The organism is Pseudoduganella sp. LjRoot289 (assembly GCF_964252925.1).
GTDB lineage: Bacteria > Pseudomonadota > Gammaproteobacteria > Burkholderiales > Burkholderiaceae_D > Rugamonas.
The window spans coordinates 6352276-6409255 of record NZ_CAXUPN020000001.1; the positions used below are offsets into that span (position 1 = coordinate 6352276).

General features: G+C 65.6%; 46 protein-coding genes and 2 pseudogenes (2 of these 48 running past the window's edge). 25 read left to right on the forward strand and 23 right to left on the reverse strand.

The genetic code is table 11. The annotated features are described in order from the left end of the window. On the forward strand, positions 1–1167 hold the 3' portion of the coding sequence (locus ACSQ8Y_RS27380; RefSeq protein WP_436269533.1) for an alpha/beta fold hydrolase. It extends 759 nt beyond the left edge of the window; the window shows 1167 of its 1926 coding nt (coding positions 760–1926); its start codon lies off the left edge, out of view; it ends in the stop codon at positions 1165–1167. A gap of 109 nt (positions 1168–1276) precedes the next feature. On the opposite strand, the gene ACSQ8Y_RS27385 is transcribed toward ACSQ8Y_RS27380, so the two are convergent. Continuing rightward, on the reverse strand, positions 1277–2152 hold the full coding sequence (locus ACSQ8Y_RS27385) for a PhaM family polyhydroxyalkanoate granule multifunctional regulatory protein (RefSeq protein ID WP_436269534.1): 876 nt from the start codon (positions 2150–2152) through the stop codon (positions 1277–1279). 122 nt (positions 2153–2274) lie between these two features. Between ACSQ8Y_RS27385 and ACSQ8Y_RS27390 the strand changes: the two genes are divergently transcribed. The 8 genes and pseudogenes from ACSQ8Y_RS27390 to ACSQ8Y_RS27425 all read left to right on the forward strand — a co-directional run bounded on the left by ACSQ8Y_RS27390 (position 2275) and on the right by ACSQ8Y_RS27425 (position 12252). After that, entirely contained in the window at positions 2275–3462 is a 1188-nt protein-coding gene (locus ACSQ8Y_RS27390; RefSeq protein ID WP_436269535.1) for a DUF3108 domain-containing protein, read from the forward strand. Positions 3463–3464: 2 nt separating this feature from the next. Then, complete coding sequence (locus ACSQ8Y_RS27395; RefSeq protein WP_436269536.1) at positions 3465–4220, forward strand: DUF3108 domain-containing protein; 756 nt, start codon at positions 3465–3467, stop codon at positions 4218–4220. 199 nt (positions 4221–4419) lie between these two features. Further along, the gene (locus ACSQ8Y_RS27400; protein ID WP_436269537.1) at positions 4420–5799 is read left to right on the forward strand and encodes a hypothetical protein; all 1380 of its coding nucleotides are present in this window, start codon (positions 4420–4422) and stop codon (positions 5797–5799) included. Continuing rightward, a pseudogene (locus tag ACSQ8Y_RS27405) lies at positions 5792–6514 on the forward strand (hypothetical protein); the annotation flags it as partial. The gene ACSQ8Y_RS27400 and the pseudogene ACSQ8Y_RS27405, both read left to right, overlap by 8 nt. A gap of 177 nt (positions 6515–6691) precedes the next feature. Continuing rightward, entirely contained in the window at positions 6692–9520 is a 2829-nt protein-coding gene (locus ACSQ8Y_RS27410; protein ID WP_436269538.1) for an ATP-binding protein, read from the forward strand. A gap of 45 nt (positions 9521–9565) precedes the next feature. Continuing rightward, positions 9566–10642, forward strand: coding sequence for an acyltransferase family protein (locus tag ACSQ8Y_RS27415; protein WP_436269539.1), 1077 nt, complete (start codon positions 9566–9568; stop codon positions 10640–10642). A 102-nt stretch (positions 10643–10744) separates the two neighbouring features. Then, complete coding sequence (locus tag ACSQ8Y_RS27420; RefSeq protein ID WP_436269540.1) at positions 10745–11284, forward strand: GbsR/MarR family transcriptional regulator; 540 nt, start codon at positions 10745–10747, stop codon at positions 11282–11284. Positions 11285–11286: 2 nt separating this feature from the next. Further along, positions 11287–12252, forward strand: a complete 966-nt coding sequence (locus tag ACSQ8Y_RS27425) for a TIGR01777 family oxidoreductase (protein WP_436269541.1) — start codon at positions 11287–11289, stop codon at positions 12250–12252. A gap of 33 nt (positions 12253–12285) precedes the next feature. Here the strand turns inward: ACSQ8Y_RS27425 and ACSQ8Y_RS27430 are convergent, their stop codons facing one another. Then, a complete protein-coding gene (locus ACSQ8Y_RS27430; RefSeq protein WP_436269542.1) occupies positions 12286–12819 on the reverse strand; it encodes a hypothetical protein in 534 nt (177 codons plus the stop codon). Between the two features lie 157 nt (positions 12820–12976). Here ACSQ8Y_RS27430 and ACSQ8Y_RS27435 point away from each other — a divergent pair, with 157 nt between their 5' ends. Then, positions 12977–15448: a prolyl oligopeptidase family serine peptidase gene (locus tag ACSQ8Y_RS27435; protein ID WP_436269543.1), complete on the forward strand. Its 2472-nt coding sequence runs from the start codon at positions 12977–12979 to the stop codon at positions 15446–15448. Positions 15449–15548: 100 nt separating this feature from the next. Then, entirely contained in the window at positions 15549–15698 is a 150-nt protein-coding gene (locus ACSQ8Y_RS27440; RefSeq protein ID WP_436269544.1) for a hypothetical protein, read from the forward strand. On the opposite strand, the gene ACSQ8Y_RS27445 is transcribed toward ACSQ8Y_RS27440, so the two are convergent. Both ACSQ8Y_RS27445 and ACSQ8Y_RS27450 read right to left on the reverse strand, forming a co-directional pair. After that, a complete protein-coding gene (locus tag ACSQ8Y_RS27445; protein ID WP_436269545.1) occupies positions 15699–20360 on the reverse strand; it encodes a translocation/assembly module TamB domain-containing protein in 4662 nt (1553 codons plus the stop codon). It lies immediately after the preceding gene. Then, positions 20360–22189, reverse strand: coding sequence for an autotransporter assembly complex protein TamA (locus ACSQ8Y_RS27450; RefSeq protein ID WP_436269546.1), 1830 nt, complete (start codon positions 22187–22189; stop codon positions 20360–20362). The genes ACSQ8Y_RS27445 and ACSQ8Y_RS27450 overlap by 1 nt, the downstream gene beginning before the upstream one ends. 124 nt (positions 22190–22313) lie before the next feature. Here ACSQ8Y_RS27450 and queC point away from each other — a divergent pair, with 124 nt between their 5' ends. Continuing rightward, positions 22314–23033, forward strand: coding sequence for a 7-cyano-7-deazaguanine synthase QueC (gene queC, locus ACSQ8Y_RS27455; protein WP_436269547.1), 720 nt, complete (start codon positions 22314–22316; stop codon positions 23031–23033). A gap of 1 nt (position 23034) precedes the next feature. Here the strand turns inward: queC and ACSQ8Y_RS27460 are convergent, their stop codons facing one another. Next, complete coding sequence (locus ACSQ8Y_RS27460; protein ID WP_436269548.1) at positions 23035–23706, reverse strand: PEP-CTERM sorting domain-containing protein; 672 nt, start codon at positions 23704–23706, stop codon at positions 23035–23037. Between the two features lie 161 nt (positions 23707–23867). Here ACSQ8Y_RS27460 and ACSQ8Y_RS27465 point away from each other — a divergent pair, with 161 nt between their 5' ends. Then, positions 23868–24002 (forward strand): hypothetical protein, encoded by a 135-nt coding sequence (locus ACSQ8Y_RS27465; RefSeq protein ID WP_436269549.1) that lies wholly within the window; start codon positions 23868–23870, stop codon positions 24000–24002. 231 nt (positions 24003–24233) lie between these two features. Here ACSQ8Y_RS27465 and ACSQ8Y_RS27470 read toward each other — a convergent pair whose 3' ends face one another. Next, positions 24234–24488 carry a PEP-CTERM sorting domain-containing protein gene (locus tag ACSQ8Y_RS27470; RefSeq protein WP_436269550.1) on the reverse strand — a complete coding sequence of 85 codons (255 nt, stop codon included), beginning with the start codon at positions 24486–24488 and terminating at the stop codon, positions 24234–24236. Continuing rightward, positions 24455–24835 carry a hypothetical protein gene (locus ACSQ8Y_RS27475; protein WP_436269551.1) on the reverse strand — a complete coding sequence of 127 codons (381 nt, stop codon included), beginning with the start codon at positions 24833–24835 and terminating at the stop codon, positions 24455–24457. The genes ACSQ8Y_RS27470 and ACSQ8Y_RS27475 overlap by 34 nt, the downstream gene beginning before the upstream one ends. Before the next feature lie 251 nt (positions 24836–25086). Between ACSQ8Y_RS27475 and ACSQ8Y_RS27480 the strand changes: the two genes are divergently transcribed. Further along, entirely contained in the window at positions 25087–28062 is a 2976-nt protein-coding gene (locus ACSQ8Y_RS27480) for a CHASE domain-containing protein (protein ID WP_436269552.1), read from the forward strand. Between the two features lie 53 nt (positions 28063–28115). Here the strand turns inward: ACSQ8Y_RS27480 and ACSQ8Y_RS27485 are convergent, their stop codons facing one another. The 8 genes from ACSQ8Y_RS27485 to ACSQ8Y_RS27520 form a co-directional block, all read right to left on the reverse strand. After that, positions 28116–28514, reverse strand: a complete 399-nt coding sequence (locus tag ACSQ8Y_RS27485) for a hypothetical protein (RefSeq protein WP_436269553.1) — start codon at positions 28512–28514, stop codon at positions 28116–28118. Between the two features lie 558 nt (positions 28515–29072). Beyond that, complete coding sequence (locus tag ACSQ8Y_RS27490) at positions 29073–30161, reverse strand: porin (protein WP_436269554.1); 1089 nt, start codon at positions 30159–30161, stop codon at positions 29073–29075. 27 nt (positions 30162–30188) lie between these two features. Next, positions 30189–31484 (reverse strand): dicarboxylate/amino acid:cation symporter, encoded by a 1296-nt coding sequence (locus ACSQ8Y_RS27495; protein WP_436269555.1) that lies wholly within the window; start codon positions 31482–31484, stop codon positions 30189–30191. 44 nt (positions 31485–31528) lie between these two features. Beyond that, complete coding sequence (locus ACSQ8Y_RS27500) at positions 31529–31873, reverse strand: cupin domain-containing protein (RefSeq protein ID WP_436269556.1); 345 nt, start codon at positions 31871–31873, stop codon at positions 31529–31531. Next, the gene (locus ACSQ8Y_RS27505; protein ID WP_436269922.1) at positions 31870–32865 is read right to left on the reverse strand and encodes a quinone oxidoreductase family protein; all 996 of its coding nucleotides are present in this window, start codon (positions 32863–32865) and stop codon (positions 31870–31872) included. The genes ACSQ8Y_RS27500 and ACSQ8Y_RS27505 overlap by 4 nt, the downstream gene beginning before the upstream one ends. A 2-nt stretch (positions 32866–32867) precedes the next feature. Further along, positions 32868–33764, reverse strand: a complete 897-nt coding sequence (locus ACSQ8Y_RS27510; RefSeq protein WP_436269557.1) for a 3-keto-5-aminohexanoate cleavage protein — start codon at positions 33762–33764, stop codon at positions 32868–32870. Between the two features lie 12 nt (positions 33765–33776). Beyond that, positions 33777–34640 carry an SDR family NAD(P)-dependent oxidoreductase gene (locus ACSQ8Y_RS27515; RefSeq protein WP_436269558.1) on the reverse strand — a complete coding sequence of 288 codons (864 nt, stop codon included), beginning with the start codon at positions 34638–34640 and terminating at the stop codon, positions 33777–33779. Positions 34641–34643: 3 nt separating this feature from the next. Beyond that, entirely contained in the window at positions 34644–35546 is a 903-nt protein-coding gene (locus ACSQ8Y_RS27520) for a dioxygenase (protein WP_436269923.1), read from the reverse strand. A 199-nt stretch (positions 35547–35745) separates the two neighbouring features. Here ACSQ8Y_RS27520 and ACSQ8Y_RS27525 point away from each other — a divergent pair, with 199 nt between their 5' ends. From ACSQ8Y_RS27525 to ACSQ8Y_RS27535, 3 genes are all read left to right on the forward strand, one after another. Then, on the forward strand, positions 35746–36774 hold the full coding sequence (locus ACSQ8Y_RS27525; RefSeq protein WP_436269559.1) for a LacI family DNA-binding transcriptional regulator: 1029 nt from the start codon (positions 35746–35748) through the stop codon (positions 36772–36774). 55 nt (positions 36775–36829) lie between these two features. Further along, complete coding sequence (locus ACSQ8Y_RS27530) at positions 36830–37324, forward strand: hypothetical protein (RefSeq protein WP_436269560.1); 495 nt, start codon at positions 36830–36832, stop codon at positions 37322–37324. 116 nt (positions 37325–37440) lie between these two features. Continuing rightward, on the forward strand, positions 37441–39402 hold the full coding sequence (locus ACSQ8Y_RS27535; protein ID WP_436269561.1) for a GAF domain-containing protein: 1962 nt from the start codon (positions 37441–37443) through the stop codon (positions 39400–39402). Positions 39403–39416: 14 nt separating this feature from the next. Here ACSQ8Y_RS27535 and ACSQ8Y_RS27540 read toward each other — a convergent pair whose 3' ends face one another. From ACSQ8Y_RS27540 to ACSQ8Y_RS27550, 3 genes are all read right to left on the reverse strand, one after another. Then, positions 39417–40151, reverse strand: a complete 735-nt coding sequence (locus ACSQ8Y_RS27540; RefSeq protein ID WP_436269562.1) for a substrate-binding periplasmic protein — start codon at positions 40149–40151, stop codon at positions 39417–39419. A gap of 56 nt (positions 40152–40207) precedes the next feature. After that, a complete protein-coding gene (locus ACSQ8Y_RS27545; RefSeq protein WP_436269563.1) occupies positions 40208–41710 on the reverse strand; it encodes a DUF3369 domain-containing protein in 1503 nt (500 codons plus the stop codon). Positions 41711–41852: 142 nt separating this feature from the next. Next, positions 41853–42596: a DNA-formamidopyrimidine glycosylase family protein gene (locus tag ACSQ8Y_RS27550; protein WP_436269564.1), complete on the reverse strand. Its 744-nt coding sequence runs from the start codon at positions 42594–42596 to the stop codon at positions 41853–41855. Positions 42597–42757: 161 nt separating this feature from the next. On the opposite strand from ACSQ8Y_RS27550, the gene ACSQ8Y_RS27555 reads away from it, so the two are divergent. The 6 genes from ACSQ8Y_RS27555 (at position 42758) to ACSQ8Y_RS27580 (ending at position 52257) form a co-directional block, all read left to right on the forward strand. Then, positions 42758–45016, forward strand: coding sequence for a PhoX family protein (locus ACSQ8Y_RS27555; RefSeq protein WP_436269565.1), 2259 nt, complete (start codon positions 42758–42760; stop codon positions 45014–45016). A gap of 118 nt (positions 45017–45134) precedes the next feature. Then, positions 45135–45629, forward strand: coding sequence for a DUF3016 domain-containing protein (locus ACSQ8Y_RS27560; protein WP_436269566.1), 495 nt, complete (start codon positions 45135–45137; stop codon positions 45627–45629). A 92-nt stretch (positions 45630–45721) separates the two neighbouring features. Beyond that, positions 45722–48583, forward strand: coding sequence for a type VI secretion system Vgr family protein (locus tag ACSQ8Y_RS27565; RefSeq protein WP_436269567.1), 2862 nt, complete (start codon positions 45722–45724; stop codon positions 48581–48583). Between the two features lie 2 nt (positions 48584–48585). Continuing rightward, complete coding sequence (locus ACSQ8Y_RS27570) at positions 48586–49404, forward strand: DUF4123 domain-containing protein (RefSeq protein WP_436269568.1); 819 nt, start codon at positions 48586–48588, stop codon at positions 49402–49404. A 10-nt stretch (positions 49405–49414) separates the two neighbouring features. After that, positions 49415–50188, forward strand: a complete 774-nt coding sequence (locus tag ACSQ8Y_RS27575) for a DUF3304 domain-containing protein (protein WP_436269569.1) — start codon at positions 49415–49417, stop codon at positions 50186–50188. Then, positions 50185–52257, forward strand: coding sequence for a T6SS phospholipase effector Tle1-like catalytic domain-containing protein (locus ACSQ8Y_RS27580; RefSeq protein WP_436269570.1), 2073 nt, complete (start codon positions 50185–50187; stop codon positions 52255–52257). Before ACSQ8Y_RS27575 ends, ACSQ8Y_RS27580 begins: the two co-directional genes overlap by 4 nt. 15 nt (positions 52258–52272) lie before the next feature. On the opposite strand, the gene ACSQ8Y_RS27585 is transcribed toward ACSQ8Y_RS27580, so the two are convergent. After that, positions 52273–52695, reverse strand: coding sequence for a thioesterase family protein (locus ACSQ8Y_RS27585; protein ID WP_436269571.1), 423 nt, complete (start codon positions 52693–52695; stop codon positions 52273–52275). Between the two features lie 235 nt (positions 52696–52930). Between ACSQ8Y_RS27585 and ACSQ8Y_RS27590 the strand changes: the two genes are divergently transcribed. Further along, positions 52931–53383, forward strand: a complete 453-nt coding sequence (locus ACSQ8Y_RS27590) for a hypothetical protein (RefSeq protein ID WP_436269572.1) — start codon at positions 52931–52933, stop codon at positions 53381–53383. Between the two features lie 69 nt (positions 53384–53452). Here ACSQ8Y_RS27590 and tnpC read toward each other — a convergent pair. After that, positions 53453–54477: pseudogene (gene tnpC, locus ACSQ8Y_RS27595) on the reverse strand (IS66 family transposase); the annotation flags it as partial. A gap of 124 nt (positions 54478–54601) precedes the next feature. On the opposite strand from tnpC, the gene ACSQ8Y_RS27600 reads away from it, so the two are divergent. Next, positions 54602–55069 (forward strand): XAC2610-related protein, encoded by a 468-nt coding sequence (locus ACSQ8Y_RS27600; RefSeq protein ID WP_436269573.1) that lies wholly within the window; start codon positions 54602–54604, stop codon positions 55067–55069. Positions 55070–55111: 42 nt separating this feature from the next. Here the strand turns inward: ACSQ8Y_RS27600 and ACSQ8Y_RS27605 are convergent, their stop codons facing one another. The 3 genes from ACSQ8Y_RS27605 to ACSQ8Y_RS27615 form a co-directional block, all read right to left on the reverse strand. Further along, on the reverse strand, positions 55112–55555 hold the full coding sequence (locus ACSQ8Y_RS27605; RefSeq protein ID WP_436269574.1) for a thioesterase family protein: 444 nt from the start codon (positions 55553–55555) through the stop codon (positions 55112–55114). 32 nt (positions 55556–55587) lie between these two features. After that, positions 55588–56829, reverse strand: coding sequence for a PQQ-dependent sugar dehydrogenase (locus tag ACSQ8Y_RS27610; RefSeq protein WP_436269575.1), 1242 nt, complete (start codon positions 56827–56829; stop codon positions 55588–55590). Positions 56830–56968: 139 nt separating this feature from the next. Next, a protein-coding gene (locus ACSQ8Y_RS27615) for a DUF1427 family protein (protein ID WP_436269576.1) crosses the window boundary here: on the reverse strand, positions 56969–56980 show its final stretch. The gene runs 141 nt beyond the window's last position; the window shows 12 of its 153 coding nt (coding positions 142–153); its start codon lies beyond the right edge, outside the window; it ends in the stop codon at positions 56969–56971.

Genomic DNA, 56980 nt, shown 5'->3' on the forward strand with positions numbered 1-56980 from the left:
TTCAACACGCTGCGCACCTACGACCTGGCCACCGGCGCCATCGCCTTGCACGAAAAGGCGGACTGGGACGTGTTCGGTTCCGGCTACTCGCAGGACGGCCGCTTCCGCACCACGGTGGTCGACCAGGACGGCAGCCAAGTGGTGCGGGTGGTGGAGGGCGCGGATGAAAAGCCGGTGGCGCTGCCCAAGCTGCCCGGCGGCGAAATGCGCGGCGTGACCTTTTCTGCCAGTGGCAATCTGATGGCCTTCTACCTGAACGGCGACCGCGCGCCGAGCAATCTGTTCGTGTACGACCTGAAGAGCAGGAAGACCACGCAGCTGACCCAGAGCCTGAGCAAGGAGATCGATCCGAACGACCTGGTGGAGGCGGAGGTGGTGCGCTTCAAGTCCTTCGACGGCACCGTGATCCCGTCGATCTACTACAAGCCGAAAGGCTTGGCGCCCGGCGTCAAAGCCCCGGCCGTGATCTTCGTACACGGCGGCCCCGGCGGCCAGACGCGGCGCGGCTACAGCGCGTTGATGCAATATCTGGCCAACCACGGTTATGCGGTGCTGGGTATTAATAACCGCGGCAGCTCGGGCTATGGCAAGAGCTTCAACACCGCCGACGACCGCAAGCACGGCCGCGAGCCGCTGTGGGATTGCGTGGAGGCGAAGACTTACCTGGCCAGCCTGGGCAACATCGACCCCGAGCGCATCGGCATCATGGGCGGCAGCTACGGCGGCTACATGACCCTGGCGGCGATGGCTTTCCGGCCGGAAGCGTTCAAGGTGGGCATCGATATCTTCGGCGTCAGCAACTGGGTGCGCACGCTGGAATCGATTCCGCCGTACTGGGAATCGCAGCGCAAGGCCTTGTACGAGGAAGTGGGCGATCCGGTGAAGGACAAGGAATTCCTGGTGGCGACCTCGCCGCTATTCCACGCCGCGCAGATCCGCCGCCCGCTGATGGTCATCCAGGGCAAGAACGACCCGCGCGTGATCAAGGCGGAAAGCGACGAGATCGTGGAGGCGGTGAAGAAAAACAATGTGCAGGTGGAGTATGTCGTGTTCGACGACGAGGGGCACGGCTTCAGCAAGAAGAAGAACCAGGCCGTGGCGAACGCCAGGATGCTGGAGTTCTTGGACAAGCATTTGAAGCCGGGCGTGAATCCGTCCAAGCCGTAGCGCACGTGGCGGGTTACGCGCGTTAGGCGCTAACCCGCCCTGCGAGCCGCCGGCCGGTTTCCCGTAGGGCGGCTTAGCCTGGCGTAAGCCGCCATGTGCCGCCTGCGGCCTATTCCTTCGCGGCCTTCGCGCCATTGGCGCGCTTGGCGGGCGCCTTGCGCGCCGCCGCTGCCGCCGTGGCGCCGCCATTCCCGTTCCCGTTCCCATTCCCGTTAACCGCCTTTTTTGCCTGCGCCGGCTGGTCCTCGGGCACCGGCAGGTTGTCCTTGTCTGCCTTCGGCTTGCCCGCCGCCGCCGCGAACTTGCTGGCCGCTTCGGTCGCGCGCGCCGCCGCGCCGCTGACCGCGTCGGTCGACATGGCTGTCGTCACCGCTTGCTTGAACTGGTCTTGCAGCAGATTCCACCATGCCGCCGCGTTGACCATGGGCGCAGCGGCGGCCGCAGCCGCCTCGGCATCGGACACCTGCGCCTTGGCTTCGGACGCCTCGGCCCTGGCTGCCGGCTCCTCTACTTTGGGCGCCGGCGCTGCGGCCGGCGCGGCCGGGGTGGTGAACGGCGACACGAACGGCGAGGCCGCCGCCGCGCCCTTGGGCGCCGGGCCTGCCGCCGCCGGCGACAGCGCCTCGGCCGCGTGCTGGAAGAACGCGGACGCGTAAGGTATCGATTCGAACAGCGATTTTTCCTTGGCCGCGCCGGGCTGCTGCACCGCGTCGGCCAGCGTCTTGCCCATGGACTTCAGCGTGGCGATGGTGTTGCGCTGTACTTCCAGCGCCTGGATCGTGCCGCGCACCATGCCGGTGTTGAGGTTGAGCCAAGCTTCCACCGCGCGCAAGTCGGCGATCTTTTTGTCCAGGTCATCGACCGACAGCGTCGGCGCCGTGATGCCGGGAACAACGCCCATGCTGCCCCACAGGTTCTTTACGAAATCGAGCGTATCCGTCATCACAGCGGCGCCCGGAATGTTGGGCATTTGAGGCAAAGCCATAGCAGGTCTCCTAGAGGGTGGTAGGTTAGCGTAGCAGATAAACCGGTCCGCTTCCACCGTGATTGTCAAGGTTTGGCGATCCGTGTCAGCGGAGCTTGCATGACAGGCGTTAAACTAGCGCCATGACCATCGTTTCCCTCCTTTCCCGGCACCGCCGCCCACTCGCCCTGTGCGCGGCCACCGCGGCCCTCCACTTCGTGACGATAGACTGGCTCGGCGCCCGCCTCGGCCCGCAGCACAGCACCGCCGTCAAGCCCGCGCCCAACGTCATGACGGCGCAGTTGCGCCTGGCGCTGCCGAAACGCAGCGCCTCGGCCGAGCCGCCGCCCGAAGTGAAACAGCTGGACCCGGCCGCACCCAAGCCGCCGCGTCCGCCACGTCCGCCGCGCCCGCGTCCGCCGGCCCAGGCGTCCGCCGTGGCCGAGCCCGCGCCCCAGCCCGACAGCGGCGCGCTGAGCAGCGAGATGGCCGGCATCGAACAGGCGCTGGCTGCGCCGCCGGAGCTGGCGCAGCCGGGCGCCGCCGCCGCGCCGCCTGCCGTACAATCGCCGGCGGCCGCTGTGGCCAATGCCGCCCCTGGCCAGGCGGACAAGCAGGCCGCAGCGCAACCCGCGCCGCAGGCGGTGCGCCGCTACAAGGTGAACCTGCCGCCGCCCGCCGAGTTCGACCTGGAATTGAAACGTGTCGACGCCAACGGCACCAAGTGGAGCGGCGAAGCGCACATGTCCTGGCAAACCGACGGCAGCAAGTACAAGGTGGCCATGGAGGCCGGCATCAGCATGCTGGTCACGCGCGTGAACCTGCTGGTGCTGGGCAGCGAAGGCGAGATCGACGACGCCGGCATCGCCCCGGCGACGTTCACCGAGAAGCGCCGCGGCCGCGCACAGACCGCCACCCATTTCATCCGCAACGACGGCCGCATCACATTCTCGGCCAGCGAGCGCAGCTACCCGCTGCTGGCGGGCGCGCAGGACAAGGCCACCATCCCGTTCCAGCTGGGCGGCATCGGCCGGGCCGACGTGAACCAGTTCGGCAGCGACATCGATATCCTGGTGGGCGACGAGAAGGAAGCCAGCATCCACCGCTTCCTGCTGGTGGGCGAGGAGGAGCTGGACACGAAACTGGGCCGCATCGTCACCTGGCACCTGGCGCGGCCGCCCAAGCCGGGTTCCTATTCGGCGCGGCTGGACATCTGGCTGGCGCCGGGCATGAACTGGTTCCCGGTGCAGATACGAAATACCGAGGCGAATGGTGCGCTGACGACGCAGACCATCAGCAAGATAACCCTGAGCGATTCCGCTGGAAAGTAATTATGCGCAACATCTTTTTGAGCCTGACCCTGACCGCCGCCGCCGTTGCTGCGGCCGTCCCCACCCACGCCGCGCAGGCCGACAGCGAGCACCCCAGCGCCAAGCGCGCCTTCAGCCTGCCGCCGTCGGCCGATCTGAGCTACACCATCAAGGCGCGCCAGAAGGGCATGGCCATAGGCGGCGATGCGCTGGTGCAATGGCGCCAGGGCGACGGCAAGTACAGCATCGCGACCGAGAGCCACGCCGGCATCTTCGGCAAGATACTGGAGAGCCGCAGCGAGGGCGCGGTGGACGGCTACGGCCTGGCGCCGGCCAGTTTCTACGAAAAACGCTTCCGCAAGGAGCCGACCACGGCCACTTTCAAGCGCGACGCCAAGACCATCACCTTCAGCAAGGGCGACGAGAGCTACCCGATCAAGGGCGGCGAGCAGGACCGCACCAGCGCGCCCTGGCAGCTGGCCGCCATCGCCCGCAGCGCGCCGGAGAAGTTCACGCCGGGCTCCGAGTGGGCCTTTTTCGTGGCCGGCCGGCGCGACGCCGAGCCGTGGGTGTTCAAGGTGCTCAAGCACGAGCCGGTGCAGACCGGCGTGGGCGAGGTGGAGGCGATCCACTTCAGCAAATCCCCGCCCAAGAGCGACCAGGGCCAGCAGGTGGACCTGTGGCTGGCGCCGTCGCTCGACTGGTATCCGGTGCGCATCCGCTTCGACGACGACGGCGACACCGTGGACCAGCTGCTCGACAAGATCACCCGCAAGTAGCTGGCCTGCCGCCCGCGCACGCGCAGGGCAGGCCGGGCATCGTCGCGCATCGGCGGACCGCCGATGGCGCGCGCATGACATGTTGCGTCCGCTCCACTGCGCGTCGGCGGCCTGTGCAGAACTGCTATACTGACGCCCCCCGCGAGCATTGCCTGCGCGGCGTGCATAAATGGCAACACGGAGCAGAATGATAGACATAATGGCAAATGCAGCCGGTGCTGCAGACGCAAACCCGACCGATCAGCAGGCGCAAGATGCGCAGGACGCCCTGCAGGCGCACTTTCAGCCGCACATCGCGGCCGACGAGATCGAACAGGTTTACCACCTGAAGCGCGCCCAGCCCCTGCTGCAAGTGTTCACAGCCCTGTTCCACGGCGGCTTTGACGGGGTCGCCGTGCGCCTGCTGGTGCTGCGCGAGCTGGCCTCGGACAGCGCCTCGTCCTCGTTTACGCGGGCGGACATCAACACGCGCCTGGCCTATCTGCTGCCGGAAAGCCTGGAAACGGTGCTGATGCGCCTGCGCACCAACCAGCTGCTGGCCTGGGACGCGCAGAACGCGGTCTACCGCGTCACGCCGATCGCGCGCAACGTGCTGTCGGCCATCGACAGCCTGCTCGGCATGAACCAGAACGAGGACCAGGCCGAAATGGGCTTCCTGCTGTCGCAGGTGGCCGGCGCCCAGGCCGTGGGCGGCGTGACCGTCGAGCAGCTGCAGCATTTGCTGGGCCGTCTGATGGACCTGACCGAGGAATTCCGCGACGCCATCGCCTCCGGTTCCGAATTCCGCCTGCGCGCCTCGCAGGACAAATGGCATATGGCCTGCGACTGGGTGGAGAAGGGCTCCGAGATCCTGCGCGCCATCACCTCCGACGAAAACGCCGACTCGGCCACGCACCGCGCGGCCCAGGCCATCGGCCGCGCCCAGAGCGCGCTGCTGAACATGCAGGGCATGTTCTCGCGCGCGCTGAACCAGATTGAACGCCAGCGGGTGCACCTGGGCCAGTCCGGCCTGTCCACCACCGACATCAAGCGCTGGCTGCTCGCCCATGAAGACCTGGCCCAGCTGGCCGAAGGTGCCATCGACCAGCCCGTGGTGCCGCTGTTTATTACTCCTGCCGAAATGATCGACGTGGCTGAAACCGAATTGCTGTCCGAACGCGCCGGGAACCTGGCGCCGGGCGGCCTGCCGACCGGGCAGGATGCGCCCACCACCATCAACGACGCCCCCGCCATGCAGAAGGAGCTCGACGACTGGCTCGAGCGCCTGTCCGACTTCGCCGCACTGGGCAACTTCCCGAGCGTGGCCGACGAGGCGCCGAAGGCGGTGCAGGCGCACGAATCGCTGCTGCCGGCCAGTTTCGCCGTGGCGTCCTACCGCGCCTCGCTGCTGCCGCTGCTGGGCGACCCGTCCGAGGCGAGCCTGCAAGGCGCGACCGCCGCGCTGGCCCGCCTGCCGATCTCCTTCAACCCGACCGACGAGATGGTGCAGCTGCCCGACCTCGAAGTGGCCGCCATGAGCATGGCGTCGCTGTCGCTGAATATAGACCTGAATTTAGAACCGGGAACCCAAGATGAATGACGATTCCCAGATCCTGATCGCGCGCCTGCTGACGCATCAGACCCTGAAGCGCGACGACCGCCTGGTCAAGCGCGTGCTGTCGGACGAACTGTTCCGCGCCGAAGTGGACCAGCGCCTGGCCGCCTGCGGCATGAAAATGCTGGACAACGTGTACGCCGACCACGTGACGCTGGCGCTGTCGCGCAGCATCGAACCCAAGGTGTTCGGCGCGCGCGACGTATGGCAGAACAATAATTTCGGCCTGGCGCGCGACGGCGTGGCCCTGCTGGTGGTGCTGTGGGCGCAGATCATCCTGCCCAAGCGCGAACGCCAGGAGACCCACACCCACGCCGAGGACGACCAGAACGACATGTTCGGCATCGACAAGCCGCTGCCGCGCGCGGAAGACAGCTCGATCGGCATCCCGTACAAGGCGCTGCTGGCCGACTTCGGCGACAAGCTGGGCAAGAAGACCCGCATGGACATGAACCTCGGCATCCTCGGCAAGCTCGGTTTCATCGAGCGCCGCGGCGACATCATCGTCGAAGGCCCGCTGCTGGACCTGCTGATGGACACCGACTTGCTCAAGGAGCGCATCATCAACGGCGCGCTGGCCGAAGTGTTCAAGCGCGCACCGGCGCAAGTGGTGCACATCCCGCGCGCCGCGCTGGCTGAAGCCGCCGCGTCCACCGCCGCCGAAAAAGCCGCCTTCGCGGAAGCGGCCGTGGTGGCAGAAGCCGCCGCCGAAGCCATCGCCGTGGAAGCCGACGAGGCCCACGCAGCTTCGGTGGAAGCTGCGGCGGCCCACGCTCAAGCCGATGCCCAAGCCGATGCCCAAGCCGATGCCCAAGCCGAAGCAGACGGCGACGCCAAGGCGGTCGCGCCATCCGATACCCCGAACCGAGACTAAGCCATGTTTCATATCAAATCGCTGGAGCTGGTCCATTGGGATTACTGGCAGCGCATCAAGAACATTCCGCTGGACGCCAAGATCATCACGATCGCGGGCCAGAACGGCTCCGGCAAGACCACCTTGCTGGACGCGCTGCGCACCCTGTTCGGCCTCGATTGCTCGATGGGCCGCACCTATAAGCACTACGCGCGCCACGCCGGCCAGCAGACCTCCTGGCTGCGCGCCGTGGTCGACAACAAGAACGTCGGCAAGCAGCTGTCGAACCGCCCTTTCCGCAGCTCCGGCTTCTTCTCCGACGACGAGGTGACGCTGTTCTGCCAGATCCAGAAAAACGGCGGCGACTGGAAGCGCCAGTACCTGATGCGTCCTGGGAATGTGCAGATCGAGGAAATCTCCGACGCCGCCAACGACTGGCTGGGCGTCGAGAATTACCGCAAGCGGCTGGCCAATGCCGGCCTGTCGCCGGCGATGGCCAAAGTGCTGGCGCTCGAGCAGGGCGAAACCGACAAGCTGTGCGAGTACGCGCCGCGCCAGTTGCTGGACCTGGTGTTCCAGGTCTTCGGCGACAAGGAAGTGCTGGACGCGTACGACGAGGCCAAGCGCCACCAGCGCGACACCGAGACGGAGCTGAAACGCTTCGAAGCGGAACTGGAAGGCTCCAAGACCAACCTGGAGGGTCTGCGCCTGCGCGTGGCAAACTACCATCAATGGGAAGGCCTGACCAAGGAACGCCGCACGCTGCAGGAAGAAGTGCTGCCGACGCTGGAATACCACGAGGCGCGCGAGAAGCAGTCCAGCATCACGCGCCAGCTGCGCGAAGCGCGCAAGCCGCTGATGCAGGCCGACCAGCAACTGGCCGACAAGCGCGCCCACGTCGCCGCGCAGGCGCAGGCGTTCACCGAGGCGCAGCAGCACGAGACCGTGCTGGAGCAGGAATCGACCGCGCTGCAAAGCCGCCTGAACTCCATCAACAGCAAACTCAAACCGCTGGACAGCCTGCTGGAGCAGAAGGCGCGCCTGCAGAAGCTGGCCGCCGATTCCGGCGCCGACATCGCAGAAGTAAGCGCGCAGCTGGAGCAGAAGGAAGCCGAACTGGCGCGCCAGAAGCTGGGCCGCGACACCATCTCCTCGCGCATCGCGCAGGACAAGGCGACCATTTCCGCGCTGCAGGGCAAGACCGCCATGCCGGAGCCGGACAACGTGCGCGCCATGCGCCGCGCGCTGAACGACGCCAAGATCAGCCACGCCATGCTGTCGGACATCGTCGAAGTGACGGATCCGAAATGGCAGGGCGCCGTCGAGGGCGTGCTGGGCGGCTACGCCTCGGTTGTGCTGCTGGATAAGTCCAGCGACGCGGCCGCCGCCTATCGCCTGGCGGAGAAGGAGCGCTATCGCCATTTCATCGTGCCGGACCTGATCACCGCGCCGAGCACCAAGGGCGACAGCCTGATGTCGGTGGTGAAGTTCTCCGACAAGGCGCCCGGCTGGCTGATCGAACAGCTGATGCGCATCACGCGCGTGGACTCGGTGGAAGAGGGCGCGCGCCAGGGCCATATCGAAGAATGGATCACGCCGGAGGCATACCACAAGGAACGCCGCGGCGGCCGTTCGCTGTTCGTCGAAGCTTCGCGCTACCGCTTCGGTTCCGCGGGCAAGTCGCAGCGCATGGAAGCGATCCTGAAGAACATGCCCGCGCTGGAAGCGCAGGAAGACGCGTTCACGCTCACCATCAGCAAGCTCGCCTCCGAAGTGAGCGCGTTGAAGGGCCGCCTGGCCGGCGTCGACGCGGCCAAGGAACTGAGCGCGCGCCAGGACGAATTCGACGAAGCGGCGCGCAGCTCGGTGCCCTTGAAAGCCGAGCGCACCGAAGTCGGTTCGCGCCTGGGCGAGCTGCAAGGTCTGATCAAGAACGCGACCATCGCGCGCACCCGCGCCGACACCACGTGGCAGAACGCGCGCTTCAACCTGTCGGAGTCAGAAGCCGGCCTGCGCCTGAACCACAAGCGCGTGATCGAGCAGCGCGCCGACCACGCCAAGGCGCTGCTGGCGCTGCGCCGCCAGTGGCGGCACATGCCGTACAACTGGCGCCGTCCGGCACGCCGCGCGCGCCTGGTGGCCGAATACGTCAACGCGCACCAGACCATATTGCGCATCCACAGCCTGGAAGCGAGCCTGGCGCGCAGCGACTGGGAACTGGACGCGACGGTGATCGACCAGTACGCGCGCCTGAACGACCAGCTGCAGAACCGCCAGGTCGAGACGGAAGAGCGCCGCTACCAGAACAACCGCGCCATCGAAGCGACGACGAACGCGCGCGGCGCCTACATCGAGCGTTTGCGCTATACGATCAAAACGTACAGCAAGAACATCAAGGAGCTGGGCGAACTGGCGGGCATCGAGGTGCATTCGGACCCGGTCAAGCTGGAGAACGACGATTTGCAGCTGTCGCAGGCCGGTTTGCACGTGCGCTTCAAGTTCGACGGCAAAGGCCCGATCGGCATGAACGACGGCGAAGCGTCCGGCGGCCAGCAGGTGATGAAATCGCTGGTGCTGCTGATTGGCCTGCTGAAGTCGGAAGACGGTTCCGGCGGCTTCGTGTTCATCGACGAACCGTTCGCCCACCTGGACATCCGCAACATCCAGCTGGTCGGCGAGTTCCTGAAGAACACCGAAGCCCAGTACCTGATGACGACGCCGCTGACCCACAACACCGACGTCTACGACCCGTCCGAGCTGACGCTCATCACAAGCAAGAAAAAGAAGGACACGCAGTGGGCCCAGCCCATCTTCGTGCTCCAGCGCCGCACGCCGGACAAAGCCGCCGCCTAAACCGAACCCCGCCGAGACGCGGGGTTTTTCATATAGTCATTTCGGATGAAGACACCTGCGCTGTATTTCCCCACCCTGGACGGGCTCCGTTTCTTCGCGTTCTTCCTGGTGCTGCTGCACCACTTGCCGCCCTCGGCAAGTCCGCTGCTGCGCCTGTTCCAGGAGCAGGGCTGGGTCGGCGTGCATGTCTTCCTGTTTCTGAGCGCCTATTTGCTGACCGCCATCCTGCGCGCGGAGTGGCAGGCAAGCGGCGGCATATCGGTCAGAAAATTCTATATGCGGCGCGCCCTGCGCATCTGGCCCTTGTACTTTGGTTTCTGCGTCGCGCTCTTCGCGCTGACCTTCATCCCGCGCACGATCCCGGTCCCGCATGGCGACTGGTTCCGCTTCCTCGGCCAGATGCTTTTTGTCGACAACATCATCAGCGGATTCCGGGGCTACGGCGACATTCCGTTTACGCCGCATTTGTGGACCATCTCGCTGGAAGAGCAGTTCTATCTGTTCCTGCCCCTGATGCTGGCAAGCTTCCTCGCCAGCTCGAGGCGCCTGGTGTCCGGCCTGCTTGCCATCTGGCTGCTGTTTCTGGGCGCGCGCCTGGTGATGATGCTGAACCAGGCGCCGCATCCGATGATCTGGACCTCCATGGTGAGCGCCGACTCGCTGCTGCTGGGCACCTTGCTGGGCGCGTTGCGGCCGGTGCTGCCCGATTCTGTCCCGGTTCGCATCGCGCTGCTGGCCGGCGGGACGGCGGCGCTGTTCGGCGGCATGTGGTTGACGCCGATAGGCGTGAACGGCATCCACCAGGTCTACATCTACACCGTCACGGCCTGCGGCGCGGCAGCCCTGACCATGGCGGCGTTGCATGAGCCATGGCTGGGCTTCCTGGCGAGCCGCCCGCTGCGCTACCTGGGGAAAATTTCCTACGGCCTGTACGTCTTCCACTTCATGGGCATCGAAATCGGCCGGCGCGTAGCCGGGAAGCTGGATGGCGGCTGGTGGGTGCAAGCCATCGCGGCCCTGCTCGCGACCATGTTGTTGTCGGTGCTGTCCTATGAGTTGTTCGAGCGCCATTTCCTGAAGTTGAAGCGCAAGTTCGAAACGGTCCGGTCCCGTCCGGTCTGATTCGATCCGCCAGGGGCACCGCGCCGCGAAATGCCGAATTAGATTGACATCGGCGTCCCTGTGGTCTTTAATTTCTGTAATAACAGAAATAAGGAAAATGTCATGGAACTGACTCCGACCATGCAGAAGTACATCCTCCACTGGGGTGAGATGGGAACCCGCTGGGGCGTGAACCGGACGGTGGCGCAGATCCATGCGCTGCTGTTCCTGGCGAACGCGCCGCAGACCGCCGAGGACATCGCCGAGACGCTGAATGTGGCGCGCTCGAATGTCAGCAACAGCCTGAAGGAGCTGCAAAGCTGGGGCCTGATCAAGGTCAGCCACGTGATGGGCGACCGGCGCGACCATTTCCTGGCGCTGCAGGACGTGTGGGAGATTTTCCGCATCATCATCGAGGAGCGCAAGCGGCGCGAGATCGATCCGACGCTGACGGTGCTGCGCGAATGCGCCATCGAGGCCGAGACGGACGCCGCGCTGGAGGCGGCCACCAGGGAGCGCATGAACAAGGTGCTGGAGTTCATGGAGATGCTGGGCACGACCTACAACGACTACAAGAACCTGCCGCCCGCGACCATGCTGCGCTTCCTGAAAATGGGCGGCACGGTGGCGCGCTTCCTCGGCTCGGACGACAAGGACAAATGACCATGAACACCTCCAATTCCGATCTCATCTCCTTCAGCGCGCGCAAGCAGGGCGTCCTGCTGACCGGCGCCACCGGTTTCATCGGCCAGCGCCTGGTGCCGGCCCTGCTGCGCGAAGGCCACGATGTGACCATCCTGACGCGCTCGCCGGCGCAGGCTGCACAGCTGTTCGACCGCGCGGTGCGCTGCATCGGCAGCATGGACGAGCTGCCTGCCGCGCACCGCGTCGATGTTGTCTTCAACCTGGCGGGTGCGCGCATCCTGGGCTGGCGCTGGACAGCGAAGCGCAAGGCGGCGCTGCGCCGCAGCCGCATCGGCCTGACCGACAGCGTGGTGGCCTGGATCGCCTGGGCGGAGCACAAGCCGCGTCTGATGCTGTCCGCGTCGGCCATCGGCTTTTACGGCGTGCAGGCCATGGGCGACCTGACGCCGCTGACCGAGGAGGCGCCGCCGCAGGCTGTCTTCATGTCGCAGCTGTGCCAGGAGTGGGAGGCCGCCGCGCGCCAGGCGGAGCGGCATGGCGTGCAGGTGGCATGCCTGCGTCTTGGACTGGTGTTTGGTGCCCAGGGCGCGCTGCCGATGATGCTGTTGCCGATCAAGCTGGGCATGGGCGGGCCCATGGGCGGTGGCCGCCAGCGCATGTCGTGGATACATGTCGATGACGTGCTGCGCGGGATGGCGCACCTGTGGCGTTTGAGCGAGAGCGGCGAGCACGGCGGGAGGGTGCAGGCCGCCTACAACTTCACGGCGCCGGAGCAGGTGTCGCAGGGGGAGTTCAGCAAAATCGCTGCGTGCCTGGCCGGCCGGCCGAGTTTCATGCCGACGCCGGGCTGGCCGCTGCGGCTGCTGCTGGGCGAGCAGGCGGACCTGCTGCTGGAGGGGCAAACGGTGGTGCCGGCACGCTTGCTGGCGAGCGGCTTCGCGTTCCGCCATGCCACGGTGAAAAGTGCGCTGGCCGGGCTGCTTTAGTTACCCCAGCCTTACCCCAGCCTTACCCTGGCCTTAGTCCAGCTCTTTCGGCTCGGGCAGCGGTTTCTGCGCGCGGCGCCAGCGTATCATGCCGATCGAGTAGGCGGCGCAGTAGCCCGCCAACAGGCCCAGGACCACGGTGGTGGCCGGGCTCTGCACGAATTCGGTTTGCGACATCAGGTTCGGTGTTTCGACGCGGCTGATCATGTACAGCTCCAGGCCGCGATACAGCATGCGCGCCGCGAACAGCATGAACACGATGATGCCGATGCGCAGATTGGGCGTGAAGAAGTAGCGCCGCCCCACGGACTCGAAGCGCGTACCCTTCAGGCCGAACACCCCGAGCCACGCGCCGCCCAGCGCGCCCGCCGCCAGGCAGGACAGGCCAAGCTCATTGTCCAGCATGGACAGCGCCAGCCACGCCAGCAGCACCGGGAAGGCCACGGCCGACAGCCAGTGCCGCCACATCTGCGATTCCTGCCGCTTCAGCATGTATTTCAGGCGCGAGTAGATGCGCCATACCAGCAGCGGTACGAGGACGAGCAGGGCGATCGTGGTCATTTCCATAGGGTTCTCAGCGCGCAAAAAACACGATTGTAAAGCAAGCCCCGGCCAGGGCGGCGGCAGGCACCGTCCGCGCAACAGTTGATATCCGCCGTCGATTGACTTTCAAGCTGGCAATACTCACTATGGCTGCTTCGCCGACTTGCCACCCGAGAGAACCATGACCATTCGAAATCCTCTGCTGCCGCTGGCTTTGGGCTTGATGGCCGCATCGCCGCTGGCCGGCGCCCAGAGCGGCGGCTACGCGCTGCCGCCCGCGCCGCTGCAGGCCATCGTCGACGCGCCGCGCGCGCCGATGCTGTCCCTGAGCCCACAGCGCAACCTGCTGATGCTGGTGTCGCAGCCGGAGCTGCCGAGCATCGCCGAGGTGGCGCAGCCGGAGGTGAAACTGGCCGGTCTGCGCATCAATCCGCGCACCTATTCGGCCAGCCGTTTCACCTTCGGCACCGCGCTGACGCTGCTCGACATCGAGACCCGTAAGGAAGCGAAAATCGCCGGCTTGCCGCGCGAGCTGCGCGTGGCCGACCTGGCGTGGTCGCCGGACCAGCGCTACCTCGCCTTCACCCGCATCAGCTACGGCGTCGACGATGGCAAGGGCGCCGGCAAGGATGCTGGCGTGGAACTGTGGCTGGTGGACGTGGCGGCGCGCAGCGCGAAGAAGCTGCTGGCCCAGCCCTTGTCGGCGGTGTTCAGTCGTGGCTTCCAGTGGCAGCCGGACGGCAAGGGCTTGCTGGTGCAACTGCGTCCGGCCGGCCTGGGCGCGCCACCGGTGCCGAGCGGCGTACCGTCCGGTCCCGCCGCGCAGGACAGCCAGCCCGGCGCCGGCACGCGCCAGCTGCGCACCTATCCGGACCTGCTGAAGAACGAGGACGACGCCAGGCTGTTCGAACACTACATCACTTCCCAGCTGGCGCTGGTGGACCTGGGCGGCAAACTGCGGCTGATCGGCAAGCCGGGCCTGTATTCGCGCGCTTCGCTGGCGCCGGGCGGCAAGCACCTGCTGACCGCCAGCATCGCGCGGCCGTATTCCTATGTCGTGCCGGTGTCGAGCTTCGGCGAGCGGATCGAGGTGCGCGAGCTGGACGGCAAGCTGCAGCACACGGTGGCCACGTTGCCGCTGCGCGAAGGCCTACCGCCGGGAAACGACGCGGTGCGCACCGGCCCGCGCCATATCGGCTGGCGCGTCGATGCGCCTGCCACGCTGGCCTGGGCCGAAGCCCAGGACGACGGCGACCCGGCCAAGGCGGCCGAGGTGCGCGACATCGTCTACACCCAGGCCGCGCCGTTTACAGCGCCGCCGGCGGTGCTGGCCCGGCTGGCCTCGCGCTTCGCAGGCGTGGCCTGGGGCCGCGGCGACGTGGCGCTGCTGGGCGAGCGCTGGATCAAGACCCGCGCCGTCAAGCAGTGGAAGATTGCGCCGGACCATCCGGACAGCGCGCCTGAGCTGCTGTACGAAGGCTCGGCAGAGGACCGCTACAGCCACCCCGGCTCGCCGGTGATGCGCGCCGACGCGGCGGGCTTGCCGCGCCTGCTGATCGGCCCGGACAATTCCATCCTGCTGGATGGCCCCGGCGCCTCGCCGGAAGGCGACCGCCCCTTCATCGACCGCCTCAACCTGGTCACGAAGCGGAAGGAGCGCCTGTTCCAGAGCAGCGCGCCGTATTACGAGAACGTGGTGGCGGTGCTGAACGAGGACGGCACCAGGCTGCTGTCCACGCGCGAGTCGCCGACCGAGCGCCCGAACTTCTATGTGCGCGAGCTGGCGCTGCAAGGCGACGCCCAGCTGACCGCGCTGACGCATTTCCCCCATCCGCTGCCGCAGTTGAAGCACGTGCAGAAAGAGCAGATCCGCTACCGGCGCAAGGACGGCGTGGACCTGACCGCGACGCTGCTGCTGCCGCCGGACTACGATCCGAAGCGCGACGGCCCGCTGCCGATGCTGATGTGGGCGTATCCGCAGGATTTCAAGTCGGCCGCCGCGGCCAGCCAGACCACCGGTTCGCCATACAAGTTCAACGCGGTCAGCTACTGGGGGCCGGCGGCCTTCCTGGCGATGGGCTACGCGGTGCTCGACAATCCTTCCTTCCCCATCGTCGGCAGCGCCGGGCAGGAACCGAACGACACCTATCTGGCGCAGCTGGTGGCCGACGCCGAAGCGGCGGTCGACGAGGTGGTGCGGCGCGGCGTGGCAGAGCGCCACCGCATCGCCATCGGCGGGCATTCCTACGGCGCCTTCATGACCGGCAACCTGCTGGCGCATACGCGTTTGTTCAAGGCCGGCATTGCGCGCAGCGGCGCCTACAACCGCACGCTGACGCCGTTCGGTTTCCAGTCGGAAGACCGGCCGTTCTGGAAAGCGCAGGAGGTGTACCAGGCCATGTCGCCGTTCAACAACGCCGACAAGATCAAGGACGCGCTGCTGATGATCCACGGCGAGCAGGACAGCAATTCGGGCACTTTTCCGATCCAGAGCGAGCGCATGTTCCAGGCCATCAAGGGCCTGGGCGGCACGGCGCGGCTGGTGATGCTGCCGAACGAGTCGCACGCCTACCGCGCGCGCGAGTCCATCATGCACATGCTGTACGAGACCAACGCCTGGCTGGAGAAATACGTGAAAGCGGCCCAGCCGTGAGCGTGCCGCGCCGCTGCCGAGCGGCGTAGAATAGGGTGCCATGCTAGTGTGGTGCAGCACCACACTGGTGTATTCTTTTCAACCCCGAAGGGAGTGAACCATGGCCCCAGATCTCATCCACGCCCACCGCGCGCCGGACCCGGCGCCGGTGGACGAACCGGTCCCCGAGCCGCAGCCGGCCCATCCGCACCACCATCCCGAGCCGCCCGTGCCGCAGGACGATCCGGTGCCGGACCACAACCCGAGTTGATCAGTCGAAGGCCCAGGTGTAGAGCACGTCGAGCGCGTTGTTGGTGCCGGTCTGGAATTGCAGCGTGATGCGCGGATTCAGTTTGTAGCGCAGCTTGACCAGGCTGGTGGCCGTGCCGGCGCCCTGCTCGAAGCTGAGGTAGGCGCGCGACGAGAGCCGCTTGCCGACCGTGACCACGGTGTTTTCCAGCCCTTTGGCCTGCGAACTGCCCGCCGCCTGCCCCACGCCCAGTTCGTCCAGCCCCAGCTTGCCGGCGATGCCGCCGCCGCTGCCGCCGAACAGCGCCCCGGCCGCCGTTCCCAGCAGCGCCATCTCGTTGCCGCCCGCGTCCGCGATGCCGTGGCCGAGCACCAGCCAGGCCAGCTCGTCGCTGTCGGGCACGGACGGCGTCGACACCAGCTTGGCTTGCGGCGCCAGCGCCGTGCCGCGCACTTCCACGCCCGCTTCCACATTGGTCTCGCTCAGCTGCTCGCCCTCGGGGCGCTTGCGCACGGCCAGGATGTTGAGGCCGGGATTGTCGTAGGCGCCGGTGAAATTGAGCACGCCGCGCTCGATGCTGAGCTTCTGGCCGTAGGCCGCGTAGGTGCCGTTGTCGACGCGGATGCTGCCGGTCACGCGCGGCGGCCTGCGGTCGGCGATGCGCAAGGTGAGCGTGCCCGCCAGGTCGGCATCCAGTCCTTTGCCCTTCAGGTGGAACTGGTCGCCCAGGTTGGCTTCGAGGTTGACGCTGAGCGGCATGGCTTGCGCGGCGGCGCTCATTTTGCCGGGCGGCTTGCCGCGTCCCAGCACCACCACGTCGTCGCTGATGGTGGGACTGTTCTCGGAGCCGAGTTCGATGCTGGCGCGGTCCGCCTTCACTCTGCCGTCCAGCTGGAAATGCTGCTGGTCGCGCACCAGCGTGCTCTGGCCGCTGAGCACCAGCGTGCGGTCGGGGCGGGACAGCACCAGAAGCTTGTCGGCCACCAGCTTGAGCTGCATGGTCGCTTCGGCGTTGGCGAATTTCACCCAGCCGTCGGCTTGCGCGTGGCCTTGTTCGCCGTCGAAGGTGAGCTTTTGCAATTGCAGCTGGTCGCCCGTCAGTTTGGCTTGCAGCTGGCCGTTGCGCAGCTTGATGCCTTGCTCGGCCCAGTTGACCACCAGTTTCTCGCCCGCGATGTCGCCGTTCAGCAGCGGCTCGCCTATGGTGCCGCTGGCGCTGGCGGCCACTTTCAGGGCGCCATCCAGCTCGAGGCCGAAGATGCCGGCCAGCGGCGCCATCCAGGCGATGGAGGGCATGTCGACATTGCCCGTCATCGTCAGCGCGCTGCTGTTGGCGATGCGCCCGTTGTGCAGTTGCGTGGTGGCGTCGACGCGCGCTTGGCCGGCGCGCGTGCCTTCCAGGTTCAGTTGCGAGCGCAAGGTGCCGTTGACGACGTCGGTGCGCACTTCGAGTTGGCGCAGGCCGAGCGGAATCGGTTTCTCGCCGCTGGTGACAGTGATGTCGCCTTTCTCGCGGTAGACGCGCAGCATGCCTTCGACGCCGGGCAGCGCGGTTTGCCTGGCGTCCGGGGCTGGCGTTGTTTGCGCCTGCGCGTGCGGCGCCTGCAGGTCCAGTGCCCAGGCTGCGCCCAGCGTGAGGTCGCTGACGACGTTCTCGCGCCACACGTCGGACAGTTGGGCGAGGTAGCTGACCGGCACGCCGGCCGCCGAACCTTTGCTGCGCCAGCGCGGGCCGCTCTTTTCCAGCGTGTCGATGCGGATGCTGCCGTCGGGTAGCTTGATGACGGCGTTCGCCAGCGACAGCTGTTCCGGTTTCGCGATGCCGGCGGCGCCGCTGCCCGCAGCGCCTGCGATGCGCAGTGCGGCGGGGGCTTGCAGGGTGAGTGCGTAGCGGCCCTTGTTCTGCAGTGTGTCTATGGTGCCGCTCCAGACGTTGTCGTCGGCGATGGTGCCGCCGGCGACACCGGCCTTGCTGCTGCCGCCGTGGACTTTGACGAGCGCATCGAAGCTGGGATTGCTGGCGCTGAGTTCCATCGCATGCGCGGCGCGGGTGCCGCTGGACTGGAAGCGCGCCTTGTCGATGGTGAGGCCGGGCGAGGAATAGGCTGTCAGTTCGACGCTGCTGGCGAGCGGGTCGGCGCCGCCCTGGCCGGAGCCGATGCTGGCGCTGGCCTTGATGGCCTTGATCTGGTGCTGCGTGAACAGGCGCAGATTGGCGCCGTCCATGCTGAGGGCCAGCGCCGGCTGCGTCATGGTGCCGGTCAGCGTGCCGGCGCCGCGCAGCGCACCGCCGAAGCCCGCGCCCAGGGCATTCAGTTGCGGCGCGTCGAGCTGCCAGTCCAGCCGGTCGCGCGCATTGCCGAAGCCGCCCTTGGCCTGCAGGCTGTTGGCGCCCAGGTGCAGGTCGATGTCGGCATTGTCGACCCTGGCCTTGCCGGCGCTCAGTTTGGCGTAGCCGGACAGTGCCGCGCCGGACAGCGTGGACGGCTGCAGTTTCAGGTCCAGCGCCGCGCGCCAGTCGGGCGCCAGCCGGGCGCTGCCGCTGAAGTCTGCACTGATGCTGCCCGCCGCGTAGGGGCCGAAGGCGGCCGGGTTGAAACGCTGCGCGCTACCCGCCACCTTCATTTCGGCGTGCTTGCCGGCCAGCCAGACTTCGCCGGCGGCATGCAGCACGCTGTCCGGCACCGGGCGCTTGGCGGACGCCAGGCCGAGGCCTTTGGCGTCGGCTTCGAAGGTGCTGCGCGGTGCGGCGTAGCTGCCCGTGGCGACGCCGCTGGCCGCCAGACTGCCTGTCAGGCCGCCGCCTGCGGCGGACAGTTGGCGTGCGTCGACGCGCCAGCTCAGCTTCTCGCCCGGGGCGCCAAAGCTGCCGCGCACGTCGACGGTGTTCTGGCCGAGGGCGAGCTTGGCGTCCACGCCGCTGAGGTGGGTCGCATCGGCCTGCAGCTTGCCGGCGCCGGACAGCGGCTGGCCCAAGTAGCGGCTGGCGCCCAGTTTGAAACTGGCGGCCGTCTGCCAGGCGGGCAGCAGTTTGCCGCTCGCCTCGATGTCGCCGTTCAGGTCCGCCGCCGGCAGCGCGCCCAGCGCGGACGGGTCGAAGCGGACGATGCTGGCGCTGGCTTTGAAGGGCTGCTGGTCTTTCAGGCTCGCTTCGCCGCTCAGGTTGACGCTGCCCTTGCCGACGGTGACGCGGGCCTGTTTGACGCGCAGCAGGGCGTCCGCCAGCGTGGCTTGCGCTTCCAGGCGCAGCGCGGGCACGGCGCGGAGCGTGGCCGACGAAGCGGTCGACGAAGCGGTCGACGAAGCAGCCATCGAGCCCAGCAGATTGACCGTCACCGTTTGCGTTTTCCCGGTGCTGCCGACATTGATGTCGCCGGCGATCCTGGTGGCGTTGATGCCGCCATGGATGGCGTGCAGGTCGAGCCGGTCGGTGTGCAGCTGGAAGGTGGCGGCGTCGACGCCGCCGTCCACGGCCACGCGCTGGACGCGGCCGCCGCCGGCGAATTTGCCTGCCGCGCCCAGGTCGATCAGCACCTGCTCCACGGTGGTGGCGGTGAGCGTGCCGCCCAGTTGCCCGCTGACGCTGCGCAGCGGCACGCGGTGCTGGTCGAGCGCGCCGGGCTGGCCGTTGTTCAGGATGGCGAGCTTGCCGCTGACGGCCTGGTTGGGTGCGATCGTCGCCAGCACTTGCATGCTCAGGTCGGCCTGCGGCCAGGCCGGATCGAACAGCGCCGGATTGATGCCGCGGCCCTTGATATCGGCCGCGCGCAGGATGATGGCGTCGAACGGCGCCAGCGTCAGCTTGCCGTCGCCGCTGGCGTTGCTGGATGTGCCTTGCGCCGTCAATTCGATCAGCGACAGCTGGCCGCCTGCGGTCAGCGCCAGTAGCGCAGGCTTGGCGCCGGCTGGGATGCCCGTCGTTTGCGTCAGGCTGGCTTTGGCGTCCAGTTTGAAGGGGCGCTGTGCGCCTATGGTGCCGTCCAGCGCCGCGCGGCCGAGCTGGGTCATGGCGCTGGCGTCGCGCACGCGCCAGGCCTTGCTGTCGCCGTCCAGTTTCAGCCGGATGTCGTTGATGACGGTGCCCGTGCCGGCGGCCGTGTCGGTGGCGGCCAGCAAGGTGAGTTTGCCGAGGCGCGCGTCGGCCACGCTGAGGCGGAAGGGGGGCGCCAGCGTATCGGGCAACTTGGCCGGTTCGCCTTCCTTCAGCGTTTGCGACACCGCGCTGGCGATATGCAGTTCGCTGATGGCGATGCCTTCGCTGAAGTACTGCAATGGCGACCAGTCGATAGTGATGTCGTTCGCCGTCAGGACGCTCTCGGGCGTGCGGTGGACGATGCGGTCGATATGCATGCGGCCGTACAGCGAGCCGCTCACGCCGGTGGCGACGATCTGGCCGCCGCTGGCGCTCGCCACGCGCTGGACGATTTGCTGCAGCGTGGACTCGCGCCCCAGCAGCCATACCAGGCCGGCCAGCAGTGCAAGCAGCACCGCCAGCACGGCCAGGGCGCGGCGCAGCCAGCGGCGCTGCGGCCGGCCGCCGCTGTCGCCGTTGCCGCCGCCGCTGCTGCCGTTACCGCTGCCGTTACCGCCGCCGTTGGCGCCCCGGGCGCCGCCGTTGCCCTGGCCGCCCGGAGGGCCGCCGTCGCCGCCTGGCGCCGTATTGGTGATCATCGTTTCGGTCATCAGAAAGTGAACCCCAGTGAGAAGTGCAAACGCGCCTTGCCTGTGGCGTGGCCGTATGCGGCATCGACGTTGATCGGTCCGACCGGGCTTTTCCAGCGCGCGCCAACGCCATAGCCGGACTTCGGATGCAGGCCGGAGAAGGAGTCGGACGCGTTGCCGGCGTCGTAGAACACGGCCGCACCCCACGCCGGCTTGAACCAGTACTGGTACTCGGCGCTGGCGGTGGCGAGGTAGCGGCCGCCGACCGTGGCCTCGCCCTTGCGCACACCCAGCTCCTGGTAGGCGTAGCCGCGCACGGACTGGTCGCCGCCCGCGCGGAACTGGTAGGTGGCCGGCACGCCAGCCTTGTTTTTGGACGCCAGTGCGCCCAGTTCGCCGCGCAGTATCACCGTGCTCTTGCTGCCGAAGGGCAGATACCACATGGCCTTGGTGCTGGCGCGGATGAAGGGTTCGTCCGTCAGCAGCGGCAGCAGCGCGCCGCCGACCTGCCAGTTCACCACGTGACCCTTGCTCGGGAACAGAAGGTTGTCGACTTTCCTGCGCGTGACCGAATACGTCAGCGGCAAGCTGGTGCTGCGGGTGGGCGGCTGGCCCGCCACGGTCTTTTGCTCGGTCAGCAGTTCCACGCCCAGGCTGCGCTCGAGCAGCGGCGTGCCCCAGGCGCGCTTGGCGGAGACCGTGAAGACGGTGGTTTCCTCGCCTTCGATGTCGCTGCGTTCGAAGGCGCCGCCGAAGCTGTCGCTGTAGCCCTCGGGCGTGACGGGGAAGTAGAAGTCGCCGCGCGCGGTCTGCTTCTTGGTCTCCAGCGTCAGCGCGCTTTTCATCTTGAGGCCGAAAATGGCCAGGTCGTCGTAGTTGAGCTGTGCGCGGTTGCCGGTGTTGGTACTGAAACCGAGACCGGCGCTGACGTTGCGGCGCTTGTTCTCGACCACCCGCACCAAGAGGGGCAGCGGCGGCATGGGCGTTGCGGATGCGGTGGCGGCTGCCGAAGCCGGCGCATCGGCATCGGCCTGTTTCCCGGCGGCGGCTTCGAGCTGCTCGCCGAGGACGGCGCCGAGGTCGGCGCTCACTTCGACGCTGGCGAAGTAGCCGGTGTCCTGCAGGCGCGACTGGTAGGCCTGCAAGGCTGCCTCGCTGTAGTACTCGCCGGGCTTGATCTGGTTCAGGTTGGCGACGATGGAGGCCGGATAGCGCTTCAAGCCTTCAATGCGCAGCTCGCCGAAGCGCAGTTCGGGCCCACTGTCGAGCACTACGCGCAGCGCGGCGCTGTGCTGCTCGGGATCGACCGTGGCCAGGCTTTCGCTGAGCTGGGCGCGCGGATAGCGGGTCTGTACAACCTGGCGCAGCAGGCCGCGCTTGGCCTGCTCCCACGCGTCCTGGCGGAAGACGTCGCCCTTTTGCAGGGTCCAGCCGGCTTTCAGCGCGGCGGTGTCGAACGGCGCTTCGCCGCCGGTGCGAAAGCCTTGCAGCACGATGTCGACGCTGCCCACGCGTACCGGCTCGCCGGGCTGCACGTCGACCACCACGGTGGGCGTGGCGGTGGGATCGATGCGGGTGCTGACCAGGGGCGAGTAGTAGCCGGCGGTGGCCAGCAGGGTTTTCACCTGCTCGGGCGCGGTGCGCGCCATGCGCTGCAACTGCTCGCGGTCGATGCGCGGATTGCCGCGAAAACGCAGCAGGTCGAGGTTGTCGGTGAGGAGTTGTTCCAGCGGCCCGGGCGCGTTCACGCGCACGTTGTACTGCAAACCCTGGGCCAATACGGCGCAAGGCAGGGCTGCCAAGGCGAGCAGGGCCGCGGCCGCGGCACGCATGCCCATTACATTTGTCATGAGTTGTGCCAAAATTCGAGGTCCTGCCGTTTTTTTGATGTGATGAAGCTAGCCAGTATCGGGCATGTTACCGGATAGCGTCAAAAGATGGCGTACCACTAAGATTTATTGAAGGCAAAGAAAAATGATAGCTACGATCGCCACCGACGCCGCGCTGGTCCTGTTCAGCGGCGGCCAGGATTCCACCACTTGCCTGGCGTGGGCGCTGGAGCGCTACAGCCGGGTCGAGACGATCGGTTTCGATTACGGCCAGCGCCACGCCATCGAACTGACGGTGCGGCCGCAGGTGCTGGCGCAGCTGCGCGCGCACAAGCCGGAGTGGGCGGCGCGCCTGGGCGAGGATCATATGGTGGACTTGTCGGTGATTTCCGCGCTGTCGCACACGGCCATGACCGAGGACATCGAAATCGTCATGCAGGCGAACGGCCTGCCGAACACTTTCGTACCGGGGCGTAACCTGATGTTCATGACGGTGGCGGCCACCCTGGCCTACCGCCGTGGCCTGAATGTGCTGGTGGGCGGCATGTGCGAGACCGATTTCTCGGGCTACCCGGACTGCCGCGACGACACCATGAAGGCGCTGCAGGTGGCGCTGAACCTGGGCATGGACACCCGCGTGAAGCTGGAGACGCCGCTGATGTGGCTGGACAAGGCGCAGACCTGGACCCTGGCCCACGCGCTGGGCGGACAGGGCCTGGTCGACCTGATCCGCGAAGCCACGCACACCTGCTACCTGGGCGAGCGCGGCGCGCTGCACGACTGGGGCTACGGCTGCGGCACCTGCCCGGCTTGCGAGCTGCGCGCGCGCGGCTACCGGCAGTACGCCGGCAGCGCGACAGTCTGAATTACTTCTGCTTGCGGCGGCGCACAGCCGCCAAGCCCGCCAGGCCCAGGCCGAAGATGGCCAGCGTGCCCGGTTCCGGCACGGCGCTGCTGTTGACGGCGATGTTGTCGATGGCGAGCCAATTGTTGGTATTGCCCTGGATGGTGAAGCTGCTAAGCCCGGCGAACCCGCTCAGCGCATACTTGGTGAAATCGTTCCCGATGGCGATGTTCATGTTGGCGGTGCTGTTGAGGGCCAAGGTCGTCGAGATGCTGCCGCCGTTGCTGAAATATCCCGTCAACACGGCGTTCTGGACGTAGCCATCCCAGTCTTTAAGGTCCAGGCTTTGCACGGAGAATGGTGACGCAGTCTGGCTGCTGATGGTCATCTTGTTGCTGGTCATCATGAAGTCGGTGCCGTTATACGCACGGGTGGTCGTGTCGGTGTTGTTGCCGTACGTCGAGGTGATAAAGAGAAGGTTGGACGTCGATTGGAGTTTGAAGCCGTCCACGGCCGCCGGCGCCGCATTGCCGAAATTGGTGTAGGTGGTGCCGCTGCCGCCGTAATACACGCTCGAGTTGCCTGCCATATTGGTGCCGGCCAGGCCGTCGGCGGTGATCACGGTGGCGTTGGCTGGTGCGGCGGAAGCGATGGAGACGAGGGCGAGGGCGGCGGTAAGTTTGACGATGTACACTGTAATTTCATTGTTTGGATTCAATATATGTTAGATATAAGCAAGTTTCGTTCCAGAAATATAAGTTTTTTATAATCAAGAAGTTGGCGCAAGGGAGGGTAAAACTCGACTGTGGTTGTAAAGTTTTCCGACACTGCCCGCTGTGCTTTCCGTGCCGCGACTTGGTGCAGCAGGCCGAGGTCGCGGCGTTCTGGTCGGACCCGATCCGCGGCGCCAGCGGCCACATCCTCGGCGCATTCGCCATCTGCCATTGCGAGCCGCACAACCCCAGCCTGGCCAACCCGGCGATGATGTAGCAGGCTTCGCTCCTGTCGGGTATCGACGTCGAGCAGGCCCAGGAGGCAGTCGCGCTGCGCGCCGGCGAGGCGCGCTTCCGCGGCAGGACGACAACGCGCCGGTGGCGCAGCTGCGCGCGCAAGCCGGAGTGGGCGGCGCGCTGCACGACTGGGGTTATGGTTGCGGCACCTGCCCGGCTTGCGAGCTGCGCGCGCGGCTACCGGCAGTATGCCGGCAGCGCAGTGGTGTGATTACTGCTGCTTGCGGCGGCGCATAGCCGCCAGACCTGCCAGGCCCAGACCGAATATGGCCAGCGTACCCGGTTCCGGCACGGCGCTGGCTGCAAGCAAGGTGGCCCGGTTGGACACTTGGGTGTTACCCAGGTTCAGGGAGCCCTGGCTGAAAGCGGACGGATTGACCGAGGCTGGCAGTGCCAGGCTGGTAAACGCAGTGCCGGTGGGCTCGGTGAAGCTCAGTTCGAAGCGGCCGAACGGGGCGTTGTACACCGGAAAATGTAGTTGTCCTTGACACCCCACATCGCAAAACTGTCGATGATCATGGCCTGCACGTTGAACTGATAGTGGCTGGTACCGAAATCGACCGTGGCGTACATGGTGGTGCTGTCCCAGTACTGATAGCCGTTGCCATTGCCGCCGCCGCCGCTGGCCTTGCTGAGCCCGTCCATGTCGTAGGCGACGGTGCCGTTGATGGTCTGGCCGACCTGGATGCCGCGGGACGCCGATGCCGTGGTCGCAGTGGCTCTCCAGTTTTGGCTCGACAGGGTGGTCGCTTGGGCGGGCGCGACGGCGGCTGCGGCGAGGAGGATGGCGGCTTGCAGGAATGATTTGGTCATGGGAATCCGGTGAGTTTAGTTGCTTTAATGCATAATAATTTATCTCAAAGCAATTTTAGTTCCAATATTTCTTCCTGATCGGGCGGGACAGGAGGTGTAAAGTTTTCCGACATTTAATCGGCGCTAGTCACTGCTGTTTGCCTACAACAGGCGTTGCGCGTGGCGGCCCCGTTAACGTACTATCAATGGTACTGACTAAGGCGCAGCCCCCATCCATGGACCCCAACGTTCCCCGGCCCAGACCACGCCGGATGCTGCAGGACTTGCTGAGCCCCGGCTTCTTGTCGGGCTTGGTGCTGAGCGTATGCCTGGGCTCGACCTGGTGGCTGTGGAGCAACGCCAGCAACGACGCGGCGCAGGATACCCGGGCCGACTTCGATTTCCGCGTGCGCGAACTGGTCAACAACATCGCGCAGCGCATGCAGACCTACGAACAGGTGCTGTACGGCGTGCAGGGCCTCTACCTCAGTTCCGATTTCGTCGACCGCGATGAATTCCGCAACTACTTGGCAGGGCAGGCCCTGAACGAACATTTTCCTGGCATCCAGGGCGTTGGCTACATGCGCCTGATCGGCGGCAAGCAGCGCGAAGTCCATACCGCTGCCGTGCGCGCGGAAGGTTTCCCCGGCTACAACGTCCACCCCGAAGGCCAGCGGCCGCAATACGCCCCCGTGGTCTATATCGAGCCCTTCAGCGGCAGCAACCTGAAAGCCTTCGGCTTCGATCCGCTGTCCGAGCCGGTGCGGCGGGCGGCGCTGGAGCTGGCGCGCGATTCCGGCCTGCCCGCCATGAGCGGCAAGATCCGCCTGGTGCAGGAGGGCGAGGGCCAAGGCCTGGAGCAGGCCGGCTTCCTGATCGTGCTGCCGGTGTACCACAACAGCCAGCCGCGGCGCACGCTGGAGGAGCGCCGCGCCGCCATCACCGGCTGGGTGTACGCGCCGTTCCGCACCGGCGACGTGATGGCCGGCCTGGGCGGTGAACGGGCCGCCATGCTGGACGTGGAGGTCTACGACGGCGACCAGGTGGGATCGGCCAGCCTGATGTACGACAGCCAGCCCGGCCCGCCGCAGCGCGGCCTGCGCAGCACGGTCCAGAAAGTGCGGCTGGCCGGCCACCGCTGGACGGTGCGCATCAGCGGCCTGGCGGGCAGCGGCGTGGGCGCCGAGCGCGACGGCAAGGCGCAGCTGATCGGCGCCGCCGGGCTGGTGCTGAGCTGGGTGCTGGCGTTGCTGGCCTGGCTGCTGGCGCGCAGCCGCGTCAAGGCGCGCGACGCGCTGACCCACGCGCGCCAGCTGGCGGACGAACTGAAGCAGGGCCAGGACAGCCTGTTGGCCATGGCCGAGAGCGCGCAGCGCAGCCAAGCGGTATTGCGCAGCATCCTCGATTCGACGGTGGACGGCATCCTGGTTGACGATTTCAACGGCGGCGTGATCAATTCCAACCGGCGCTTCCGCGAACTGTGGAACGTACCGGAGCACCTGGACTGGCAAAGCGACGGCGCCTTGTTGCTGCAGCAGGTGGCGGCGCAACTGCAGCAGCCCAGCGTATTCCTGGCGGCGGTGGGAAGGCTGCAGCGCGAGAACGAGGTGCAGCAGGAGCTGCTGCACCTGCGCGACGGCCGCGTGATCGAGCAGTTCACGCGCGGGCTGCGGCTGGGCAGCGAAGCGGCGCGGCTGTGGTCCTTCCGCGACATCACCGAGCGCACCCAGAGCGAGCGCCGCGAGCAGACCCGGCGCCAGGTACTGGAGTTGCTGGCCACCGGCGCGCCGCTGCAAACCATCCTCGACAGCGTGGTGCGCGGCGTGGAGGAAGGCAACCCCGGCATGCGTTGCGCCATCCTGCTGCTCGACGAGGACGGCAGCCGCCTGTTCGTGCGCGCTGCACCCAGCCTGCCGCCCTTCTTCTGCGCGGCGATCGACGGCCAGCCGGTGGAGCAGCCCGAGGGCTCGCGGCGAGAGAAATTGCAGCTTGGGCGGCGCATCATCGTCGCCGATGTCAGCCTCGACCCGCTGTGGTCGCAGTATCGCGACCTGGCGCAGCAGGCCGACGTGGCGGCGTGCTGGACGGACCCGATCCGCGGCGCCAGCGGCCAGATCCTGGGCACGTTCGCCATCTTCCACCGCGAGCCGCAAAGCCCCGGCGTGGCCAGCCTGGCCATGATGGAACAGGCGTCGCGCCTGTCGGGCATCGCCATCGAGCAGGCCCAGGCGGCGGTGGCGCTGCGCACCGGCGAGGCGCGCTTCCGCAGCCTGTACGACAACGCGCCGGTGGCGCTGTGGGAACAGGACTGGTCGGCCGTGCGCGCCGCTCTGGCCGAACTGGAGCACTCCGGCGTGGACAATGTGCCGGCCTACCTGAGGAACAACCCGAGCCAGGTGGCGCGCATGGCCGGGCTGGTGCGCATCATGGACGTGAACGCGGCCGCGCTGGCCCAGGTCGGTGCGCCGCCCGGCACCAGGGACGCCAGCCTGCTGACCCTGGCTCAGAATTTCGACGACAGCGCCATCGACAGCTTCGCCCAAGCCTTGGCGGCGCTGGCGCAGGGCGCCCACCTGTTCGCCTGCGAAAGCAGCTTCCTGCGCCTGGACGGGGTGCGGCGCCAGAACGAGCTGACCTTGCTGGTGATGCCGGGCCATACGCAGAGCCTGGACTTCGTCATCGTCTCGACGGTGGACATCACCGAGCGCAAGCGCATGAACGACGAGCTGCTGATGCTGGCCACCACCGATTTCCTGACCGGCCTGCCGAACCGCCGCGAGTTCATGGCGCGGCTGGACGACGAGCAGGCGCGGCTGCAGCGCGACATCGGCGGCCAGGCCGCCGTGCTGATGCTGGACCTGGACCATTTCAAGCGCGTCAACGACGAATACGGCCACGCCACCGGCGACGCGGTGCTGCGCCACATGGCCGCGCTGATGCGCGACAGCCAGCGCAAGATCGACACGCTGGGCCGGGTCGGCGGCGAGGAGTTCGCGGTGCTGTTGCCGGGGGCGGACATGCTGGCGGCGGCCGCGTTCGCCGAGCGCCTGCGCCAGCGCATCGCCGGCACGCCGCTGACGGTGGACGGCCACGAACTGGCGGTGACGGTGAGCGTGGGCATCGCCGCGATGGACGCGGCCGACGCCAGCGGCGACGCGGCGCTGGTACGCGCCGACAAGGCGCTGTACTGCGCCAAGCGCGGCGGGCGCAACCGGGTCGAGCAGGTCGACGTGTGCGGCGAGGCGTAGACGCGAAAACGGCCGGAGCGGCGCCCCGGCCCCGTGCGCTGCCCGGCGGGAGATCAGACGGCGGCGTGCTCCACGTCTTTAGCCGGCAGCTGCGGCGCGTCCTTGTGCTTGCGGTTGCGCGCCACGAAGAACCAGATGATGCCGGCGGGAATCAGCAGCGGCAGCATCAGCGGCGACATCACTGCCACCAGCACGATGGCCAGCAGGACCAGGCCGGTGAGCATCAGGATGCCCAGGCCGGCGAACAGGAAGCCGAGGAACACGGCCACGCAAACCATCACCACGGCTGCGATGACCAGTCCCATGCCGCCAAAGACCAGGCCCAGCAGCGCGCCCAGCGGGCCGTCGAACTCTTCGTCGCCGATGTGGACGATCATATCGCTGGTATCTATCGAGCTCCATGCTGCGATAGCAAGAAGGAAGATCAGAGCGATGGTGAGCAGCTTTTTCATGTTGGTTCCCCGTGGTGGTTGGTATGGTGCGACTGTACGGCGCGGGGGCGCGGCTGGCCACGGCTATGCGACCAAGCGTTCATTTGGCGGGATAAATGGCGGACAGGCGGCGATAAGCTGCAGCTTGCCGGAAAAAGCGGCAGGGTTGTCCTTGAATAAACGATATGGTTGCCTATACTGAATACCTATCTTGCACATGGAGGGCAATATGGCTTGGCTAGACTTGAGCGAGGGTCAATCGATATCCTCGGGATACGGTAGTGATATGCGCCAGCGCAGCGCGATTGAGAGTTCTGGCGGACCCAAGGGGCCGCCGTCCGCGCCGCCTACGATTCCACCGATTATCATCAATCCCTTCACCTACCATATGCCGGAGCCGGCGATCGATCCACGCCGTACCCCGCTGGGGCCGCCGATCGCGCCGCCGCCCCGGCCTGCTATGTCGCTACTGGCTGCCTGACAGCTGGCTTATGCTGGACCGACAGCATAGGCGAAGGGAATAAACCCACCAAATAAAAAGCCCGCATCATGCGGGCTTCGCTTTGTCCGGAGGCCGGGCTAGAAGGCGTGCCGGATACCGAAGGCGCTGCCCTTGAGCGTGGCGCCCGCGCTCACCGTCAGCGGATTGATGGCGAAGTCGTGCAGGCCGTTCGGGTCGTTGCGCAGGCGGGTGGTGTAGGCATACACGCTGCTGCGCCTGGACAGGGCGTAGTCGTAGCCCAGCGTGACGTGGGTGGCGCCGCTGTCCGGCCCGCGCTTGATGTAGCCTATCTTCTGCGTCGACGTCCCTTTGGCGTCGGCGGCGCGCGCCAGGCCCAGGCGCAGCCCGTGCGGGCCGATCTGGTGGGTGGCCGACACATACCAGGATTGCCGTTCCAGCTTGCCGGTGGCGGTCTCGTACCTGAGCTTTTCGGCGATGGCGGCGACGCGGGTGTCGCCGAATTTGTACGCCGCCGCCAGCTTGGTGCCGCTGTCGTCGCGGCCCACGCCCTGGTAGTCCTTGTGCAGCTCGTGCGCCAGCGCGGCGTACCACGGGCCCTGCTCGTAGATGGCGGCGAGCGAGGTCAGGGAAGGCTTGGCGCCGCTGGCCGGGCGTTCCTCGCTCATGCCGTGCGCGGTGCGCAAGGTCCAGCCCCGCCAAGCCGGCGAATACCAGCTGATGCTGTTCTGCTGGCGGCGGTCGAAGGACGACAGGTTGCCCACGTTGTCGACGGAGGAGCCGGAACCGTTGCCGATGATGCTCATATAGCCGGCGGTGGTCGGATAGAACGGGTCCAGCCCGGAGGTGGCGTTGTTGTAGGGCGTGGTCCAGTGGCCGAGGAAGAGCTGGCCGAAGCCGCCCTCCAGGCCGACGCGGGTGTCGCGCGCGGCCGGGCTGCCGTCGCCGGTGTCGGGCGACAGCGTGCCCTCGATCTGGAAGAGGGCCTTCATGCCGCCGCCCAGGTCTTCCACGCCGCGAAAGCCGAACACCGAGCGGTTGTTGACCATGCGCGTGATGCTGAGCGGCTTGCCGGCGGCGCCGGCCGAGGTCTCCATGTCCTCGATGGACACGTTGAGGCGGCCGTAGACGGTGACGTTGCTCTGCGCGGCCGCGCAGCCCGATGCCGCCAGTGCAATAGCAAGGAAAATCAGTCGTTTTTGCATCATATTCCTGTCTGTTGAGTACGAGATGGTTTAGCGGATGACAGCCAGTTTTTCGCGATCGAGTTCGCCTTCCCAGCGCGCCATGACGACCGTGGCCACGCCGTTGCCTATCATGTTGACCAAGGCGCGGGCCTCGCTCATGAAGCGGTCTATGCCCAGGATCAGCGCCATGCCCGCCACCGGTATGCTCGGCACCACCGCCAGCGTGCCGACCAGGGCGATGAAGGATGCGCCCTGCACGCCGCTGGCGCCCTTCGAGGTCAGCATGGCCACGCCGAAGATCGCCAACTGCTGCAGGAAACCGAGTTCGGTGTTGGTTGCCTGCGCCACGAACAGCGCCGCCATCGTCATGTAGATGCTGGTGCCGTCGGTATTGAAGGTGTAGCCGGTGGGGACGATCAGGCCGACCAGCGGCTTGGAGCAGCCCAGCTTCTCCATCTTGGCCATCAGCGTCGGCAGCGCGGTGTCGGACGAGCTGGTGCCGAACACCAGGAAGATCTCCTCCTTGATGTAGACCAGGAACTTGACGATGCTGAAGCCGGCGAAGCGCGCGATCAGGCCGAGCACGATGAAGACGAACAGCGCGGAGGTCAGGTAGAAGGTGCCGATCAGCTTGAGCAGCGGGCCGAGCGAGACCACGCCGTATTTGCCGACCGTGAAGGCCATGGCGCCGAACGCGCCGACCGGTGCGAAGCGCATGATGAAGTTGATGACGCCGAACACCGCCTGCGATCCCATCTCGATCAGCTCCGTGACCGGCTTGGCGCGGCTGCCCATGGCCGCCAGCGCGAAGCCGAACAGCAGCGAGATCAGCAGCACCTGCAGCACGTCGCCCTTGCCGAAGGCGTCCGCCACGGTGGTGGGGATGATGTTCATGAAGAAGTCGGTGGTGGTCATGGACTTGGCCTTGCCGACGTAGTCGGTGACGGCTTTGGCGTCCAGCGTGGCCGGATTGACGTTGAAACCGTCGCCGGGACGTACCCAGTTGCCGACCGCCATGCCGATGAACAGCGCGAAGGTGGACACCAGCTCGAAATAGAGCAGGGCCTTGCAGCCGATGCGGCCGACTTTTTTGATGTCCTGCATGCCGGCGATGCCGCTGACGACGGTGCAGAACACGATGGGGCCGATCAGCATCTTGATCAGTTTGATGAAGCCGTCGCCCAGCGGCTTCATGTCGATCGCCAGCTTGGCGTCGAGGTGGCCGAGCAGGATGCCGAGCGCGATGGCGAACAGCACCTGCACGTACAGCATGGCGTAGAAGGGTTTCCTGCTGCGGACGGCGGGCGGCAAGGCGTCCGCGCCAGTGGGGCTGGTGGTAATCATATGTCTCCTCCAATACTTCGTCTGTGCTTCGATCAAGGTCTAGCTTATTTTTGAGACTGGTATGGCATGGCCAGGAGAATGCTGGCCGGGTGGTTCGTGTTGTTCTTCAAGGCCCGTCTCTCGCCCGGCGCCAGGCGCGCCGAATCGTACTTGCGCAGCACTTGTTCGCCCTCCTCGGTGGCGATGGTGACTTCGCCTTCGAGCACGACGTACAGTTTCTCGACGCTGGATGCATCCAGCGTGGTGCCGCCGCCCGGCAGCAGGTGGGACAGGCCCAGCCACAGGCTGTCCGACGGTCCGGCCTCGTATCCCTGCAGCCGCAGGCAGTGCATGCCTTCGTGGTTGAGCGGGAAGTAGGGCGGCGCGCGGTGGTAGCGGGTCAGGTTCATGGCGCGGTTTGAAGGGAGGGCTGCAGGACCACGCGCTCGCGGGCGCCGCCCAGCACGGCGCGGTAGCCTTGCACGGCGTCTTTCAGCGCGTAGATGGTGTCGGCCAGCACCGGGAACGGTTTCAGCGTGCCGTCGGCGAAGCCGGGCGCCAGCGCGTCCAGGATGCGGGCGCAGGCCAGCGAGTCGAGCGCCAGCGTGTCGATGCCGACATAGGTGTGCTGGCCGCGATAGAAGGCGAAGATGTCGAAGGGGACGGCGCGCTCGATGGTGGAGATGAAGATCTGACGGCCGCCGGTGGCCAGCGCCGCGTTGGCCTGCTCGAAGTAGGGGCTGCCGACGGTGTTGTAGACGATGTCGGCGCCGTGGCCGCCGGTCTTGTCGCGCACGTAGGCGGCGATGTCCTGGCTGTCCGCGCCTATCATGTCGACCGCGCCGCTGGCGTGGCCGATGTAGGCTTCCCTGGTGCGCTCGACGGCGAACACGCGGGCGCCGGCACGGGTGGCCAGCTGGATCGTGGCCTGGCCGACCTTGCCGTTGCCGCCCATGACCAGCACCACGTCGCCCGCTTGCGGCAGGCCGGCGCGGCGCAGGCCTTCGTAGGCGGTGATGAAGGGCACGCCGACCGCGCCCGCTTCCAGCATCGGCACGGCAGCCGGCTTGGCGCGCACGGCGGCCGTGTCGATGACCAGGTAGCGCGCATGGGTGCCGTCGCGGCGGATGCCCAGTTCGCCGCCGCTGCCCCATACCTGCTGGCCGAGCAGCTCGGCCGGGCCGTCGATGACCACGCCGGCGTAGTCGCGGCCCGGGGTGCGCGGCCAGATCGCGTGCGGCATGGCGCCGAGGGCGGCCTTCACGTCGCTCGGGTTGACGCCCGCGCTGTGGACTTCGATGACGCACTGGCCCGGCAGGGCGGCAGGGCGCTCGGTGGTGGACAGGGTGGGGGCCAGCAGGTCGATGCTGGCGGCTTTTTCGGTGACGCGTACGGTGTTCATCATTACTCCTTGTTGTGATTGTTGTGCAGGCCAAGCAGGGTGCGCGCTTCGGCCGTGCCAGCGATTTCGCCGCCCAGCGATTCGACGATCCGGCGCGCGCGCGTCACCAGTTCGGCGTTGTCCCTGGCCAGCTTGCCCTTGGCGATATACAGGTTGTCCTCGAAGCCGACGCGCACATGGCCGCCCAGCAGCCAGGCTTGCGCCACCATGGGGAATTCATGGCGGCCGATGCCGAAGCCGGTCCAGGTGGCGCCGGCCGGCAGCAGTGCGCGCGCGTAGGCCATGGTCTCCGGGCTGGCGCTGAAACCGTAGCGCACGCCCAGCACGAAGCTGAACAGGCCGGGGCCTTGCAGCACGCCTTCCTTGATCAGGTCGCGCGCCAGGTGCAGGTCGCCGGAGTCGAAGATTTCGATCTCGGGCAGCACGCCCGCCGCGCGTATCACCTTGGCCATGCGCGCCACGTTGGCCGGGGTGTTGATGACGACGTCGGCGCCGGAATTCATGGTGTTCAGGTCCAGCGTGGCGATGTCCGGGCGCAGCGCGGCGATGTGGGCTACGCGCTTTTCGGGCGCCATCAAGGTGCTGCCGGGCGCCGCCACTTGCGGATCGTCCGCGCTGGGGATGAAGCGGCCGCCGGGGCCCGTGGTCAGGTTGATCACCAGCTCGCGGTTCTGCTCGCGGATGCGCTGCATCACCTCGGCGTAGTGGTCCAGTTCCATCGACGGCAGGCCGGTGTTCGGGTCGCGCACGTGGATGTGGACCACGGCGGCGCCGGCGTCGGCCGCGTCCAGGCAGGCCTGCGCGATCTGGCGCGGCGTGACCGGCAGGTCCGGGTGCTGCCCGGGCTTGACGATGTTGCCCGTGACGGCGCAGGTGATGATGGTTTTGCGTTCGCTCATGGTGCGCTCCGTTTATGCCGCGCCGAGGTGGCGGCCGCCGTCGATGCGGATCACGCTGCCGGTGGCGAACAACAGGGTGGTGGCGCAGGCTTCCACGGCGGCGGCGATGTCGTCCGGCTGGCCGATGCGCTTGAGCGGCGTGGTGGAGGCCTGCTTGTCGTTGAAGGCGGCGTCGCGGCCGGGCACGAAGCCGCTGTCCACCACGCCGGGCGAGACGTTGACGACGCGGATGTGCGGCGCCAGCGCGCGGCCCAGCGAGTTGGCCATGGTGTCCAGCCCCGCCTTGGCGGCGCAGTAGGCGACGTTGCTGCCGATGCCGGTGCTGGCGGCGATGGACGAGATATTGACCACCAGGCCGCGGCCGGAGGCGCGCAACAGCGGCGCGAAGGCGCGGACGGCGGCAAACGGCGCGCGCCAGTTGGCGGTGAAGATGGCGTCGATCAGGTCGTCGTCCAGCGCGTCCAGGTCGGCATGCGGCACGGGCTTGGTGAAGCCGGCCGAGTTGACCAGGATGTCGGCGCGCCCGTAACGCGCGCGCACTTCGGCGGCGGCGCGGACCAGCGCCGCGCTGTCGGTCAGGTCGGCCTCTATCGCGCAATGCGCGTTGGAGCCGGTGGCGTCGCGTGCGCCTGCCTGCAGGGCTGCTGCTGCTTCGCCTGTCGCAGCCATCGAGGCACGTTCGCCGGTGCCTTGCTGCTTCGGCGGCACAGGCAAAGCGGCGGCTTTCGCGTGCGCCTCGGCGCTGGCGCGGCCGAGCAGCACGACGCGCGCGCCCTGGCTGGCCAGGCGCTGCGCGCTGGCGTAGCCGATGGCGCCCGCGCCGCCGGCAATGACGGCCACCTGGCCGGCGAGTGGAAGTGATGAGGACATGCGCATTCCTTACTTGATGGGTGCTTCGGGGAAGCAGCTGGCGCCTTGCTCCAGCACGAAGTCGTAGTTGAGGGTGTAGTAGCCGGAGCCGCCGTCCGCCTTGTCTTTGCCGCCTGGCGCGTGGTGCACGAACTGCCCCACCAGCGGCTTGGTCACGCCGAAGGAGACGTCGCTGCCGAGGTGCTCGCAGTCGTCGGCGAAGACCTGGGTGATCAGCGTTTTGCAGCCCGGGTGCGAGACCATGAAGTGCACGTGCGCCGGCCGCATGCAGTGGCGCTCCTGCAAGCGCAGCAGCACGCCGACCGCGCCGTGCGTGGGCACCGGGTAGCCGGCCGGGCGCACGGTGCGGAAGCTGTAGCGGCCGTCGGGGCCGGTGATGAAGTAGCCGCGCAGATTCATGCTGGGCTGCTGCTCGTCCTGGTTCTCGTACAGGCCGACCGGCGACGCCTGCCAGACATCGACCTTGGCCCCCGCGAGCGGCGCGCCGTCCACGCCGCGCACCTGGCCGCTGACCTCCATAGTCGTGCCGGGCATGTCGCAGCGGGCGATCGATTCGCCGTTGGCGCACAGCGGCGAGGCGGCGCGCCAGAAGGGGCCGAGCAGGGCCGCCGCGCTCTGGCCCTGGTTCTGCGGGTTGTTGCGCAGCGCGACCAGGGTCGAGATGCCCAGCACGTCGGCCGCCAGCACCACTTCGTTGTGGACGTCGTTGGTCTGTTGGCCGATGTCGGTGACGAACTTCAGCACGGTCTCGAACTCGGCCTCGGTCAAGTCCACTTCGCGTATCAGCGCATGCATGTGATCGACGAAGGCGGCCACCAGCCGGCGCAGGCGCGGGTCCGGGGTGCGGGCCATGGCGGCGTGCGCCACGGCGGTGACGGATGCCTCGCCGTCGATGATGTTGGCGGTGTTCATGTCCACTTTCTGTCTCCTCCATCCGTGAATTCCGGTTATGCGAACGTTCGCATAAATTCGATGATATCAGATCAAATATCGAAGTCAAACGCGATTTGCAGATGCGGATAGATTATTTGCGAACGTTCGCATAAAAAACGCGTGTTTCGCTCTGGCGCGGCGGCGTGCGAAAATACGACATCGTTTGAACGGAGAGTCTATGCAGCAGAAAAAAATGACGCTGAAGGGCCTGGCCGAGATCCTGGGGGTGCACACCTCCACGGTGGGCCGCGTCATGGACCCGGAAACGCGCCACATGGTGGGCGAGGAGGTGGCGCAGCGGGTGTTGAAAGAGGCGGCGCGGCACGGCTACCGGCCCAACAAGATGGCCGCCGCGCTGCGCACGCGGCGCTCCAACATTGTCGGCGTCATGCTGCCCGATATCACCAACCCGGTGTTCCCGCCCATCTTGCTCGGCATCGAGGACGAGCTGCGCAAGCACGGCTACGTGGCGCTGGTGACCAACGCAGGCGAAGACCCGGAGCAGCAGCGCTTCGTGGTCGACCAGCTGCTGGCGCGCCAGGTCGACGCGCTGATCCTGGCCACCGCCACGCGCGACGATCCGGTCATCACGCATTGCCTCGAGGCGGGCGTGGCGCTGGTGACGGTCAACCGCAGCGAGGACAGCGGCCGCGTGTCGAGCATCGTCAACGACGAATACGCCGGCATGCGGCAGGCGGTGGAGCATGTGCTGGCGCTGGGCCACAGCCGCATCGTGCACCTGGTGGGGCCGCAGCAGCTGTCCACCGGCCACCTGCGCAAGGAAGGTTACGAGCTGGCGCTGGCCGCGCACGGCGTCAGGCGCGAGGACATGTGGCTGGTCGATTGCAGCGCCTACACGCGCGAGGCGGGCCGCGCCGGCTGCGGCGAGGCGCTGGAGCGCCACCCGCAAGCGACCGCCATCCTGGCCGGCAACGACCTGCTGGCGCTGGGCTGCTACGACGCGCTGCGCGAGCGCGGCCTGCGCTGCCCGGAGGACGTGTCCGTGGTCGGCCACAACGACATGCCCTTCGTCGACATGGTCAATCCGCCGCTGACGACGATACGCATCGGCCACCACGCCATGGGCGTGCAGGCGGCCCAGCTGATCCTGCGCCAGCTGCGCGAGGAGGGCGCCGGCCAGATGGAAATCCGTCTGAAACCGGAGCTGGTGGTACGCGCTTCGACAACATTTCCGCGCAAAGGCTGATTTCGGCTATCATACAGTTTTTAACTGTATATATATCCAGTAAAGCGAGCCTTCCATGACCGACGACATCCTGATTCCCGACGACGAAGCAACCCTGGTTCAAGAGGACCGCCTGTGGCAGTCCAACGGCTGGACCGCGCGCGTGATCAAGAACGACGAAGACGAAGGCTGGGCGGTGGCCATGATCAAGGACGGCGAGCCGGAACCGGCGCTGGTCGGTCCCTGGACCATGGGCCGCGACAAGAAGAACCCCAAGCCGCTGGACGTGAACGCCTTCAACACGCTGGTCAAGACCGCCAACGAAGTGCTGCGCCGCCACGAGCAGCAGCTGCACGCGCAGTTGCACAAGAGCGTGCGCGTCAACACCGAAGGCGCGGCCTACATCACCGTCAACCTGGACATCACGCCCGACGAGGACGAACCCTACGCCACCTTGACCGCCTTCGATCCCTACGGCGAGGAACTGGCCCAGGTGCGCGCGGCCCCCAACTTCAAGCTCAGCGTGGCCAGCGCCACCGCCTGGATCGACAGCGGCTACCGCCGTCCCTGACGCCGCCGCGGCGTCCCATCGGCCGCCGGCGCCGTTGCTTATTTGAGCAATCGCGCTGGCCGTGGTTCGGCCTGAACTGTTACCATCCCTATGCTAACTTGCTCATAGGAAAATAGATGGAAAGCCGCCTTAGCCGCCTGGAAGCCGTACAAAGCATGCTGCTCGAAATCGGGCAGAAGTCGAGCAGCTGCACGGACATCGCCGAGTTCCTGCAGGCGGTGCACGAGGCGCTGGGCCGCATCATGTACGCGGCCAACTTCTTCGTGGCGCTGAGCGACGAGGGCGGGCGGGCCAACGCGGTTCGCTTCGTCTATTTCGTCGACGAGGTGGACGACGCGCCGTTCAACGGCAGCGAACTGGTGCAGTTGCCGGCGCCCGAAGATTCGCCGACCGCCTGGGTGCTGCAGAACCGCCAGCCACTGGTGATGACGGCCGCGGAGCAGGACATACACAACAAGGAAGGCAGCACCTGGGGCCTGGGCACGACGGCCGAACACTGGATGGGCTGCCCCCTGCTGGACCAGAACCACCAGGCGCTGGGCGCCATCGTGATCCAGAGCTACGACAGAGAGCATACCTTCAGCGAGGAAGACCAGGCGCTGTTCTCGCTCATGGCCAGCCACGTGTCGAGCGCGCTGCAAGGGCTGCAGAGCATGGACCGCCTGGAGCGCGCCGTGCACGAGCGCACCGCCGCGCTGGAGTACGAAGTGGCCGAGCGCCGCCGCGCCGAAAACCTGCAGCGCGCACTGTACGAGATAGCCAGCCTGTCGGCCGGCGCCTGGGACATGAAAACCATGTATGCCCACCTGCACGAGGCCATCAAGGAGGTGCTCACGGCGCGCAACTTCCTGATCGCGCTATACCACCCAAGCAGTAACGAACTCAGCATTCCCTACTACGTCGACGAGAAGGACACCGAGGTGCCCGCCGAAAAATTCCCCTTCGGCGAGGGCCTGAGTTCCTACGTGCTGAAGCAGCGCAAGCCCTGCCTGCTCGACCGCGACAGCTACGCCGGGCTGATGGCCGGCGGCGCAGTGGGGCCGTCGCTGGGCAACGACAATTTCTACAGCTGGATGGGCGCGCCCATGATGCTCAACGATTTCGCCTACGGCGTGCTGGTGGTGCAGAGCTATGACGAGTCGGTTGTCTACGGCCAGTCGGACCTGGACATCCTGGCCTTCATGGCCAACCACGTGGCGGTAGCGATCTCGCGCCTGCAAGCCGAGCGCGCGGTGCGCCGCGCCAAGGAGACGCTGGAGGAGCAGAACGCCGCGCTGAACACGGCGCTGACGCAGCTGCAGGAGGCGCAGGGCGAACTGGTGCGGCAGGAGAAACTGGCCTCGCTGGGCCGGCTGGTGGCGGGCGTGGCGCACGAGATCAACACGCCGCTGGGCATCTGCGTGACGGCCACCAGCCACCTGGTGCAGGAACTCAAGCTGACCAGGGAGGACCTGGCGGCCGGCGCGCTGGACGAGGAGGGGCTGAACCAGTTCTTCGACATCGTCGACCAGTCGCTGCGCATCATGACCACCAACACCCAGCGCGCGGCGGCGCTGGTGCGCAGTTTCAAGCAGGTGGCGGTGGACCAGTCGTCCGACAATGTGCGCAGCTTCAACCTGCGCAAATACCTGGACGAGGTGCTGCTGTCGTTGCAGCCCAAGCTCAAGGGCAAGCCCATCGCGGTGGAGGTGGACTGCGCGCCGGACATCCAGATGGAAAGCTTCCCCGGCGCGGTGTCGCAGATCGTCACCAATATGGTGGTCAATTCGCTGGTGCACGGTTTCGGCGAAGGCCAGCCGGGCAGCATCAGGATCAAGGGCCGCATCGACGGCGACCATGTGCACTTCGACTACAGCGACGACGGCATCGGCATGGATACGGCCACCTTGAGTCAGCTGTTCGATCCCTTCTTCACCACCAAGCGCGGCTCCGGCGGCAGCGGCCTGGGCGCGCACATCCTGTACAACCTGGTGACCGGGCCGTTGGGCGGCACCGTGAAAGTGGTCAGCGCCCCCAATATGGGCCTGCACTACAAGCTGCGCTTCCCGCGCGTTCAGCACGGCAAGCAGCAGGGGTGAGCGCGCTCGCCTGATTACTTCGCCTGGTATTTCGCTTTGATCTCGCCCATCGCCTTGTCCGAGGCGACGCTGGCCAGCGCCTGCCGCAGGGCGCGGACGAGGGCGGGGTCGGACTGGCGGTTCATGGCGAAGTAGGTGGTTGCATCCTGCAGCTTGATGCGCTTGGCGATCGCGAAAGGGAGCTCGAAGCGCGTCAGTTCGGTCTGCATCCGGCTCTCGGTGCTGACCAGGAACTGGATGCGGTCCGCCGCCAGTTTGCGGAAGTTCAATTCCGTCGAGTTAGCCAGATCCATGGCGCTGGCCGGCACGCCGGCTTTTTGCAGAAAGGCCAGGCCGGAGCTGCCGTTGATGACGCCGGTCCGCATCGTTTTCAGATCGGCGATGGATTTGATCTCGGGCGAGTCCGGGCGCCCATAGATCCACATGCTCTCCGTGGCGATCGGGCTGATCCAGAGAAAATCCTTTTCCCGCGCCGGATTGCGCACCATGGAATAGATCAGGGTGTTGGGCGTCTGCAGCGTCTGGGCATAGGCCCTGGCCCACGGCATCATCCGGATGATGCAATCGAGCTTGGCCCGCTCGCAGGCCAGCCTGAGCATGTCCGTCGCAATGCCGACGACCCGGCCGTCCTGTGTGAAGTGATAGGGGGCGGATTCTTCGGTATAGACAGTCAGCTCCGCCGCGCCCGCGCTGCCGAGCAGGATGTAGCAGAGGCCGATGGAGCGTATGAGCCGCGACTTCCAGAACATGCATACACCTTTGGTGAAAAAAAACCGGCGGGTGCCGGTTTCTTCATACTGCAGCCTCAATCGGGGAAGCGTTCGTTGATGGCAAGCGCCTTGTCGATATTGTTGATCAGGTGCTCGACGTAGACCGGATCCAGGTGCTGGCCCGCCACCTCGCGCAGGTGGCTGACCACTTGCGCGACCGGCCACGCGTCCTTGTAGCAGCGCTTGTGCATCAGCGCGTCGAACACATCGGCCACCGCGACGATGCGCGCGTACAGGTGGATGTTCTCGCCCTTCAGCCCCTGCGGATAGCCGCTGCCGTCGAATTTCTCGTGGTGCTGGTGCGCGATCACGGCGGCCGCCTTCAGGATGGGACGCTGCGAGCCGTCCAGGATGGACAGGCCGACCGCCGGGTGCTGCTTCATGATTTCCCACTCGGCCGCGTCGAGCTTGCCCGGCTTGAGCAGCACCGCGTCCGGCGTGGCGATCTTGCCGATGTCGTGCATCGGCGCGGCGTGGCGCAGCACCGCCGTTTCGTCGTCAGGCAGGCCGCTGGCCACGGCCAGCAAATGGCACACTTCGGACATGCGGCGCACGTGGTTGCCCGCCTCGTTCGAGCGCGATTCGACCACGTCGCCCAGACGCAGGATCAGCTCGGCCTGGGTGTCGGTGATTTCCTGCGTCAGCAGGATGTTGTCGAAGGCGATCGCCACGCCGGAGCAGAATACCTCCAGCAGCTTGGTGTCGATCTCGGAGATTTCCTCCACGCCCTTGAGCACCAGCAGCGAGGCCTTGCCGCTGCTGTTGGGGAAGTAGCCGACATAGGTGTCGCCCTGCACGCGCGAGATGCGGTTGCTCTTGGCCTCGTCCAGCTGGGCCAGCAGTTCGGGCGTGAGCATGTTTTCCTCGTCGCCGATCTGGGCCAGGATTTCGTAGTCGTTTTCGCCGCTGATGGCGGTGGCCGCGCGCAGGCGCAGCAGTATGCTGTGTTCCAGGCGCAGCAGGGCCACCACCTGCTGCAGCAGGCCGTTGGCGAAGTCTTTCAGGTTGCGTTGCTGGAAGATGTGGGCCGAGGCGGCTATCACGCGCTCCAGGCCTTCGCGGTAGTTCAGCTGGGCGACGCGCGCTTCCTCGACTTTCATGATGTCGCGGTAGGCGCGCAGGGCGGCAAAGGTCGTGGTGAACAGCTTGGTGCGGTCCAGCTCGGTCTTTTCCTTGTAGTCGTTGATGTCGTAATTGACGATCACGCGCTCCTCCGGCGCCTGTCCGGGCTGGCCGGTGCGCAGCACGACGCGGGTGAACTGGTTGTTCAATTCCTGGCGCATCCAGCGCGCCACTTCCAGGCCGCTGTCTTCCTGCTCCATCACCACGTCCAGGAACACCAGGGCGATGTCCTGCTCGCGCGCCAGCACTTCCTTGGCTTCGGCGCCGCTGTAGGCGTGCACAAAGCTCAGGGCGCGCCCGTCGAGGCGGAAGCGCGCCAGCGTCAGTTTGGTTACGTCGTGGATATCGGGTTCGTCATCGACCAACAGGACTTTCCATGGCGCGAGCTTGGGAGACGATGAGGACAAAAAAGACATAGGGGCGTATTCCGCAAAAAGACACTTGTATGCGCAATTTTTAGGCGCACTCTTTTGATTGTAGTCCGACATCCTGCGAATTAACAACTGGCAATAATCATTACAGTTACGCTAAACAACAAACCTGCTGCCATGCCGTATTTTAATATAGCTTTTGACAATTTTCACAATAGAAACTTCGGCGTTTGGTCGTCCCTAGATGGCCCTTCGCCAGAGGGATATTGCAGCGTGGACACTGCGTCCGCGTATGCACCAGCCAGTGCTGTCTTAGGACGAAAGCCTGTTTCCACGCCTTGAATTCAAAACTGTACAGACGGGCCTGTTTTACCAGTTCCCGCAGCTTCGCCGCCGGCAGGGCGCCGACCCGCGACAAGGGGTGTATGCGCAAGCGAAACAATACTTCGTTCTTGATAATATTCCCCACGCCGGAAAAAATATGCTGGTCCAGCAGGGCGTCGCATGCGAGCTTGTCCGGCACGGCGCGCAGCTTCTTCAGCGCCAGCGCCGCGCTCCACTGGTCCGACATGACATCGGCGCGCCAATCGTAGAGCTGGTCCAGGGAGCATTCGGCCAGTTCCAGTTGCTTGACCGCGCAGGTGTAGAAGTTGAGTTCGGCGCCGTCGTCGAATTGCAGGCCGAGACGCAGTTGCGCGTCCTTGCGCTCGTTGATGAGGTAGCTGCCGAACAGCAGGAAATGGATGCGCAATACCAGTTCCGGCAATTCGATCAGGAAATGCTTGCCCCAGCTGCGCAGCGACACGATGGGCTGGCCCGGCAGGCGGGCGAAGTCCACCGCCTTGCTGTTGCCGCTGGCGGCGGCGATGGTACGGCCGGTGAAGCCGGCCGCCTGTTCCTTGAGGATGACGATGGACGGGCCTTCGGGCATGGCAGCTCCTGGGTCGGGAGCTTGCAGTGTGCGCGCAAGCGGATGCGGCCGCCGTGCGCTCGCGCACCAAGCGGCGGAGCGCTATCGAGCGTCACAATGTTGTCATTTTTCTTGCATAGAATGGCCGGCGTTGCAGCCCTTCCACTCTACAGACAAAGAACATGAACAGCAAAGACCGCGTGCCAGCATCCATAGACGCCGACGAGATCGGCTACAACGATACCCCGAACGAACATTTCAGCGCCGTGCTGGAGCAGCGTATCAGCCGCCGCAACCTGCTGCGCGGCGGTGCCGCCAGCGCCGCCAGCGTCATGCTGGGTACCCTGGGCCTGAGCGCCTGCGGCAGCAACAACGACGCGCCGGCTGCCACCCTGCCGATTGCTCCGGTCACGCCTGTGCCGCCGGCTGAAAAGCTGCTCGGCTTTACCGCCGTCGCCAAGAGCCTGGCCGACGTGGTCGTGGTGCCCGCCGGCTACACCGCCAGCGTGCTGTACGCGCTGGGCGATCCGCTGACCGCCACTGCCACCGCCTTCAAGAATGACGGCACCGACGCCGACTTCGAGAGCCGCGCCGGCGACCACCACGACGGCATGGAATTCTTCGGCCTGGGCGCCGACGGCAAACCGTCGGCGTCCGCCGTCGAGCGCGGCATCCTGGCCGTGAACCACGAGGCGACCACCAACCAGCAGCTGTCGTCCTTCTTCATCCACGCCAACGGCGGCACCAACACGCTGCCGCGTCCGGCCGCCGAAGTGGACCGTGAAACTGCGCTGCACGGCCTGTCCATGGTCGAAGTGCGCAAGAGCGGCGCCAAGTGGGAATACGTCCAGGATTCAACCTTCAACCGCCGCGTCACCTGCTTGACCGAATGCGAGATCTCCGGTCCGGTGCGCGGCAACGCGCTGCTGGTGACCAAGTACTCCAAGGATGCCGCCAAGACGCGCGGCACCCTGAACAACTGCGGCACCGGCAAGACCCCGTGGGGCAGCTTCGTGTCCGGCGAAGAAAACTGGTCCGGCTACTTCACGCGCGGCGCGGCCGACAACGCCGCGCGCGGCAGCGACAAGAGCGTCGCCTCGCTCAACCGCTACGGCCGCAGCCAGGGCGCCGCCTCGCGCCACGGCTGGGAAAGCGGCGGCAGCGACGACAAGTACGCGCGCTGGAACAACAGCAAGCTGGGCGTGTCCGCGGACGGCAGCGACGACTACCGCAACGAAATGAACGGCATGGGCTACATCGTCGAAGCCGATCCGTACAACAAGGCCAAGGCCGTCAAGAAGCGCACCGCGCTGGGCCGCTACGCGCACGAGAGCGCCGCCTTCGGCAAAGCGGTGGCGGGACAGGCGCTGGCGGTCTACATGGGCGACGATTCGCGCAACGAATACATCTACAAATTCGTCTCGACCGCCGTCTGGAGCGCGGCCGACGCGACACCGGCCGACCTGCTGGCCACCGGCGACAAATACCTCGATTCGGGCAAGCTGTACGTGGCGAAATTCGCCGCCGACGGTTCCGGCAGCTGGATCGAGCTGAGCATCGCCAATCCGCTGATCGCCGCCTACGCCGGCTACAAATTCGCCGACCAGGCCGACGTGCTGGTCAACGCCCGCCTGGCTGGCGACGCGGTGGGCGCGACCAAGATGGACCGCCCGGAATGGTGCTCGGTCAACCCGGCCAACGGCGAAGTGTACTTCTCGCTGACCAACAACAGCAACCGTACCGCCACCCCGAGCAGTTCCTCGGCGCTGGTGCCGGACGCCGCCAACCCGCGCGCCTACACCGACATGAAGGGCACGGTCTCGCAGAACGGCAATCCGAACGGCCACATCCTGCGTCTGAAGGAAGGCGCGGCCGGCTCCACCGCAGTGGCCTTCACCTGGGACGTCTACCTGTTCGGCGCTGAATCCGGCGCGGACGCGGGCAAGATCAACCTGTCGAACCTGACCTCGGACCAGGACTTCTCCAGCCCGGACGGCCTGGCCTTCAGCCCGTCGACCGGCATCTGCTGGATCCAGACCGATGACGGCGCCTATACCGACGTCACCAATTGCATGATGCTGGCCGCGCTGCCGGGCCAGGTTGGCGACGGCAAGAAAGTCACGCTGACCTACCCGACCAGCGGCACCGGCACCCTGGCGGTGGACACCTATGTCGGCAAAACGCCTACGCCGGACACCCTGAAGCGCTTCCTGGTCGGCCCGGTCGATTGCGAGCTGACCGGCATCTGCGAAACGCCGGACGGCAAGGCGCTGTTCGTCAACATCCAGCATCCTGGCGAGGGCACCAACCAAGCCAACATCGCCGATCCAGCCAAGTACACCAGCCAGTGGCCGGCCAGTGCCGGCTACGGCGCGGGCAAGCGCCCGCGCTCGGCGACCATCGTCATCACCAAAAATGACGGCGGCAGGATCGGTAGCTGATCTGCAGCTGATTCGGCAGCCAGGCACTAAGTAAGAAATCGTTTCAACGGGCGGCAAGGCAGGGCGAACAGAGTATATTGAAATGATCCGATGTGTTTCAAATGAAAGGATCATCATCATGCGCTCTATACGCATCACCTTTGCCGCCCTTGCCATTCTGGGCTGCGGCGGTGCCTGGGCCGGCGCCAGCGTCACCTACGTCGAGCCCGACAAATTCCTCGACATGCCGTTCTCGAAGATTGACCGGGAGCGGGTGCTGCAGGATTTAAGCGACCATTTCGCCGAACTGGGCAAGCTGCTACCCGCAGGGCAGGAGCTGAAAGTGGAAGTGACCGACCTGGACCTGGCCGGCCGCATCGACCACATGCGCCGCAGCGGCAACGAAATCCGCGTGCTGCGCGGCAGCGCCGACTGGCCGCGCATGGAACTGCGCTACAGCCTGGTGCAGGATGGCAAAGTGCTGAAAAGCGGCGACGCCAAGCTAGCCGACATGAGCTATATGGACCACGCCAGCATGATCAATTCCAACGAATCGCTGCGCTTCGAAAAACAGATGGTGGACGAGTGGTTCGCCAAGACCTTTGGCGTGAAAGTGCGCGGGGTGCGAGGGTAGGGAAACGCCGGCCGGCGCCGCCATCAAGAGTGCGACCGGAACTTGTTGAATGTAGTAAATTGTCGAATATTTAACTAGTTCACAGTTGCAACATGCAAGCGATTTCGGCCCAAATTACCGCCGCCCTGGCGCAGTTCTCCAGCGACAACCGCCTGTACGCGCTGACGCTGGGCGACGGCGGGCAGGACCTCGGCGCCAGCGGCTTGCTGGTCGAGGCCTTCGCCGCCGACGACGCATTGCAGGGCACCGGCCCGCGCGACGTGATCGTGCTCTCCACCAGCGCCCACCTCGACCGCAGGTCTCTGCTGGGCCAGCCCGCCACGCTGGAGATCAGCCTGGCCGACGGCAGCCGCGCCAGCTTCAGCGGCGACGTTACGCGGGTGGCCATGTTGGGCAGCAATGGCGCTTACACCCGCTACCGCCTGCGCCTGACCCCTTGGGTGTGGCGGCTCGGCGAGGTGCGCAACAGCCGCGTATGGCAAGACAAGAGCGTGCCCGACATCGTCGACGACGTGTTCGGCGCCTATATGCCGCTGGCGCGCTGGCGCTGGAGCGAGGAAACCGCCTCCTTCATGGCCGACGCCGTCCCGCGCAGCTATTGCTGCCAGTACCGCGAATCCGACCTGGCTTTTGTCGAGCGCCTGCTGGCCGAGGAAGGCCTGGCGTGGCGCTTCGAACAGGACGCGGACGGCGCGCAGATGGTGCTGTTCGCCGACAGCAGCCGGCGCTGCGCGGTGCCCGAAGACGCCAGCAGCGAAGCCGGCGGCGGCATCCGCTTCCACGGCGCGCGCGCCGGCGAGCAGCAGGACACGATCCAGTCCCTGCAGGCGAAGCGCGCCACCAGCGTCGCCATGACCACGCTGCTGAGCTACGACTACAAGGGCAAGCGCGTGTATGGTTCGAGCTCATTGTCGCGCATGAAGGGGATCAGCGGGCCGGCGGTGGAATGCTACGACGCGCCCGGCCAATACCACTACGCCAGCGGCGCCCAGGCGCAGCGCTACGCCGACTTGCAGATGCAGGGCCGCGAGGCGCGCGCCCAGTCCTGGCGCGGCCGCTCCACGGTGCGCACCTTGCGCGCCGGCACCTCCATCACCGTCACAGGAAGCCCGCTGCAACAGGGCGGCGAAGATCCGGCCTATACCGTGGTGCGCGTGCGCAGCGTCGGCGTCAACAATCTGCCGCTGCCGGCGGCGCAGGCGCTCGCCGAACTGTTCGGCCCCATTCCTGAACTGCTGTTGGAAAGCGTGCCGCCGGACGATGCGGCCGGCTTCGCGCAAGTCATCGAGCAGGCGTCCGGCAGCGGCTACGCCAACAGCTTCGAGGCCATTGCTTCCGAACTGCCGTGGCGCCCGCAACTGCCTGGCAGCGACGGCCGCAGCCATCCGCGCCCGACCGCGCGCGGCGCGCAAACGGCCATCGTGGTGGGCCCGGAGGGCGGCGACAGCCCGAACGGCGTGGACGAAATCTATTGCGACCGGCTGGGCCGCGTGCGCATCCGCTTCCACTGGCAGGACAGCGGCGACGCCACCTGCTGGGTGCGCGTGGCGCAGCGCTCGGCCGGCGGCGGCATGGGCTTCCAGTTCCTGCCGCGCATCGGCCAGGAAGTGCTGGTGCAATTCATCGAGAACGACATCGACCGGCCCGTCGTGGTCGGCGCGCTGTACAACGGGCAGGGCGAAGGCGGCGTTGCGCGCACGCCGGGCGGGCAGGCCGACGAGGGAGATGGAGAGCAGCCGTTCGGCAAGGCGCACGACCACGCCGTGGCGGGGCAGGGCAACCTGGCCGGCGGAAACAGCCCGCTATGGCACGGCGCCTCGGCCGACAGCGCCGGCCACCGCAGCAACGCCGCGCAGTGGGGCGTACGCAGCAAGGAATTCGGCGGCAGCGGCTACAACCAGCTGCTGTTCGACGACACCGACGCGCAAGGCCGCGTCCAGCTCAAGAGCAGCCACGCGGCCAGCGAACTCAATCTTGGCCACCTGATCCATCATGCCGACAACCACCGTGGCAGCCTGCGCGGCCAGGGCGCGGAACTGCGCACCGACGCTTACGGCGTGGTGCGCGCCGGAGCAGGCCTGCTGGTAAGCAGCTACAAGATCGCCCACGCGGCGGGCGCGCGCGAACCGGCGGGCGACAACGGCGCCGGCATCGCGCTGCTGAAGCAGGCCGTCAAGATAGCCGAGACCTTCAGCGACGCGGCCAAGAAGCACGAAACGGTGGCGCTGGCCGGTCATACCGGTACGAAGAAGGCCGCAAGCAGCGTCCTGGACGACAAGGCCGCGCCGCTGGCGGCGATGCTGACAGCCGTGTCCGGCATGGTCGCCGGCGACGCGCTCGCCAGCGCCAGGGCCGACGCCGCCGACAAGAACACCGCGCCCGGCGACGGCAAGCTGCCGCACAGCACGGATTCGGTGATCGCGATCTCCGCCAAGGCAGGCCTGGGCGTGACCGCCGGGCACGATGTGCAACTGGCCAACGGCGAAACCGCCACGGTGATGAGCGGCGGCGACAGCCAGTTCGCCACGGGCGGACAGATGCGCGTGCACAGCCGGCAGGCGATAGGCGTGCTGGGCGGCGCGGTCGCTGCTGGCGAAGGTGGCGTTGGCCTGCAGTTCATCGCGGCCCAGGACGCGATTGATGTGCAGGCGCAACTCGACCAGATCAAGGTGCAATCGCGCGACGACTTAACGGTCGTCAGTGCCGCCGCCCACATCGATTGGTCCGCCGCGAAAAGCATCAAGCTGTCGACGGCGGGCGGGGCCAATATCACGATAGAAGGCGGCAACATCACCGTGCAGTGCCCGGGCAAGATTGTCGTCCACGCCGGCAAGAAGAGCTTTACTGGGCCAGCCCAGCTTAGTTACCCGATGCCTGCGCTGCCAAGCAGCATATGCCTCGCGTGCCTGAAGAAATCATTGGCAGCTGCGGCTGCGTTTACAGCAATCGAGTAAGCATGTTTATTGATGAATTTGAAGCCGGCTGGCTGGATGAACTGGATAGTTGGGCGGACGAACTGAGGGATGGACGGCAACTGTATTTGCTGATCGACGGCGTCTTTGTACCTGGCTTGCAGCGCCGCTTCATCAGCGCCCTGGGGGACCATGCCGTGTCGCTGCTGTTCGAAACGCTGCCGGCATGTTCGGAGGCGGTTAAAGATGCATCTCCCTTTGTCCTGCGCTATCCGCAAGGTCAGCAGGTCATGAAAGATTTGTTGAGGAACTGCAGCGGATGGCCCATGGTCAGCGTTCTTGAGACGGCCGAAACATTGGGGCAACTGGTGGCAAGGTTGGCCGCATGGTGCGTTGTAGAGAACGACGGGCAGCGCTTCAATTTTCGCTTCCCTGACACGCGCCGGCTGCCGGGAATTTTTGGCGCCCTGACGCCCCGGCAGCAAGGTGAATTCGCAGGCCCGGCCGTGCGATGGAATTACATCGGTCGGCAGGGCATCTGGCAGTCGCTGACGCTGCCGGGCGTTGCCCACGCTATACAGGAAAGACCGCAGAAGCTGGACAACGAACAGTTTGGCCGCATGGTCAGCGACAGCGAAGCAGACGAGATGATCGTACAGCTGGACTACCGTGGACAGCGGCTGGAAGGAAAACGATCTCAGGCTTATGCGACCGTCGCGCAAGCGCTGGCCATGGCAAATGCGCGTGAGTTGGCAAACGCTGACCGCTTCAAATGGGTGGTGGACCTCGTCCGTAGAGGCAAGCAGATGGACAAGATTGAAGCACCCGATGCGCGCGACGAGTGGCGCGTCGTTGCTAAATAAGGGGATTGTGATGATGATGGATATGAATACGGGATCTCTGTTCCGCAGTATTGCAAAGCGAGCGTTGCTTGTGTGCTTGCTCGCCACACCTGCTGTATTTGCTTTGGCGAAATCCACAATTTCGGTCAGCGTGCACGGCGTTAATTACAGCAACGAGACCTTCAGCTTTTCCGTGGAGGATCCAAACGACAATAAGGGGCCAAGCGCGGGCGAGTTGGTGGATCGCTTCGCCGCTGGCGGCACGGTCTGCTGCTACGACCTACCCAAGGAATGGCAGCCGGGCATCAAGATCAAAGTCAATTCTGTGCATTGGCTGAAGGAGACGGCAGACAAGAAGCTACCAGAGGTGAAGCAGGTTTTTGTGGTTGAGGTTCCACCTTACGTAGATGGCAAACCGGGCGAGCTGTGGGTGCTGCGCCAACCGGACGGTACTGTGGATGTGGTTTCAAGCGACTACCAGCCGAACCATGAAAAATGGCCAGGCAAAGTCAAAGGTTGGCCGGTGCCTTCGTTGGAATATAGGCGTGAAAGATGGGCATTGTTTTTGTCACTCGCGGAATCCGATGTGAGATCTTCGAAGCAAGCGCTTAGTAATTTGGCAGAAAACCCTGAGAAATATTCGGGTGTCGCATGGGCGTTAGGCGAAAAATATAGGCGAAAAGATATCGCGCGCTTCAGTGGCCCTACGGATCCAAATTTTATTCGCTGGCTCCAGGAGAGTTACGAAGCCAACTTGAGCGCAGGGGAGGCCAAGGTTAAGACGCTGCGTGAGGCCAAGCCATGACCGCCGCATTATTGCCTGCAGTTCCAATTGCATTTCTAGATGCGTCGAATATTGAAGTACTTTTTACAAATGAAGAAAGAGAATTTGCACTGAAGCAGAAGGAGTCGAGGGAACAGCCAAAATTCGGCGTTCCCGGCGAGTCATGCAATACCAATTTGTTCTTTGGATTCTTCTTCGACGGTACAAAGAATAACTACGTAAAAGCGGAAGAGGGAAAGAACTACTCCAATGTGGTGCGGCTGTACGATTGCTACCCCGGTCTCAGCGTTCCTGGCGTCCTGCCCGCCGCCATGGACTGGAGCTACAAGAAAGAACAGTTCACTCACTTTTTCAAAGCCTACATCCCGGGTGTCGCCTCGCCGTTCAAGGAAGTCGGCGATGACGGGGAAGGCTTTACCGAGACGCTCGGTGCCGGCACCGGCCGGGGAGGGCAGGCAAGGATCGCGTGGGCACTGATCCAGGCGATCAACAACGTCCATCGCTATTTCATGGGACGCGTGCTGATCACATCGACGGAGGCCGCATCGCTCGTGCACCGCATGGACTTGAGCAAGTGGCATCGGGCTCAAATGCCGCTCAACCGCCGGCACGAGCAGCCCGGTCCAAACGATAAAGAGAATGAGAGCACCCAGAAGATATTGATCGAATGGCTGGAGCAGCTGCATGCGGCCGTCTCCCAGCATTGGCCCAACAAGGACGGCAAACCCGCAAAGACCGATCCCGCAATCGTAAAGACGATTTTCATCTCTGTTTTTGGGTTCTCGCGGGGGGCGACGCAGGCCAGGGCATTCACGAACTGGCTCATGTCCATGTGCAAGCTCGACGCGCAGCTTTGCGGGAAGAACGGCATGACGCTGGGCGGCTTTCCCGTCGAGTTTGACTTCCTGGGCATCTTCGACACCGTCGCGTCCGTCGGCCTTGGGAATAGTTATGGCAACAAGTTCTGGGGCAGGATTTTCGATGGGCACGGCGCGTGGGCGGATGCGGAAGACAACCTGCGCATACCGGAAGGAATAAAGTGCCTGCACCTGGTGGCGGCGCATGAGATACGCCGCAGTTTTCCGGTGGACTCCATCTCGGTCAAGGGGGGGATGTCCGAGAACTGCGAAGAGATCGTCATGCCGGGTGTGCACTCCGACATCGGCTCCGGATATTGCCCGACTGAACAAGGCCGGGGCGTTGATCCCGATGGCGCCGACATGCTGGCGCGCATTCCATTGATCCATATGTACCGCGCGGCACGCCTGGCCGGGGTGCCCCTGAAGCTGGAACTGGCCAGTGATATTGTGAAAAAGCGTTTTGCCGTGACGCCGGCTGTGATCAATTCTTTGAACAGCTATCTGGCGATTTGCCAGGCAAAACCCAAAGGCGACGTGCATCCGAGTTTTACCGAGATCATGCGCGAGCAAACCAGGCTGCGCATCATGTACCACAGGGCGCGGCGCATGAAGGGCAGCCGGCCGGTCACGACGAGTGTCAGCTTCCAGCGCGCCACGAACTTCGACAAGAATGACTTGCAGAGCGCCTACCTGGAGCTGGATGACGAGATCGCGGCGTTTGAAAAATGGATGAGCAAGAACGGCAATAGCTCGCAAAACGACGTCCAGGTCGCCGGCTTCGAAAACGAGAAGCACAACGAATGGAAGGAAATCGCCCGTTGGTGGAAGACGGAACCACCGTTGCCGGATGCCGCCGTGCAGTTCTTCGACGAGTACGTCCATGACTCGCGGGCCTGGTTCAAGATTTCGCTGTCGGCGGCCGATAGCGAACAGAAAGCCCTGAAATTGCTCGAGAAATGGGCACAGACCTTGCGCGATGAAGAAGCCGCGTCGGCTTATCAAGACGGCGGCGGTGTTAAAACAAGCGGCCTCAGTGACGAGCAGGCTGCCGCTGCGCGTGAGTACACCAAAACCGGAAAGGTTCCGCGTATGCGGACCGAAGAGCGCGAAGACTGGGACATCGCTGGCTATTTGCGATATAGAAAGGTCTATGCCGGCGCGGATCGCTTCCTTATTTCCAGGGTCCCGGCAAACCGGTCCGGCGACGCAAACGAGCAGGCGGCGGCCTGAAGCTGCACGCGCGGGTCAATCCAGCCAGTTCACCCTCGGGAACTTGGCCAGCAAATCCTCCGGCATGGGCACCACCTGGCTGCTCTTGTAGTTGAAAAACACGAAGCCCGACTTGGCCATGGCCACCAGCGCCTGGTCTTGCGGGCGCGTGATGCGGAAGGTGATGTCGCCGCCGTACTTGTTGAAATCCATCACGCCGACTTCGAACAGCAAATGGTCGCGCGCATGCGCCTCCGCCTTGTAGGTCGTCGCCAGGTCGGTGACGATGATGCCGGTGCCGTCGGCCTCCGTCTCGCGCACGCCAAAGTCGTACAGGAAGCGCGCGCGCGCCTCCGAGATCATCGAAATCATCGAATCGCTGGCCAAATGGTTGGCGCCGTTGATGTCGGTGACGCGGACGGTCAGCTGGGTGGAAAACAACCGCGAGTTGAATGCCATTGACGCCTAACCATTCACAGCCGTACCATGGACACTCAAAACAGGCATGCGGTTGTTGACCGGAGTTACTCATGGCTAAGGCGGCGAAGCGAAGGCGACGCACTCGGCTTTCTGGCGTGGGCACGTCACGGGGGGCGCGAAGCATGGGTATTGGGCTCGCATTAGCCTGTCTGGCTCCACGGACACTGGAAATTCAACCAGTGCTCTCGTCGGGCTCGTCAGTGCGGGGGCATTGATGGCGAACCTGGAAACTATTCAGTTCCAACCCATGCGAGAGCTTGTGAAGTACGGTTGTGTGCGCTGGGAGGTTGATAGACTTGGCAAGCCGGTAGTTGATCTCCCGCAGATCTTCTGGGCAAACGGCGAACCTTGGTCCGAGGCGAACCACTGGGCGCTGACAAAGGCGACGAGCACCGCTGGCGGACACATTAAGACGGGCACCAGCCTTATGAAGCATTTAGGCGCGTATGCTGGCTGGCTTGAGGCGGAGGAGCTGGACTGGCGCCACTTCCCTGAACGCATGGCAGATCGAGCCATCGTGCGTTTCCGGGGTGAGCTGATCGCTCAACGGAATCTTGGGACCATCCGTCCCAGCACTGCCACGGCGCGCATGCTCGCCTTGATCCCAATTCTATCGCCACGCCCAAGCGTATGGCTTCGTCAGTCAACAGTCGCCCATGTGGCGTGACGACGTGGTGCTCTTGCGTTACCACGACACTGTCGGATTTGAGCGAACTCTACGTCGAGTGAAGTCAGAATTGTCGATTCCAAATCGGTTGCGGCGGCCTATTGCAACGCCGCGCAGGGCGCGTTCGGCCGCCGAGTTGTCGATCTCGATGGCGCCGTCGTCGCAGTAGCGCAGCAGCGCCGGCCAGAGTTTGTGCGAGTACTGGATTGCTGCCGCCGTGTCGGACTTGCGCGACAGGGTGTCGAGCGTGGTGCGCAGCCAGCGTTCCAGGTCGTCGAGTAAGGGGCGCGAACGGGTTTGCCGAACTTGTCGTCGTTGATCGGGTGGCTTGCCCCGGATCTCGGCTTCGACACATACAGTTCGGCGATGCGGCGCAGCGCCTCAGTGGTCAGCGCGGTCGGCCGCGCCGCGTGCAGATCGTAGAACTTGCGTCGCGCGTGCGCCCAGCATGCCGCCTCACGGAACACGCCGTCTTCGAACAAGGCGTTGAAGCCCGCGTACGCATCCGCTTGCAGTACGCCTTCGAACCGGGCCAAGTGGGTCTGCGGATGGATGCCTTTGCGGTCCGGCGTGTAGGCGAACCATACCGCCGGCGGCGTGATGTCGCTGGCGTGCCGGTCATCGCGCACATAGGTCGACAGGCGCGCTGTCTTGGTTTTGCCGTTTCCGGGCGCTAGCACCGGAATCGGCGTGTCGTCGGCATGCAGCTTGGCGGCAGCCAATACATGGCGCCGAATGGCGTCGACTAAGGGGCGCAGCAGCGCGCTGGCCGCGCCGACCCAGCTCGCCAGTAGGGCGCGGTCCAAATCGACGCCTTCGCGGGCGTAAATCAAGGACTGCCGGTACAACGGCAGGTGGTCGGCGAACTTGGCCACCAGCACGTGTGCCAGAAGGCCGGGGCCGGCAATGCCGCGCTCGATCGGCCGGCTCGGTGCCGACGCTTGCACGATCGCGTCGCAGCAGGAGCAAGCCAGCTTGGGGCGCACATGGCGGATCACGCGGAAGCTGGCCGGCACGAACTCCAACTGTTCTGCAACGTCTTCGCCCAGCTGGCGCAAACCGCCACCGCAGGCCGGGCATGCGTCGCTTGGCGGCGCGTAGACTACGCCGTGTATTTGATGCGCTATCTGACGGAAGACACTTCGGTCGATGTGACGCGCCAAATAGCATTGCCACCGCCAAAGGTCGCCATTACTGTTAATTTTTCAAGGACATGATATGCAAGGTGGAAAGAAATTATTTACGCTTGTGCTGGTGATTTCCGCTGTGAGCCTTTCACCTAGCGCACCCGCCTGCGCCGCGGACAGGATCTCCTTCTCACCCTCGAAAGGTGTGGAAGCGGTGTTGCTTATCAATGGACCGGCAGTGCAACTCAAGTTGAGCGGCCCCGAGATCGATGCAAGCGACACTATCGAGGTGGAAACCGAAAAAAAATTGAAGATCAGTGTCGAAGACTACAACTTCGACGGTCACAAGGACTTTTCAGTCTCTCACCTAGACGACGGCATGGGGACATACCAGATCTACCAGGTGTACTTGTATTCGCTGAAAGAAAAGAAGTTTTTACCGTTAACACCCAAGTGCGGCGATGAATTCATCAATTTGGTTGTCAACAAGACTAAGCGCACGCTGACCAATTCCTACATGGTCGACAACCGGTACAAGACCTGCCAAATGAAATACTGATTGACGGAAAGAAGAGGCCTTGGGGGACTGAAAGTACACGCATCAATCCAGCCAGTTCACCCTCGGGAACTTGGCCAGGAAATCCTCCGGCATGGGCACCACCTGGCTGCTCTTGTAGTTGAAAAACACGAAGCCCGACTTGGCCATGGCCACCAGCGCCTGGTCTTGCGGGCGCGTGATGCGGAAGGTGATGTCGCCGCCGTACTTGTTGAAATCCATCACGCCGACTTCGAACAGCAAATGGTCGCGCGCATGCGCCTCCGCCTTGTAGGTCGTCGCCAGGTCGGTGACGATGATGCCGGTGCCGTCGGCCTCCGTCTCGCGCACGCCGAAGTCGTACAGGAAGCGCGCGCGCGCCTCCGAGATCATCGAAATCATCGAATCGTTGGCCAAATGGTTGGCGCCGTTGATGTCGGTGACGCGGACGGTCAGCTGGGTGGAAAAGTAGAACTGGTCTTCCGGGAACTCTAATTTCAGGCGGGCCATGACGGTAGGGGCGGGTTGCGTTGCCCGCCATTTTAACGCGCGCGCCGGACGATGCGGTAAATCTGGCCGCCGCCGGCCAGCATGTACAGCTCGCCCTGGCTGTCCTGGCCGAAGGACAGCACGTTGCCGATGCTGTCGATTGCCCAGTCCTGGTTGTTGCCCGCCGCGCCGTTGCGGTAGGTGAAACTCTTCAGGAATCCCTTGCAGAAGTCCGAATAAAAATAGGTGCCCGCCAGCTCGGGAATGGCCGCGCCCCGGTACACATAGCCGCCGGTGATCGAGCAGCCGTTCACGTTGCCGGTGCCCTGCTCGTAATCGAAGGCGGGCAGGGTCAGGCCGCTGCGGTTGCAGCTGGCGGCGTTGTAGCAGGCCTTGCCCTCCATGATGTTCCAGCCGTAGTTCAGGCCGGCCTGGGTGGCGGGCGCCACGTCCACTTCCTCGCGCGCGTCCTGGCCCACGTCGGCGATGTAGAGCAGGCCGTCGCTGCGGTCGAAGGAGAAGCGCCACGGGTTGCGCACACCCGAGGCCCAGATCTCGCCGCGCCGTCCGGCCTGGCCCGCGTAGGGATTGCCGGACGGGATGCCGTACGTCAGGCCGGGGACGACGATGCCCACGTCCAGCCGCAGGACCTTGCCCAGCAGCGAATTCAGGTTCTGCGCATTGCCTTGCGGATCGCCGGCGCCGCCGCCGTCACCGGTGGCGAGGTAGAGGTAGCCGTCCGGCCCGAAGGCCAGCTGGCCGCCGTTGTGGTTGTTGAAGTCGCGGTGCGGGATGGTGATGACGCGGCCGGTGGTGGCCGGGTTGGCCAGGTTGGCGTTGCTGGTCGACACTTTCATGCGGTCAACGGCGATGTCGCCGTTGGTGTCGGTGTAGTAGACGAAGAAGCTGCCGTTCTGCGCATATTGCGGGTGGAAGGCCATCGACAGCAGGCCGCGTTCGCCATCGGTGCTGGTCTTGGCCGCCATGTCGAGGAAGGGCGTGGGCAGCAGCGTGCCGTTGGCCACGATGCGGATGCGGCCCGGCCGCTCGACAATGAACAGCCGGCTGTCGCCGGCCGGCGCGGTCAAAAAAGTCGGCTGGCTCAGGCCGCTGGCCACGGATTGCAGGCCCAGCTGCACGGTGGCGGGCGTGGCGGACGGTGTGGGCTGGGTAGGGTTGACGACCGGCGCCGGGGCTGCCGCCATTTCCTCGCCGCCGCCGCAGGATGTGACGCAGGCCAGGCAGAGGGACAGGACGAGGGGTGTTGCCACCACTTTAAGCGAACTTAAGCGCATGATTGCCTCCGTAGCCGCTTTGCGGCAGAAGGCCATTGTAGCGAGGCGGCGCAAAGGACGGCGCGCACGATCTGCGCGTCGTTTGCGCAGGCGCAAACGCGGCCAGCTTTATCTGTGGCCGCTTTTCCGCCGCCTCCGCTTAGAGCAGTCC

Bases quoted from the DNA above. Each gene is read 5' to 3' on its own strand.
- ACSQ8Y_RS27545 (WP_436269563.1), bottom strand. From the start codon at position 41,710: ATGTCTTTTTTGTCCTCATCGTCTCCCAAGCTCGCGCCATGGAAAGTC.
- ACSQ8Y_RS27580 (WP_436269570.1), top strand. From the start codon at position 50,185: ATGACCGCCGCATTATTGCCTGCAGTTCCAATTGCATTTCTAGATGCG.
- ACSQ8Y_RS27555 (WP_436269565.1), top strand. From the start codon at position 42,758: ATGAACAGCAAAGACCGCGTGCCAGCATCCATAGACGCCGACGAGATC.
- queC (WP_436269547.1), top strand. From the start codon at position 22,314: ATGATAGCTACGATCGCCACCGACGCCGCGCTGGTCCTGTTCAGCGGC.
- ACSQ8Y_RS27530 (WP_436269560.1), top strand. From the start codon at position 36,830: ATGACCGACGACATCCTGATTCCCGACGACGAAGCAACCCTGGTTCAA.
- ACSQ8Y_RS27420 (WP_436269540.1), top strand. From the start codon at position 10,745: ATGGAACTGACTCCGACCATGCAGAAGTACATCCTCCACTGGGGTGAG.
- ACSQ8Y_RS27515 (WP_436269558.1), bottom strand. From the start codon at position 34,640: ATGCGCATGTCCTCATCACTTCCACTCGCCGGCCAGGTGGCCGTCATT.
- ACSQ8Y_RS27600 (WP_436269573.1), top strand. From the start codon at position 54,602: ATGCAAGGTGGAAAGAAATTATTTACGCTTGTGCTGGTGATTTCCGCT.
- ACSQ8Y_RS27415 (WP_436269539.1), top strand. From the start codon at position 9,566: ATGAAGACACCTGCGCTGTATTTCCCCACCCTGGACGGGCTCCGTTTC.
- ACSQ8Y_RS27535 (WP_436269561.1), top strand. From the start codon at position 37,441: ATGGAAAGCCGCCTTAGCCGCCTGGAAGCCGTACAAAGCATGCTGCTC.
- ACSQ8Y_RS27425 (WP_436269541.1), top strand. From the start codon at position 11,287: ATGAACACCTCCAATTCCGATCTCATCTCCTTCAGCGCGCGCAAGCAG.
- ACSQ8Y_RS27490 (WP_436269554.1), bottom strand. From the start codon at position 30,161: ATGATGCAAAAACGACTGATTTTCCTTGCTATTGCACTGGCGGCATCG.
- ACSQ8Y_RS27560 (WP_436269566.1), top strand. From the start codon at position 45,135: ATGCGCTCTATACGCATCACCTTTGCCGCCCTTGCCATTCTGGGCTGC.
- ACSQ8Y_RS27565 (WP_436269567.1), top strand. From the start codon at position 45,722: ATGCAAGCGATTTCGGCCCAAATTACCGCCGCCCTGGCGCAGTTCTCC.
- ACSQ8Y_RS27475 (WP_436269551.1), bottom strand. From the start codon at position 24,835: ATGACCAAATCATTCCTGCAAGCCGCCATCCTCCTCGCCGCAGCCGCC.
- ACSQ8Y_RS27520 (WP_436269923.1), bottom strand. From the start codon at position 35,546: ATGAACACCGCCAACATCATCGACGGCGAGGCATCCGTCACCGCCGTG.
- ACSQ8Y_RS27495 (WP_436269555.1), bottom strand. From the start codon at position 31,484: ATGATTACCACCAGCCCCACTGGCGCGGACGCCTTGCCGCCCGCCGTC.
- ACSQ8Y_RS27485 (WP_436269553.1), bottom strand. From the start codon at position 28,514: ATGAAAAAGCTGCTCACCATCGCTCTGATCTTCCTTCTTGCTATCGCA.
- ACSQ8Y_RS27605 (WP_436269574.1), bottom strand. From the start codon at position 55,555: ATGGCCCGCCTGAAATTAGAGTTCCCGGAAGACCAGTTCTACTTTTCC.
- ACSQ8Y_RS27410 (WP_436269538.1), top strand. From the start codon at position 6,692: ATGTTTCATATCAAATCGCTGGAGCTGGTCCATTGGGATTACTGGCAG.
- ACSQ8Y_RS27430 (WP_436269542.1), bottom strand. From the start codon at position 12,819: ATGGAAATGACCACGATCGCCCTGCTCGTCCTCGTACCGCTGCTGGTA.
- ACSQ8Y_RS27510 (WP_436269557.1), bottom strand. From the start codon at position 33,764: ATGAGCGAACGCAAAACCATCATCACCTGCGCCGTCACGGGCAACATC.
- ACSQ8Y_RS27445 (WP_436269545.1), bottom strand. From the start codon at position 20,360: ATGACCGAAACGATGATCACCAATACGGCGCCAGGCGGCGACGGCGGC.
- ACSQ8Y_RS27505 (WP_436269922.1), bottom strand. From the start codon at position 32,865: ATGAACACCGTACGCGTCACCGAAAAAGCCGCCAGCATCGACCTGCTG.
- ACSQ8Y_RS27385 (WP_436269534.1), bottom strand. From the start codon at position 2,152: ATGGCTTTGCCTCAAATGCCCAACATTCCGGGCGCCGCTGTGATGACG.
- ACSQ8Y_RS27395 (WP_436269536.1), top strand. From the start codon at position 3,465: ATGCGCAACATCTTTTTGAGCCTGACCCTGACCGCCGCCGCCGTTGCT.
- ACSQ8Y_RS27540 (WP_436269562.1), bottom strand. From the start codon at position 40,151: ATGTTCTGGAAGTCGCGGCTCATACGCTCCATCGGCCTCTGCTACATC.
- ACSQ8Y_RS27400 (WP_436269537.1), top strand. From the start codon at position 4,420: ATGGCAAATGCAGCCGGTGCTGCAGACGCAAACCCGACCGATCAGCAG.
- ACSQ8Y_RS27585 (WP_436269571.1), bottom strand. From the start codon at position 52,695: ATGGCATTCAACTCGCGGTTGTTTTCCACCCAGCTGACCGTCCGCGTC.
- ACSQ8Y_RS27570 (WP_436269568.1), top strand. From the start codon at position 48,586: ATGTTTATTGATGAATTTGAAGCCGGCTGGCTGGATGAACTGGATAGT.
- ACSQ8Y_RS27525 (WP_436269559.1), top strand. From the start codon at position 35,746: ATGCAGCAGAAAAAAATGACGCTGAAGGGCCTGGCCGAGATCCTGGGG.
- ACSQ8Y_RS27440 (WP_436269544.1), top strand. From the start codon at position 15,549: ATGGCCCCAGATCTCATCCACGCCCACCGCGCGCCGGACCCGGCGCCG.
- ACSQ8Y_RS27480 (WP_436269552.1), top strand. From the start codon at position 25,087: ATGCTGCAGGACTTGCTGAGCCCCGGCTTCTTGTCGGGCTTGGTGCTG.
- ACSQ8Y_RS27390 (WP_436269535.1), top strand. From the start codon at position 2,275: ATGACCATCGTTTCCCTCCTTTCCCGGCACCGCCGCCCACTCGCCCTG.
- ACSQ8Y_RS27590 (WP_436269572.1), top strand. From the start codon at position 52,931: ATGGCGAACCTGGAAACTATTCAGTTCCAACCCATGCGAGAGCTTGTG.
- ACSQ8Y_RS27550 (WP_436269564.1), bottom strand. From the start codon at position 42,596: ATGCCCGAAGGCCCGTCCATCGTCATCCTCAAGGAACAGGCGGCCGGC.
- ACSQ8Y_RS27435 (WP_436269543.1), top strand. From the start codon at position 12,977: ATGACCATTCGAAATCCTCTGCTGCCGCTGGCTTTGGGCTTGATGGCC.
- ACSQ8Y_RS27575 (WP_436269569.1), top strand. From the start codon at position 49,415: ATGATGATGGATATGAATACGGGATCTCTGTTCCGCAGTATTGCAAAG.
- ACSQ8Y_RS27450 (WP_436269546.1), bottom strand. From the start codon at position 22,189: ATGACAAATGTAATGGGCATGCGTGCCGCGGCCGCGGCCCTGCTCGCC.
- ACSQ8Y_RS27500 (WP_436269556.1), bottom strand. From the start codon at position 31,873: ATGAACCTGACCCGCTACCACCGCGCGCCGCCCTACTTCCCGCTCAAC.
- ACSQ8Y_RS27610 (WP_436269575.1), bottom strand. From the start codon at position 56,829: ATGCGCTTAAGTTCGCTTAAAGTGGTGGCAACACCCCTCGTCCTGTCC.